We start from the raw sequence: 56,284 nt of genomic DNA, 5'->3' as shown, positions 1-56,284 counted from the left end.
GCGCGCTCGAGCTCGGTGTGCCCGGCTATTTATCCAAAAATAGTGATCCGGCCCAGCTCGTCGACGGCATCAAGCAAGTGATGGAAGGGAAGCGTTACTATGCAACGTCTCTGTCGGAAGCGTTTATCGAGAAAGCAGCATCGCAAAAGACAGAGTCGGTGCTGACGCGGCGTGAGTCGGAAATTGTACGTTTGACAACGCTCGGTTACGGAAATATCGAGATTGGAGAGAAACTCGGCATCAGTCCGAAGACGGTCGAGAACCATAAAGGACGCGTCATGCAGAAACTTCAAATCAAGCATCGACACGAGCTCGTCCAGTTCGCGTTGAAAAATCGGTTGATCGACTACGACGGCTAGAAAGAGGGGAAGTTATGAAACTAGATTTAGAGAAGACGGTCGATTCACAGTACATTCAACAGCACCTCGCCAACGAGCGGACGTTCCTCGCCTGGATCCGGACGGCCATCACCGTCATCGGGATCGGCTTCCTCGTGACGAACTTTCATTACTATCGAAGTGAGAACTTGAGCGGGGCCGAGCATCAACTGATCACGGCGATCGGCATTTTGTCGATCATCTTCGGTATCGCGACGATCCTCGTCGGGACACGGTCGTACTTGAAGAAAGTGCACACGATCAACTCGCAGCAGTTCAAGTCGGCGAAGATGAGCCTCGTCGCGCTCGCCATCGGAATGGTGTTCATCTTCACGCTCATCTTGATTGTCAGTTATTTTCTGTTTTAACAAAAAACCGCCCGCATCTCAACCGAGGTGCGGGCGGTTTTGGTTATCTCGAGACGATGGCGTTGAGACGATCGAGTTGTGACGAGAAGCCTTCGACGGCGCCCATTTCGACGACCTGTTTGAGAGCAGCATCGTCTGTGAACTCGGAGCGGCTGACGAGCAACGTCCCGTCCGGAATGTCGATAAATTCGTTCGTGATCGTCATGACCGGGAAGTCGGGATTGACGTTCCCCGCCTCGTCTGCAAAAGCATCAAGGTAGACAATCCGGGAATGGGGATCGATTTCAAGGAACGTCGCCTTGCCCCATGACTCCATCCCGACATAATCGACTTGGTCCTCATCGACACAGGTCATGCAATAATGCCATGTCCCACCCGGTTCAAACTCAAACGTGCGGATGTCTGTTTTCCATCCCGCAGGTCCCCACCACGCCTCTAAGTGAGCCGGGCTTGAGAATGCCTCGAACACGAGCTCACGTGGCGCTTTGAAACTCCGCTCAACAACCAACGTCTTACCTTCGACGTGCGATTTGACCGTTCCCATTTGAAAGACTCCTCTCTAGAGAAAGTACGGTACACCGACTTGAAACGATGTAGTCCTTATTCCCGAATTGAGCGTCCTTCCAACCTGATCAGTCAAACAACAAATCGAGCACCGTCTCGCCGATGGGACGTTCTTTCCCTTCGTACGGGAAGGAATGGATATGGATGGCCGGGTTGAAGTTCAATTCGATGATGCCGTAGTCATTTTCTGCGTCAAGCGACGGGATCATCATATCGACGCCGCAAATCGTGGCACCGATTGCTTTCGCCGAATCGACCGCGACCTGTTTATAAAAGTCAGAGATTTGGTCCGTATAGTCGATGCTGTCGCCACCTGTGCTAATGTTCGAGTTCTCGCGCAAGAAGACGCGTTCGCCGTCAGCGAGGACGCTGTCAGGAGTTTTGCCTTGCGGACGCAGGAACGATACGACGATGTCGTCGATCTCGATCTTCTCGAGCGGTGTCTTATAGCCTTTGCCGCGGAGCGGATCCTCATTTTTCTTCGCAACGAGCTCGCGGATCGTCGAGACACCGTCCCCGGTCACATTCGCCGGGACGCGGTGCAAGATGCCGGCGACCTTATCACCGATGACGAGGAAACGATATTCTTTCCCCGGTAAAAACGTCTCGAGCAAGACGACGTCGTCGAACGTGTTGGCATGGCGGAACGCCTCGAGCGCCTCGTCGAGCGTCGTCCCGTCTTTGAAGATGTGGATGCCGATCCCGAAGTTCGTCGATTTCGGCTTCAGGACGATCGGCTGAGCGGAAAACTCGGACCAGACGTTACGCAAGTCGTCTTCACTGCGCAACTCGACACCCCCAGGGACGTGGATGCCGTGTTCGGCGAGCACATGTTTTGTCACCGTCTTGTTTTCCATCATCAGCACCGACACGTAGTTATCTTTCGACGTTTTCGTCGCTTGTCTGACGTACTCGACCCGATTGCCGTGACGAAGACGGATGAATTGGTCGTCCCGGTCGACGACATCGACCGCGTAACCTCGTTTTAAGGCCGACTTCATCAAAATTTGCGTCGACAGTTCCATGTCCGTATAGCCGTGCATCCGGAACCGGTTGGCGAACGCATCTTCATAATACGTCTCGGCTTGGCGGAGTGACCAGGTCGTATAGCCTTCGTCGGTCATGACTTTTGTCAGCCGGGCCGAGTAGGTCGCTTCGACGTTGTTAATCCGTTCCCGGACGGACGCGAAGACGTCAGCAAAACCGAGGTCGTGTTGCGCGTTGAACGACTCGATGTCAGCGACGAGATCACGAGCGAACGTTTGCAGCGCGACCGGCTCGCCATCACGTTCGAGGACGAGTGACGGCGATAGTCCCTCTTTGGCGACGAGCTGTTGGTTACGGAACGCCTCGGCTTGCCAGTCCGCAAAGTCAGTCTCGTCTTTCAACGCTAAATAGAGCAAGAAGACGTGCAGGAATCGCAAATCATCGAGTGCGATACCGGTCTTCTCGAACGGATTGAGGTCGATGTTGCGAATCTCGATATAATCGATGCCGTTCTTCTCGAGCCGGTCGAGGTCATTTCCGCCGCGTGACGTCTTCAGTCGAATCGGCGAGTACAGCTCGTTCGGGTTGGCGATGTCGCCTTTGGCGATCAACCGGCGGACGCTACTCGCATAGTCTGGGAGCGTCGCATAGTTCGGATAGAGCGGTTCGACGTTCGTATAACCGCAGTCACTATTTCGGTACGACAGCGCCGTCGTATTCGAGTAGACGTCCTCGTTCAACGCCTGCATTTGGCTGACGCAGCGTTCCTCGTAGCTCGTATGGACGGCAGGCGTTCCGCCGAGCAAGTAGACAGCGAGCCAGCGCAGGCGCAAATAGTTGCGGACGAGCTTCAAATAGAGCTCGTTTTTGAAGCGGTCATATTGCTCGGGAGACCCTTCATATAACGCGGCGATCAACTCGTCCGAGAACGAGAAGTTGAAATGGATCCCGGAGATGAGCTGTTTTTTCGCCCCGTACTTTTGAAGCAGATGTTCACGGTAACGGCCGGCCTCAATACCGGAACTGCCGAAGTCGGCGAGCGGGATGACGCCGCCGTCCGGCAACGGGCACGGCATCGACTGTGGCCAAAGCCGCTCGTCGCCGATATTTAGCGCCGTGATGTCATAAAGCGTCTCTAAAAAGTTATGTGCCGCTTCGACGGTCGGGAACGTCGGCGTGATCAGTTCGATCTGGCTCTCAGAAAAATCGGTCGTAATATACGGGTGCGTCGCTTTGTCACCGAGACTTGACGGATGTTTCGTCACGGCGAGCGTCCCGTCTGTTGTCACACGTAGCATTTCGCGTTCGATCGCGAACCGTCCGCTCGTGAGAAGTTGCTTGGATAATTGCTTAAATCGCTTCTGCAAGTGAAGTCACTTCCTTTTTCTTTAGTCGAACAAACAGTGCCGAGACGAGCCCTTTGACGATGCTCGAGATGGCGATGCTCCACCAGATGGCGTCGATGCCGAGATACGGCTCGAGGAGGATGGCAAGCGGGATCCTCGCGACGGTGAAGACGATAGAGATCATCGCCGGGATCTTCGGCAGCCCGAGTCCTGAGAAATAACCGTTCCCGATCATCTCGAGCGAGGCGAAGATGAGGGAGACGCTGATGATACGTAAATAGCTGGCCCCGATCTCGATCGTAGTCGGATCATCGACGAAGGCGCGGATGAGCACGTCCGGGAAGAAGAGGAATACGAGCGTGATTAGCCCGGTATAGAGCATACCGAGGTGCGTCGTCACGCGATACCCTTCGTGCACGCGTTCAATCTGTCGGGCGCCGATATTTTGGCCGGTATAGCTCGCAATCGCCCCGTTCAGTCCGCCGATCATCATGTAGGCAATCGACTCGATCTGTAGGCCGATGCGCTGGGCGGCGATCGCTTCCGTCCCGTACGATCCGATCATGCGGGCGAGAAGAATGCTGATGACGGTAAAGAGGACGCGTTGGGTCGCCATCGGGAAGCCGAGGCGAACGATCTCTGTATAGTCGGCGCGAACGGGTTCGACCGTCTCGTCCCAGTCAAAGAGCGCGCGAGCCCGATGCCAGAAGAAGCCGAACATGACGGCGTTGGCGACGAGTGTCGCCAGACCGGCCCCGAGCACGCCGAGACCGAGCGGATAGATGAAGAGCGGCGACAAGATCATGTTGAGCGTGACCCCGGTCGCATTGATCCGCATCGCCGCCGTCGTATTGCCGAAAGCGCTGAATATGCGGGCGTACAGCAAGTTGAAGAACGAGAACAACAGCATCGGTGCGCTTACGAGCAAGTAGCTGTAAGCGAGCCGCTCGACGGTTGGTGCGTTCATATTCAAAAAGCCAATCAGCGTCTGACCAAAGGCGACGAGGAGCGTCAAGAAGAACAGGCCGAGGACGAGGTTACCTCGTTTTCCGGCCTTGACGTAACGTTGAATCAACTGTTGGTCCCGCCTGCCAACGGCTTGCGACACTTTGATGCCGGCGCCGACGACAAGTAACGATTGAATCGCCTGGCCGAGCATAATATAAAAACTGGCCGCACCGATACTGGCGACGGCGTCGCTACCGAGCGCACCGACCCAAAACATATCGACGAGACTATACGTGAACTGTAAGAGCGAGCTGCCGACGAGCGGAAGGGCGAGCGCCAAGATGACGCTCTGCACACGTCCGGTCGTCAAATCGACGGTTTTCACAAGACAAGACTCCTTCAACGAATTAGTATATAACCATTTAGTTATATATAAGCACGACGAGACAAAATTGGCAATCACGACGCCCGACTCGACGAAAAATCGACACAAAAAAAGGAATTCGAGGTGAATTCCTTAATGAGTGTAGGCCCGAATCCAAGTCGTCATGTAAACGAGCGTCGAGATGATGAGTGTCGAGGCGAGTGCGTAGATCGGGTAGGTCGGGAACGCGTCTTCGAACAGCGGGTAAAACATGAACGACGACATGAGCAGCGGCACCGATATCCCGAACGAGACGTAGGCCGCTTTCGTCGCTTTCGCCGTGATCACTTGTTCGCGTTCATCGACGTCACTGAACTCGGTCATCCGGACCGACCATTTCCAAAAACTCATGTCGCGATTCGGTCGGGTGTTGAACGAATAGACGCTCCAGACAATGAAGAAGCCGACGAGCAACAACAGCGGCACCATGTTAAATTCGATTTCGAATCGCTCGGTTTCAATCACCGTGGTCACATCGGACACGAACGAGCTGAATAGAAATGCCATCAAGATGTACAGGATGATGCTGGAGATGGACTGAATGACGACATGTTTCAAATTGTTTCCTCCTCAATCGTAAAAATCGATTCGACCGGTTCCTCGAATACGCGGGCGATTTGCATCGCCAGCAGGAGCGACGGGGTGTAGCTCCCTTTCTCGAGCGAGATGATCGTCTGTCTCGTCACGCCGACCTTGGCCGCAAGGTCGCCTTGAGTCAATTGATGCCGGGCCCGCAACTCTTTGACGCGATTGACTAATGGCATATCGCCACCCCATTTCTTATTTCTACTCATAGTGTAAAGCAAACTTTACTTAATGTAAATCTGACTTTACTTATTTATGGGTGGTACAATAGAATCAAATGTGGAAGGGGAGAGGTCGATGAAGGCGATTTTAGGACAGCATCACGTCTCGGCGATGACAGGGGACGCAAAGAAGAACTTGCGATTCTATACGGAGGTCCTCGGGATGCGGCTCGTCAAAAAGACGGTCAATCAGGACGATCCGTCGATGTACCACTTGTTTTATGCGGACGAGACGGGCGCACCGGGGACGGATTTGACGTTTTTTGAGCTACCGTTTCTCGGACAGACGTATCGAGGAAGCAGCAGTCTCTCACGGACGGCGCTTCGGGTGCCGGCAGGGGCGTTGCCGTACTGGCTTGAGCGGTTTGCTGCGTTCGGTGTGCTGCATGACGAAGTGACGGCCGTGCTCGGACGGCCGACGCTCTACTTCGAGGATGAAGAGGGGCAACGGCTCTGTCTCGTGGAAGGCGGGACGGGTACGCCGTGGAGACAGGGGCCGGTCTCTGCTGACGCTGCCGTCTTCGGTCTCGGATTTAGCGAATGGACGGTTCGGCGACCGGAGAAGACGGAGCGGGTGTTGACGGACCTGCTCGGCTATCGCTTTTCGACCGAAATCGAACGGGACGGTCAAGTGGTGCGTGTCTTCGAGACGGGTGACGGAGGTGTGGGGACGGAGATTCATCTCGTCGGGCGTCCCGACCTACCGTCGGAACGGCCGGGACGGGGCAGCGTCCATCACGTCGCGATTCGCGTCGAGGACGATGCCGAGATGGGGCGTTGGGTCGAGCGACTCGATGCGTTCGGCATCAGTCATTCCGGACTGGTTGACCGCTACTATTTCAAATCGATTTACTTCCGCGAGCCGAGCGGAATCTTGGTCGAGCTCGCGACCGATGGACCGGGGTTTGCGACCGATGAGCCCGTCGAAACGCTCGGGGAACGGCTGGCGTTGCCGCCTTTCTTAGAGCCACGCCGAGCAGAGATTGAGAGAAAACTGAAGCCGATTTAACAACGAAACCCGACAGACTAGTTTTTAGTCCGTCGGGTTTTTTATGCCTAAAAGCATGGCCAGTTCATTCGTTCGGTTCGCCATCAGGTCGGCGATCGTGTAACGGTCGAGCACGTGCAGGAAAGCGAGCATCGCCTCGTTCAAGACGCTCCGCAGGTCACAAGCCGGTGCGATGACACAGCGGCCTTCGCCGAAGCATTCGACGAGCTCGAGCGGCTCCATCGTCCGGACGACGTCACCGACGTTGATGTCTTCCATTGGGCGGGCGAGCCGGAAACCGCCGCCGCGGCCGCGGACCGATTCAAGATAGCCGTGTTTGCCGAGCTCATAGACGACTTTCATGACGTGGTTCTTTGAGATCTGGTATTGGTCAGCCACTTCTTGGATCGTCACGAGACGATGGGAGAAGGTGGCGCTGTACATTAATGTTCGGAGTGCATAGTCGCACGTTTGCGTGAGCCGCATGATCGTTCACCTCTTATCCGTCCATTGTACAGGACATTCCTCGAAAGCGCGATGTCCGGAGATGTGAAAAAAGCGTGGCGGAATCGAGGCGGAAAGTTGAACTTACGTTTAAACAAGTATTTTATATATTGCTTTTACCGTGACGAAACTCACATAATGTATGTGTACTTTCAAAAAGGGGGAAATATTTATGTTAGATCAACAAACGATTGAAATTGTCAAAGCGACGGCACCGGTCTTGAAAGACCACGGTGTCGCCATCACGAGTCATTTCTATAAGCGCATGTTCGCAAACAATCCAGAAGTTCGTCAGTTCTTCAACCATACGAACCAACAACGCGGCCGCCAGCCAGAAGCGCTCGCCAACGCCGTCTACGCGGCCGCCGTCCATATCGACCGTCTCGAAGCGATCCAACCGGCGATCCAACCGGCGCTTCATAAACATCAAAGCTTGAACATCCGCCCGGAACATTATCCGATCGTCGGCGCTAACTTGCTCGGCGCAATTCAAGACGTTCTCGGTGAAGCGGCGACGCCTGAAATCATCGAAGCTTGGGCAAAAGCGTACGGTGTCATCGCCGACGTCTTTATCTCGCTCGAGAAACAAATGTACGCCGATGCACCATGGATCGGCTTCAAGCCGTTCACGGTCGCTGAAGTCATCGAAGACACGCCGGAAGTGAAACGGTTCCGTCTTGTCGCGAACGACGGTGTCGTCGGTGTGGCTATTCCGGGCCAGTACATCTCAGTCCAAGCCCGCATCGAGGGTGAAGAAATTTTACATCACCGTCAATACAGCGTCGTCGAGACGACAGAAGACGGCTACTGGATTGCGCCGAAAGCGGAAGGGCTCGTCTCGAACTGGCTTCACGAGCAAACAGTCGGCACAGAGATTCCGATGAGCGCGCCAGCAGGCGAGTTCACGATGGAAGACACGGACCGTCCGCTCACGCTCGTCGCTGGCGGGATCGGTATCACACCGCTGTTCAATATGGCGAAGACAGCGCTCCGTCAAGGTCGCTCGGTCACACTATTACACGCCGTCCGCAGCACGAACCTCCGTCCGCTCGGTGAAGAGCTCGACGAACTCGTGAACGAGGGACTTCAGCTCATCACACACATCGACGAGGTGTCTGGCTGCATGAGCGCGACGCAGCTTACAGCACTCGATGTCGACGGTCATGACGTCTATACGTGTGGCCCGACCGCGATGATGGAGACGGTCGTCCAAACGATTCCACAAGCACGTTACGAGTTCTTCGGTCCATCGGCCGTGCTCGCCAAAGCATAAGAAAAGACGATTGCGAAAACAGTCGTCACATCACCGCGAACCGGTCATCGGTTTGCGGTTTTATAATTCTTCCGCGTGCATCACATTTCTGTCGCCGTCAAGCGTCTCAAGTGTCTCGAATCTACCCCGTTGTGATTCATCGAGCGTGATCAAGTAAGACATGACGTATCCTTCGTCTCGAGGGTCGTTCACGGTGTATGTCTCGCTCCAATCCGAACCGCTTAGTCGCACGTAAGCCACATCTTCCGGTTTTTCGTTGAAGCGAATACCGATGTATTCATCAGTCGTATTGCCAAAGTGAATCGAATCGAACGGTTTTTCTTCAATCGTGTCCCATGTCGACGCGCTGAAGCCTCCATCTGAATTCATGATACCGAGACCGAGAATCGTCTCGTCTTCATTCGTAAATAAGACGACGGTGCTGCCTTCTACGTATGTGTACCAGCCTTGGGCGGTCATGTGCTCATGCAGTTTTTGTTGCGCCTGTTCAGAGGCTTGCTTTCGTTGTTCCCCGTTATAATATTGGACACCGGCCGCAACTGAAATGGCGATGATGATGATCATACCTGTAAGGAATAACGCGAATCCACGTTTTGACATCTTGCCCCTCCTAGTTCAGTTTTTCATAAGTCGATGGAGTCAAGTACTTGCTCATTTTGATCTAACGTTTGAAGGATCCAGTCGGATGTTGGACGGTTTCGCAACTCGATGATGTGTGTGTCAGCATAGTCACTATCTTCGGTACGATTGAGGATGTGTTGTTCTTGTATACGATCTCCGATGATACGGAGATAGGCAACGTTCTGAGGTTGTTTGTTAAGGCGGATGCCTAAATAGTGATTGGACTCGTCACTCGAATAGATATAGTCAAACGGATCCACGTCGAGGGTCTCTATAGTTCCGTAACCGTAGCCGTCCACACTCATTTCAGCGAGGCCGAGCATGGTCCCATCTTTATTTGTGAAGAGGGCAAGTGTCGCGTCATCTGTTTTGTGATATTCGTATGCGTGAAAATCATTGTCTGCCAGGTAACGTTTCAATTGGTGTCTCTCATAAAAATAACTATCGATTCCTGAAAAAATGACGACAATCGCGATGCAAATCACTAAAGACCAAATTAGTTTTCGTTTGAACATCCAATTCTTCCTTTCTATATGAAACAGCCCATGTCGCTACCTGAGCGCATGGGCTGTTTGTTTAGTACGTCAAACTCGCGGCGACGATGATGCCGACGACGAGCGAGGCCGAGAACAGGCTGACACCGACGGCGAGGTTGCCGTTTTCGACTTCTTTCTCCAAGTTTACGCCAGGCGTGAGCACGTACTCAAACGTCCAAAAAGCGAGCACTTGGGCGAGGATCCCGACGAGTCCCCAGATGAAGGCGTCGAGTAGGTTGACGCTGTTCGCCCAAACTGTGTAGATGACGATGGCGAGGCCGAGCGCTTTGCCCCAAAGTTTGAGAGCGACGGCGACGTTGCCAGCTTTAATGAGTTTGCGTTCCGAATATTTTGTCGTCAGGGCGAACACGACGAGTCCTGCTAAAATAAGTCCGAACCCGGTACCGAGGTGAGCCAGGAAGCTCAAGATTGAATCGAGCGTGATAAATGTCATGTGTTAATCTCCTTCGTGAGTTGGTGTGCCGATGGCTAGGTAGTAGGACTGGTTGTTCGTGATCATGCTTCCGGCCCGGGCGCCGAGCGCCGACGGGTGGCCGTTCAGACAAAAGCAGCCAATCATGTAGTGCGTCGCAAGCGGACCGTTGACCGTGTTCGTCGTTCGTGTCGGTAGCTCGATGAATTGTTGATACACCGCGGTTTCTGCGGCATATGTCTGCAGCACTTCTTTATGGAACGGGACGCCGTCTTCGGCATACAAAATGACCGAGTCGCCTTCACGTCCGAAGGCCGGTTTTTGCACGTAAGCGCTCTGGCCTAAAAATGGGTCCGCCTCGAGATAAGTCGGTAACAAGTGAGTCCGGATGACCTGGCGCTCCTCTGTGTCAAAATATGTATCCGTCTCATACAGTTCCCAAATGAGCGCTTGGACGCCTTTGGACTGCATGAGAAACGCGGACAACGGGTTGAGGAGCGACACGTGCTTCGCTTGATTCAACTCGAGCAGCCGGATGCCGATCAAGTCGCCGTTCGGCGCCCGGTCGTCGACCAAGTGCTCGATTGGATACGTCTGGCGGTACAAGACGTCGACCCGTTCGCCCGACGGGGTATAGACGCCGTCCACGTCGACGAGCAACCGGTCGAGCGAGACGAATTCTGACGGCAAGTCGAGCGTCTCTTGGAGGAAGCGGGTCGTCCATTTGTCCTCGATGTTGTCGTCGTGTGACGTGAAGACGATTTTTGGTGTCCCGTCGCGATTTAATCGTTGCCACGCCGCGATGACGGCTTTACGGAGTTCGGTCTTCAGCTCGGCTGTCGCGTTCGCGTTCGGGTCGTTGAGTCCGAACGCGGTCGTCACATACCGGTTCACATCGAACAGTTCTTTGATGAACGTCGGCGTGTCGGCGTTGAACTCCATCAGTTTGATCACACCGTCTTTGACGATCCAGTCATAACGGCCGATGATCGTCTCTTGCGGGAGCGCTTTGTCACGCAAGAACGGCAAGCTCGCCTCCGGATAACCGAGCAGACGGAGCGTCTCGTCTGGGAGCGTCCGCAACAATCGATTGGCTTTCCGGAAGATGGCATCGACGGCGCGCGTCGCTTCCCGAATGCGGTCGACCTCGTCTTGCGTGTAGACGAGGCAATCGTAGAGTGCATATTCTTCGTCGTTCAAGTCGGGCCAAAAGTAAGGGATTTGGCCGAACAAGTCGTGCCGATTCATCCCCCGAAGCCGCCTTTTGAGCCGCTGCCGAGTCCTGAGTTTGACCCTGAATTCGATCGGTTCGGCGTGATGCTGCTCGCGCCACCGTTCGAGCGGTAGTTTTTATAAGCGGACGAGTTTTTTAGCGAACTCTTTGAATTGAACAGACTGCCGAGTAAGAAGAAGCTCCCGAAGTGCGGGGACCGTCTGTCGTCGCAGTAATATGATTCCGTTTCATCGTCCCATTCCCAGTCGTCACACTCATAGCCGGTTGGCTCTTCCGGTAACGTCGCTTGTTGCGTTTCGTCCGTACCGCACGCCGCGAGTGACGCTGTCAAGACGGCGGCCGAGAGACCGCTTAAAATCTTCTTGCTTGTTTTCATGTTGTTTCCTCCAGTGTATAGCCAGTCGGGGTGACATAGATGACGTAGACGCCACGGTCCTCGTCCGTCTCGGCCGAGTCGCGCGCATATTCGTTTCCGGCGACGTATAAATACTCGCTGCCGAGCATGGCGAGCGCGTCAAGGTGGCGGTCGACGAAGTACGCTTCGAGCAGCGGGTTGTCGAACCGGTCGTCGAGCGTACGAATCTCGACTTTGATGTCGTCAGTTGCTTTCTTATCCACAGGTCCTTCCGTGTATCGGTCGACGTAAATCAAGAAATATTGATCGCCTTCGAGCGCGGACGAGCGTTGTTTGTACGTCATGCCGTCTTTGACGAAAAATTCGCATTCGCGTCTAGCAAGTACTTCATCAAGCCCGAGCGATGTATAATGGTAGAGTGGCTCGAACGAGATCTCATTTTTATAAAGTCGGTATTCTAAAACGATGGAGTCCATAAGTCAGTCCTTTCTTTTTTCTTTCTATACGGAACCGAACGCAAACGGGTTCCGTAAATCAATTGAGTTGTCTCTAGTATATAGGAGAAAGGGAGTGATTTCAGTGCATATCTTTTTTCGAGTGTGGCGCGGGTTATCGAAATTATCGTTTCTGAACGTCGTGTTGGCATCACTCGTCATTATTTTGACCGGTACCGTCCTCGGTTACTGGCTCGAGCCGGAGACGTTCCCGTCGATGTTCGATTCGTTCTGGTGGACGATGACGACGCTGACGACGGTCGGTTACGGTGATTTCTTCCCGTCAACGGTTGCCGGGCGCTGGCTCGGCATTTTCCTGTTCTTGTTCGGGATCGGGATTATCGGGGCTTTGATCGGAAAACTCGTTGAGGTCGGTGCGACGTTTCAACGTTTAAAACGGGAGGGAAAGCTAGTGTATCGAGGAGAAGGGCATTACGTCTATATCGGTTGGTCGCCGAAGACGAAGAAAGCGATCGACGAGGTGCTCAGCTATGAGCCGAAGGCAGAGATCGTCTTGATCGACCAACTGAAAGAAGAACCGTACGATCATGACAACGTCCATTTTGTCCACGGTGACCCGTCCGATGAGGCGGTGCTCCTGCAGGCGAACATTTTGAAAGCACGCCGGGTCGCCATCTTCGCGGATGCGCAGATCAGCGAGACGTTGCTCGCCGACGGGAAGTCGCTATTGATCGCGTCAGCCGTCGAGGCGCTGTCGTCGGAACGGGGGGTTGACCTACATACGGTCGTCGAAGTATGCGAAGAGCGGAACATCTCGAAGTTCAAACACGTGCGCATCGACGACTTTATATTGGCGAACGATTCGGTGTCGCTCCTCATGGCGAAAGCGACGTTACAGCCGGGCACGACATCGATTTTCCGGCAACTGCTCAGCAAGCAGTCCGGTGGTAACATTCAAGCGCTCGCGCCGAGACCCGAGTGGGCGACGGTCCGGGACGCTGTCGAAAACTTGTTGCGCCAGGGCGTCACCTTGATTGCCGTCAACGACCGTCTCGATTTCGCGACGGCGCTCGACACAACGCTTGAGCCGAGTGACACGCTCTACATCGTCTGTCATGACGATGCGTGGGAACGTCTAAAGCAAGGAGGAATTTGATGCATAACGGAACGTTTATCCGCAAGATGACACGTATGCAAAACGTGCAACGGTGGGACGAATACGCGCCGCACTATCACGATAACGCGGCGAGCCATAGTTTCCGTGTCGCCGTGTTCAGCTTGATTGCGGCTTATTACGAAGAGAACAACGGACGGGACGTCAACTTGCTCGATGTGCTCGGCAAGGCGTTGTTCCACGATATGAACGAGGTGCAGACCGGCCCGATCATGCACCGGACGAAAAAAGAACCGACTTTAAAAGAACATATCGAACGGATGGAGCGGACGGCGAGCCTCGGGTTGGTCGATTTGTTGTCACAGTCGCTCCGGCCGCACTTTTATCGTTTTCTCGTCGAGGCAGAAGACGACTCGTTCGAAGGCCGGATTGTCGACGGCATCGACTCGTTCGATGCGATGCTGTTCGTGCGGCGTGAAGTCGCACACGGGTCGCCGCACTTCGTCGAGAAGCTCAAAGAGATGAAGGCAGTGCTCCGCGACCATCCGCTCGAGTCAGTCCGCTGGCTCTATGAACAAGTCGAAGCGGAGACGGACGTCGCGACGTTCATCGAGAACGTCATGCGGATGGATAGCGTCCGGCGCTGGAAAGGCCGCTTCAACACGATTGACGACAACGACGCCATCCACGGTTTCCGGGCGGCGGCGCTCGGTCTGTTCAGCGGCTTGCTCGAGCGTGAGAAGTACGGGGTCGAGGTCGACGTCGCCGAACTGACGGCGCGCTTGCTCTGTCACGACCTCGTCGAAGGCGTGACCGGGGACGTGCTCGGTCCGGTGAAGCACTCGACGGCCGAGACCGGTGCTGCGTTCGAGGCGTATGAACGGGCCGAGAGCGAGGCGTTATTGTCACTCCTCCCGGAATACATGCAACCGGCGTTCCGGCGCTATATGGCCGATTCGAAAGATGCGACGTACGAAGGGCTGCTCGTCGATATGATGGACAAGCTCGACGCGTTGATCAAGATGAACATGGAGCGGAAGATGAACGGGGCCGAGTACGAAGTCACGTACCGGGAACAACTCCGGAAAGTCCAGTCGCGCTATGAGAATCCGAGTATGATTTTCTTCCTTGCCTACATTTTGCACGATCTCGATTATGTCACGAGCTAAACGAGTCGCAGACGACCTGTCTGCGGCTTTTTTTATATCATTCATTGACATATATCATTCAACGATATATATTAGGAGTAAGAAGTATATCGATGAATGATATAGGAGGCGAGACGATGCCACGGAACGATACGATCGGGCTCGGGGAGTTGACCGACAGCACATTTTACATCTTGCTCGCGCTGACCGAGCCAAGACACGGGTATTTGATCATGCAGTTCGTCGAAGAGTTGACGAACGGGCGGATGCAGATAGGTCCGGCGTCGATGTACACGATCATCAAAAAACTCGTGAACGCGTCGCTGATCGAGCCGCTCGACGGGGACGGCAAGAAGAAGAGTTATATCATCACGGACATCGGGCGCGCATTGTTACACGAAGACGTGAAACGGCGCCAAGCGATGGTCGACGACGCACGTTTTATTTTGGAAGGGGAGGGCCACAGATGAACCGAAAATATATGGCGAGTTGGGGCCTCGCGTTCGCTGAAGAGCGTGAGATGGAGAAGTTGGGACGAATGGCCGCGCAGGGCTGGCATTTAGAGAAGTTCGCACCGCTTGGCTATACGCTCGTCGAAGGAGAACCGGCGGACGTCCAGTATAGTCTCGATTATCGTAAACGACCGGACGAGGATTATTTCGAGCTGTTCCGCGCGAGCGGCTGGGAACACGTCACGTCGAGCGGGGACGAGATTCACGTGTTCAAAGGTAGTCCGGACGCGCGACCGATCTACTCGGATCGTGAGACGACACACGAGAAATACGCTCAAGTCGAAGGACAGATGGGAAAAGTAGCGTTGGTACTGCTCATCTTATGGATCGGCCTGTTTATGTTGCTTGAACTGGATTGGTCGGGACTCGTTGAGACGGGACTGATCATGGTCCAGTTGCTCGTCACGATCGGACTCGTCTTCACAGGTCTCCCGTATTTAGGCTATCTCGTGAAGCGAAAACGGCTCGATCGCAAAGGATGACTAGGCGGATGGCACAAGCCATCCGTTTTTGTTTTGGTCGACTGAACTATTCAAGGAAAAAATAGTTAGGTGCAGAGAACTGTTTTTCGGAAATCCTCTGTTCAACTAAAGCGAAATCGTTCATGATAATTAATGAAAGCGCTTGCATATAATTTGACAGGAGGAAAACGCATGATGAAGAGACGACAAGGGTTTGCGGTCATCGCTGGCGTCACGGCGGTTGCGCTACTTGCCGGGCAACCGGTCGCGCAAGCGGCGACGCCGCAAAACGGAACGATGATGCAGTATTTTGAATGGTATGTCCCGAACGACGGCTTGCATTGGAATCGGTTATCGAACGACTCGCAGAACCTGAAAGATATCGGTGTGACGACGGTGTGGATCCCGCCGGCGTATAAAGGGACGTCGCAAAACGATGTCGGTTACGGGGCGTACGACTTGTATGACCTCGGTGAGTTCAACCAGAAAGGGACCGTCCGGACGAAGTACGGTACGAAAGCGCAGCTCCAATCGGCGATCTCGAACTTGCGTGGTAAAGGTATCGGTGTCTACGGCGATGTCGTCATGAACCATAAGGGCGGCGCCGACTACACCGAGTCCGTCCAAGCGATCGAGGTCAACCCGTCGAACCGGAACCAAGAGACGTCAGGGGAATACGGCATCTCGGCCTGGACCGGCTTCAACTTCGCGGGCCGCAACAATACATACTCGCCGTTCAAGTGGCGCTGGTATCACTTTGACGGGACCGACTGGGATCAGTCACGCAGCTTGAGCCGGATCTACAAGTTCAAGAGTACGGGCAAGGCGTGGGACACGGACGTCTCGAATGAGAATGGCAACTACGACTATCTCATGTATGCCGACGTCGACTTCGAGCATCCGGAAGTCCGTCAAGAGATGAAGAACTGGGGCAAATGGTACGCCGACTCGCTCGGGCTCGACGGGTTCCGCTTGGACGCGGTCAAACATATTAGTCACGCGTACTTGCGTGAGTGGGTGACGAGCGTCCGGCAGACGACCGGCAAACAGATGTTCACCGTCGCCGAGTATTGGAAGAACGACCTCGGCGCCATCAACGACTACCTCGCGAAGACCGGTTACACGCATTCGGTGTTCGATGTGCCGCTGCACTATAACTTCCAGGCGGCCGGCAACGGCGGTGGCTTCTATGACATGCGCAACATCTTGAAAGGCACCGTCACCGAGCAGCATCCGACGCTCGCCGTGACGATCGTTGACAACCATGACTCACAACCTGGGCAGTCGCTCGAGTCGACGGTCGCCAACTGGTTCAAACCGCTCGCCTACGCGACGATCATGACGCGCAGCCAAGGTTACCCGACGCTCTTCTACGGAGACTACTACGGCACGCAAGGGACGACGAACCGGGAGATCCCGAACATGTCGGCCTCGCTCCGACCGATCATGAAAGCACGTAAAGACTTCGCCTACGGGACACAGCACGACTATCTCGATCATCAAGACGTCGTCGGTTGGACACGCGAAGGCGTGAGTGACCGGGCCAAGTCGGGTCTCGCGACGATTCTGTCTGACGGACCGGGCGGCTCGAAATGGATGTACGTCGGCAAGCAGAACGCCGGTGAAGTGTGGAAAGATATGACGAACAACAACAATCGTCTCGTCACGATCAATAGCGACGGCTGGGGCCAGTTCTTCGTCAACGGGGGCTCGGTGTCGATTTACACTCAACAATAACGAATTCGAACAGAGGGACACCATCCATATCGGATGATGTCCCTCTATTTCACGTTTGTAGCAGACGTTGCACGAGCTTCGTATTCCACATCCCGCGGGGCAAGGGTAACAAACGAAAGTTCGCCATTTCTTCAGGTTCGTCGGCCCCTTGTGCGGGTATCGGATGATAAAGGATGATGATCACGACACCGACCGCCATGGAGGGGAACAACGAACACCACGACGTCTTCCACAAGCTGACGAGACGCATCTCGTTGACGAGAACCAAGTCATTATCGTGGAGACGCTGAAGTTGATTCAGGACGCCGGATGGGGCGAGCTTGGTCCATAACCGTTGCTAACAAGAGCGCGGTCTTCCCAAGCAGCGCCGACTTCAGGTTGCGCTTCAAATAAGTGGTGAGTAGTTCACAAGCGTATACTTTTCTGGTGTAATACATGGTATAATTACCTGGTATTAGTTTAGGTGGGGAAAATAATCATATGGATACTATGAATTCACCTTCACGCACGTCGGTTGTCGGTTTCATTTCATATCATCAATTTAGAAGCGTCGTGAACGCTGTCGAATTCAAGGAGGCTCACATATGAGTAAAGAAAAGATTGCCCAGCTACGTAAACACGTCTCGCCCTTTGAAAAGGCAGATGTCAAAGTCAGTGTCCGGCAGATGATCAACACGATCCTGCCGTTCCTCGTCGCCTGGTTCCTTGCGTACCAAGCGCTCGAAGTGTCGGTGTGGCTCACGATCCCGCTCGCGATCATCGCAGCCGGGTTCGTCGTCCGCATGTTTATCATCTTCCATGATTGTACGCACGGTTCGTTCTTCAAAAACAAGAAAGCGAACGCCGTCGTCGGAACGATCATGGGTGTGTTGACGCTGTTCCCGTACGAGAAGTGGAAGCGGGAGCATTCGATCCACCACGCGTCGAGCGGTAACCTCGATAAGCGCGGTGTCGGTGACATTTGGGTCATGACGATCGAGGAATATGTCGAGGCCTCGAAATGGACGCGTCTTCAGTACCGCCTCTATCGCAACCCGCTCGTCATGTTCGGTATCGGACCGTTGTTCTTGATTCTCGTCACGAGCCGGTTTAACCGCAAGGACGCTCGGAAAAAAGAGCGGATGAACACGCATGTCATCAACCTCTCGCTCGTCGTGCTGTACAGTCTGATGATTTATTTGGTCGGCTGGCAGGCGTTCTTGATCATTCAAGGGACGACGATGTTCACGGCCGGTGTCCTCGGGATTTGGCTGTTTTATGTCCAACATACGTTCGAAGACTCGTATTTTGAAGATGAGAGCGAATGGGATTACGTCAAAGCGGCGATCGAAGGCAGTTCGTATTACGAGTTGCCGAAAGTGTTGCAGTGGGTGACAGGCAACATCGGCTTCCACCACGTCCACCACTTGAGCCCGCGCGTGCCGAACTATAACCTCGAAAAAGCGCATACGGCGACGCCGCCGCTACAAAAAGCGACGACGATCGGATTGTTCTCTAGTTTAAAATCGCTTCGTTACAAATTGTACGATGCGAACAATATGACGTTCGTCACGTTCCGCGACATTAAGCATCTGTTGCGCGACCCGAAGACGACTTTATAAAAAATGTCCCGCTGAAGCGTTTCAGCGGGACATTTTTAGTTCACATATTTTAGCGTTTCCAGACCCAGTCGTCACTCTCATACTTTTCAACTAAGCGAGCGATCTCATCTTGCTGTTCTGACGTGAACACGAGCGGCTCGAACGTCAGTTGAAACGCGTCGCGGAACCCTTCCTCGAACGCCGCAGCGACTTCGTCGAACGTCACGAAGCGGCCGAGCGTCTCGTTCAAAGCGACCGCTTTGCTGCTGAACCGTGCTTTCGCTTGTGCTTTCTCGTCTGCTTCCATATTGAAGCAATCGAACAGGACATCATCGTCGATCGATAGTGGGATCGACCCGTGCTGTAAGACCGCCCCTTGGTGCCGGACTTGAGCACTACCCGCCACTTTACGGCCGTCGACGGCAAGTTCGTAGTAAGAAGCGGCGTCGAAACAGACGGCCGACTTCGGTTTCCGCAATACTTCACGGTCGTCTTCGGTCAACGGTACCGAGAATTCGGCCGGGACACCGAGCGCTCGGTAGCCGCGCCGGACGCCTTCGGTCAACAGGCGATAGCTCTCGATGACGTTCGTCGGGAGTGTCGGCGTCGTTTCGGGCAAGATGACGCTGTACGTCAATTCGTCGGCGTGTAAGACGGCCCGGCCCCCGGTCAAGCGGCGGACGACGGGGATGCCGTTCGCTGCGAGTGCCTCACGGTCAAGGTCACGCGTCGCCCGTTGGAAACGCCCGACGCTAATTGCGTGCGGGGCCCATGAATAGAAGCGGAGCGTCGGCTTCAGCTCGCCGCGGGCGACCCAGCCTGAGACCGCTTCATCGATCGCCATGTTTTCAGCCGGGGCGAGTGATTGTGTCGTTAAAATGTGCCATGTTGTATCAGTCATCGTGTCTCTTCTTTCTCTCAATCGATTGGCAACATCGTATGGCGACGTGCCTTATGGACTTGTTCGTCGGCGTGATATGACGAGCGGACGAGCGGACCGGCCTCGCAATGTGAGAAGCCTTTTGACAAGGCGATTTCTTTCAACTCGGCAAACTCGTCCGGGTGGTAGTAGCGCTCGACGTCGAGGTGTTTCTTTGTCGGCTGTAAATATTGACCGAGCGTCAAAATATCGACGTCATGGGCCCGGAGGTCGTCCATCGCTTGAATCAATTCTTCTCTTGTCTCGCCAAGACCGAGCATGATCGACGACTTCGTCGGGATGTCCGGATTCAATTCTTTGGAACGTTTTAGGAATTCAAGGGTGCGGTCGTACGTCGCTTTGGCCCGGACTCGCGGCGTCAAGCGGCGCACCGTCTCCAAGTTATGGTTCATGATGTCCGGCCCCGCGTCAATCAACGTCTGGAGTGCCGAGAAGTTGCCCATCATGTCGGACGGCAATACTTCGATCGACGTTTCCGGGTTCATCGCGCGTATGGCGCGGACCGTCTCGGCGAACACGGTCGCCCCGTAATCGTTCAAGTCGTCGCGGGCGACGGCGGTGATGACGACGTGTTTCAAGTTCATGAGCCGAACCGACTCGGCGACGCGTTTCGGCTCTTCCCAGTCGAGTTCGTTCGGTTTCCCGGTCGTGACCGCGCAGAAGCGGCACGCCCGTGTACAGATACTTCCGAGAATCATGAACGTCGCCGTGCGGCGGACGGCCCAACACTCATGGATGTTCGGGCATTTCGCCTCCTCGCACACTGTGTTCAAATTCTTCTCCCGCATCATCTTTTTAAGGCCGGTATACGTCTCGTTCGTATTCAATTTGATTTTCAGCCACTCTGGTTTTCGTTTCAGTTCCCCTCTTGCCACTTCGGATTCCCCCTTTATCATGTCAACCCCTAACGAAATGAGTTTACCAAAAAACAAATGAAAATCGAACCACTCAAATTATTGGCTTTGCCAATACAGGTGGAACGTGTTCCAAGACAGGTCAAATGTTTCAAAATGGTTACGCTTTCATCAAAGTCATTGTTTCCCATTTTTTGAATTGCTATACTGACGTTGACCACCTGAATAATGACCATATGTAACTGATTCGATCAGGCATGGGGTGAACGAGCGTTGGTGAGGCAACGCTTATTCCTCCATGCCTTTTCGTTTGTGGTCGGGGGAACTTTCAAAAAGGAGTGAAAACATGAACAAAGTACTGAACTGGACAGCAACACTCGGATTGACGACAGCGTTACTCGTCTCGTCCGTCCCGATGGCAAACGCGGTCGTGGCAGAGGAGACGCCGGCACAATCGATTGAAGCACGGGTGAACGCGCAACTCGAGGCGATGACGCTTGAACAGAAACTCGGACAGATGATCATGCCAGACTTCCGACTTTGGAACGGGGCGAACCATACGGCACTCGCGCCAGATGTGGCACGGGTCATCGACCGGTTCGACCTTGGAGGCGTCATCTTGTTCGCGGAAAACGTGACCGAGACCGAACAGACGACGAAACTCGTCCACGACCTGCAAGAAGTCGTCAAGCAAGACGACAGCAACGACATTCCGCTCTTCATCACGATCGACCAAGAAGGCGGGATCGTGACTCGGCTCGGAACCGGCACGAACTTGCCGGGGAACATGGCGCTTGGGGCGACGCGGAGCAGCCAATACGCGTATGATGCGGGGAACATCATCGGGTCAGAGTTGAATGCGCTCGGGGTGAACGTCAACTTCGGTCCGGTCTTAGACGTCAACAACAACCCGGCCAACCCGGTCATCGGGGTCCGCTCGTTCTCGAGTGATCCGGAACTCGTCGGTGAACTCGGCTCGGCGATGACGCAAGGGATTCAAGACCAAGGCGTTGCCGCGACGGCGAAACATTTCCCGGGACACGGCGACACGGCCGTCGACTCGCACTACGGCTTGCCGATCGTCGATAAGTCACTCGAAGACTTGCGCGGGCTCGAGCTGTTGCCGTTCAAGCGGGCTATCACGGAAGGTATCGATATGATCATGACGGCCCATATCGGGATGCCACAAATCGAGGACGAGGTCGTCAACTCGCCGCGCGGCGCGTTCCCGCTCCCGGCGACGCTCTCTGACGACGTCATCACCGGCGTCTTGCGTGACGAGATGGGCTATGACGGCATCGTCATCACGGACGCCCTCAACATGAAGGCGATCACGGACAACTTCACAGAAGCCGAGGCGGTCATCAAGACGTTTGAGGCGGGTGTCGATATCGCCCTCATGCCGACGATTTTACGGTCGAACGCGGACGTCGTGAAACTTGAGACGATCTTTGAAGACGTCATGGCGGCTGTCGAGAGCGGCCGTTTGCCAGAAGCGAAGATCGATGAAGCGGTCGAGCGGATCTTGAAGTTGAAAGCGGAACGCGGCATCTGGAGCGAGTCAATGGATACGACGACGCTCGAGGCGAAACTCGCGGAAGCAAATGCGGTCGTCGGTAGTGCCGAGCATAAAGCGACAGAACGTGAGATTGCCGAAGCGGCCGTCACACTCGTGAAGAACGACGACAAGACACTTCCGTTCAAACCGAAAAAAGGGGAGACGGTGCTCGTCATCTCGCCAGCAAAAGATCAGACCGACAGCATGGTCAAGACGATCAAATCGCTTAAAAAGAACGCGGGCAACATGAAGCAAGTGAACGTCATCACGGCGAACTATACGGCGTCGACACCGCACCTTGACCAAAACCCAGATTTAAAACAAAAAGTCGAGGCGGCCGACTACATCATCGTCGGCTCGAACGTCAACAACAGCGCCAAGCTGAAATCGATCTCGGCCGATAACTACGTACCGGCAGAAGTGTTCCGCTATGCCAACGAGACGGGCAAGAAATCGGTGTTGCTCAGCCTTCGTAACCCGTACGATGTGGCCGTCCAACCGGATGCGCCGGCCCAGCTGCTCATCTATGGCTTCAAAGGTGACCCGAACGGACCGGACTCTGAAGCAGGTAACGCCAAGTCGGCTGGACCAAACCTTCCGGCTGGCATCCGCGCCATCTTCGGTGAAGTCAAACCAGGAGGCAAGCTCCCGGTCGACGTCCCGACGTTTGAGAACGGTATGTTCGGTGACGAACTCCACTTCGAATTCGGTGACGGCTTCAAAAACTGGAATAAATGAAAACAGCGAGCGCCCTTGAGGGTGCTCGCTGTTTTTAGTTTTAGTTTACGCCTCGAAGTAACTGACGACAAGGAGTCCAGGACCTGTGTGCGCGCCAATTGCCGAACCGACGATCGTCTTCGTCACGCTGGCCGGATTCATCTGTTCAAGTAGCAATGCTTCCAACTGATCAGCTTTGGCCGGGTCATCCCCGTGGCCGATAAAGATATGATGTCCTTCGATGAGCGGTTTTGACTCGGTCATCCACTCGACGATGCGCCGCATCATTTTTTTATGACCGCGAATCTTTTCGATCGGGACGAGCTTACCATCTCGGACAGTGAGCAGCGGTAAAATCGTCAACAAGTCCCCGATGAACGCGCTCGCTCTCGAAACGCGGCCACCGCGCATCAAGTACTCGAGCGATTCGACGGTGAACAAGTGGCGGATCTTCCCGACGAGCGACTCGGCGTAGGCGATCGTCTCCTCGTACGAGTGGTCTTGGCCGTATTCGGCGACCGTTCGGACGAACAATCCTTGTCCGACCGACGCGGTCCGCGTGTCGAGAATATGGAACGTGCTGTTCGGGTATTCTTCTTTAAGCAAGTTCCCGACCATGACGGCCGTCTGATATGTACCGGACAGTTCGCCCGAGAAGGCGAGGTAAAGGAACGGGATCTCAGACTCGAGATGTTGACGGAAACAGCGCTCAATCCGGGCCGCCTCGATTTGGAACGTCTTCGGCGTCTTGCCGACACGCATCGCGTCATATACTTCTTTCGGCTGAATCGTCTCTCCGTCTAAAAACTCTTCGTTGTCGATGATGACCCCGAGCGGTAACATCTCGAGGCCGTATTCGACGATCTGGTCTTGCGTCAAATCAGCACCGGTATCGGTTATGATTTTGAACATGGTTGGATCACTCCTCTAGTAGTTGGTGTTCGATGTCGCGGATCGGTTCGTTTCGTTGCCACATGCGGTCGAGCTGAACGACGAGCGTCGCTTGTTCGTCCGCGTCGAGCGTTGCCGGGACGAGTCGGCTCGTCTCCCCGAGCACGTCATAGGCGCGGCGGAGCACATCCTCGACGGTGAGCGGGATGTGAAGCAAGTCTTCGAGCGACGCCATCGTCTCCGGGACGATGGCCGGGTACGTGAATCTTGTCGCTTCGCCTTGGATGGCACGGTCGTAAAAGTCACGGATGAGTTCAGCACGAGCGCTTCCGCTCTTGCGGACGCTCAAATAAATTTGGACGGCGACACCGCCACGGACGCGTCGCTGCGAGATGCCGGCGAACTTTTTACCGTCAATCGATAGATCGAAGCTACCCGGGCAGTACGAACCGACGATTTCTCCAGGCACGATTTTGTCCGTCACGTCTTTGAACATATGTTGAATGAGCGACGTCATCGCCTCATAGCCGCTATCGATTTGAATGCCGTCATTCTCGGGTAGAATAAGAGATAGGTTCAATACATCTTCGTCGAGGACGACCGCAAGTCCTCCCGAGTTACGGATGACGGGACGATAGCCATGTTCGTGCAACAGTCGAATCCCGTCGCGCAGATGAGGCAGCCGCGCGTCTTGAATCCCGAGCACGACTGTGTTCAGATGGACCCAGGCCCGAAAGACGGCGCCTTGGTGTTTCGTCGACGCGCACAGCGTATCGTCCGTCGCGAATGATTGCTCGGCTTGAAACGCCGCACCGAGCGATGATTGGTCGATCAGGCGGTAGGTCGGTTGCCGTAAAAGTGGATGGATCATATGCATAATTCCTTTTCAAAAAATAATGTCTTCCTCATTATAGCATGGAGGGAACGACTCGGAAGAAGTCGAATCAGTACAATACATAAAACGCAGGGGGCACCAACATGTACACATCACGAGGTCAGCTATCTGGGTCAAAAGTGTTTAAAGACCCGGTCCATCGCTATATATACGTCTACGATCATCTTATTTGGGAGTTGATCAACACGAAGGAGTTTCAACGGTTACGTCGGATCAAGCAGCTCGGGACGTCGTTTTTGACGTTCCACGGGGCTGAACACACCCGATTCCACCATTCGCTCGGCGTCTATGAGATTGCCCGGCAGTTGATCGACCAGTTCCGCGACTATCCGGAATGGGACGATCGCGACCGGGAGCTGTTGCTCGCGGCGGCACTGTTGCACGACGTCGGGCACGGCCCGTTCTCGCACGCGTTCGAGCACGTCTTCTCGGTCCGCCATGAAATCTGGACGGAACGGATCATCTTAGGGGACACGGAAGTGAATAAAGTCCTCTCCGAGATGGGCGTCGGGTTCCCGGAAGAAGTCGCGGCCATCATCAACAAGACGCACCCGAACCGGCTGATTGTCAACATGCTCAGCTCACAGCTCGACGTCGACCGGATGGACTATTTACTTCGCGACGCCCATTTCGCCGGCGTCAGTTACGGGAAGTTCGACCTCGAGCGGATGCTGCGCGTGTTGCGGCCGGACGAAGATCAAATCGTCGTCAAACAGTCGGGGATGCATACGATCGAAGACTATATCATGCGGCGCTATCAAATGTATTGGCAAGTCTATCTGCATCCGGCGACGCGTTCGAGTGACTTGCTATTAAAAGCCGTGCTCGAGCGGGCCCAAGAACTGCATGAATCGGGTTATGTGTTTGAGATGACACCGAAGCATTTCTTGCCAATCTTCAACCATGACGAGATGACGCTCGAACACTATTTGAAGCTTGACGAGACGATCGTCTACTTCTATTTCCAAGAATGGATGGACGAGGCAGACCCGATTTTGGCTGATCTGGCGAGCCGTTTCGTCAATCGTCGCCTGTTAAAGTATAAAAACTTCCCAGAAGCGAACCGTGTCCGCTATATGGACCGGTTACGGTCGACGATGGAAGCGATCGGGTTGCCGACGCGCTATTATTTGCTCGAGGACCAGCTCAGCCAGCTGCCATATGATCTATATAAAGGGCACGGCACGTACGAAGGGATTTACCTGCAGATGAACGACGGCGACCGTCGCGAGATTTCAGAGGTGTCGATGCTCGTCCAATCGATTTTGAATTCGCGACAGTCGGACGAGAAAATTTATTACCCTGAGGACGTGCTGTTGAACTTGAAAGACCACGCTTCAGAAAAATCATGGATGTTGTCAACGTTACGCGGCGATTGAATCGCTTGAAAAGGATGTGACACCATGGGGATCGGGACGCTCATCGGCGGAATCGGCATCTTTTTGTTAGGGATGATGCTGTTGACCGATACGTTGAAAAGCTTGGCTGGGGAAAGACTGCGAGAGCGGTTGAACCGCATGGCGGAAGGACCGGTGGCAGGGGCGTTTCTCGGTGCGACGATGACGGCGTTGTTCCAGTCCTCGACTGTGACGACGCTCATGACGATCAGTTTCGTCAGCGCAGGGCTGTTGACGTTCACGCAGGCGCTCACGCTCGTCATCGGGGCGAACGCCGGTAGTGCGACGACGGGATGGATCGTAGCGCTCCTCGGCTACAACGTCGACATTCGGGAGCTCTTACTGCCGCTCATCGGCGTCGGGATGGCGCTCCGCTTGATCGGACGACGGGTCAAGCGGATTGGGATGTTGCTCGTCGGTCTCGGACTTGTTTTTGTCGGCATCGGAACACTTCAAGAAGCGATGCGGGAAGTCGTCACGTTCTCGTTTTCGGGCTGGGACACCGACACACCGCTTCATCAATTAGCCTTGCTCGGCACGGGCCTGTTCATGACCGTCGTCTTGCAATCGTCGAGCATCGGTCTCGTCTTGACGATGACGGCGCTCGCGACCGACACGGTGACGCTCGCGCAGGCTGCATTCCTCGTACTCGGGCAGAGTGCCGGGACGAGTCTTGTCGTCGCCCTCGGCTCGCTCGGAGGATGGAAATCAGCGCGGCGCATCGTGCTCGGACACGTACTCGTTCATAGTTCGATTTTGTTGATTGGCTGGCTGACGTTCCCGCTCTTGTTTGGTGTCGTCAATCGCGTGGCCGACTGGTTGAATTGGAATGAGCTATTGCGGCTCGCATTGTTCCATACGTCGTTTCACTTGCTTGGCGTGTTGACGTTTCTGCCGTTTCACGAAGCGTTCAGCCGGCGGTTGCTCAAATGGGTGCCGAGTCGGTCTGGAAAGCTGATCCGTTTCCTCGACCCGAACATGTCGCGGATTCCGACGGTCGCACTCGAGGCGGCAAGACGTTCGTTGATTGAAATCGAGCGCTATCTCGGAAACGAGACGAAACTGTTATTGACGGAAGCGCGCAAGCGGGAGGACGAGTTGCAGCTCGTCGAGAAGACGCTCGGTGACGTCCGGGTGTTTTTGAGCACGATTCAATTGGAAGAAGGACAGGGCCGCAACGACTACGGACAACACTTGTCACTGCTCCATACGATCGACCATTTGGAGCGCTGGCTGTTCGTCCTGCGCGAAGTCGATCCCGTCGACGCCCTCCGCGACACTGACTTTTTAGTCGCACGTCAGCTCGTCTTGCACGAGCTCGAGCTTGTCGATGCCCTCAACCATCACACGCCGCCGGAGGATTCGAAACAATGGAAGACGGCGTCGAAGCAGCTCGCCGAGTACCGGAAAGCGCATCGGGCCGAGATGTTAGAGGAGACGGCGGCGAACCAGCTTGAAATGGAGCAGACGATTCGCAAAGTTCAAGCGCTCCTTTGGCTCGACCGACTTGGTTATCACGTCTGGCGGGCGACCCGGCACTTGATCAAGCCGACCGTCCCGAGCGAGCGGTTCGAAGTGAACTTAGAAGACTGAAAAAACACCCGCGCGTCCAACTGGATGCGCGGGTGTCTGGTGTTATTTTTTGTCGGCGTGCATGACACCGGCTTGACCGTAGTTCGTCGCGTCCATCTCTTCGATGAAGACGGTGATGTTTTCTTTCGGTGCGTTCGTCGTCTCTGAGACGGCGTCCGTCACTTTCTCAATCAAGGCACGTTTCTGTTCAACAGTACGGCCCGGGAGCATTTTTACGGTAACGTATGGCATATCATTTCCTCCTTTTCTAGTTCTCTTCTATTTTAGAGAATCACTAGTCGAGAGGAAAGCGGAAAATCAATGGAATGCAGCTTCGATGATGTGAGGCGCACTCGATTTCGACAAGTTTTTGTGCACGACGCGCTCTGGTTTCGTCCGCAACTCGTCACGGAACGAGTTGGAAAGCTCGGCTTCTCCGATGACGACAAGCGATTCCCAGTCGTGTGCACCTTTCATCTGTTCGACAGTTTGGGCGAGGTCACGGTAGAAGCGACCGAGATTTTCGGCAAGTCGACGATCGAATTTATCGACTTGCGAGCTGCTCGACGCCATACGGTCACCCGAAGCCGTCCCTTCAAACCGAACCCACTCCTCGGTCTCAGGGTCGAACGCGAATTCGAACGTCGCATCGATGTGCCCGAGTGAGGTATCGAGTACCGTCACGTGGTCGAGGTTCGTCAAAATAATACCGGTGGACGGAAATTTTTGTTGTAACGCCTCGAGTGGTTCAAGTACTGGCTTCGTTTCCCAGTGGAACGACGTCTCGACATCGTGTTGAAGGTAGTATGTTTCAAATAAATCGTTTTCTTCCGAAGCAAAAATGATTAGGCTTCGCGCCAAGTCGTTCCGGTGTTTGCCGAGTTCCTGATCGACTTGCTTACGTACTTTTTTGAAGTTCTTCAGTTGCGTCTCGTCACCGGACGCCTCTAAATATTCACCGATTCGCTTCAAACCGTTCTTCAAGTGGATTGACCAGTCGCCTTGTTGGTTAGGTCCTGTATTAAGGTAGACCGACAGCACACACTTGTCCTTGCATTCAATCTGACGCAATTGTTTCAAGTCGCTTGCTAATCCCATCTTAATTCCTCCCTAAAGTAAACGTTCTCTTAACCTGTTTCCTACTTGGTTAGGACTCAAACACCGAACACGATGGGAAAATGTGAAAAAGCAGGTGCGAAACGAGATGAATCCGGGTAAGTAACAAGACAGACTAGCAGTAGGAGGAACAATCGTATGAAATGGAAAGGCAGACAGGCGAGTCGGAATGTCGAAGACCGACGGGGGCGAAGTGTTGGGGGGAAAGGGATTGCAGGAATCGGAGGCGGTCTTGGCCTGATTTTAGTCATCGTCTTCACGCTTTTGAACGGGGGTAACCCGGGAGACATCGTCAACAATATCGGAATCGGTGAGCCGCAGTCTTCTGAGACGTATCAAGGCTCGGCGCGGGAAGAAGAGATGGCGGACTTTGTCTCGGTCGTCTTGCGTGACACCGAAGAAGTGTGGACCGACATCTTTGCCGAGAACGGCTTGACGTATCGGGAACCGACGCTCGTCCTCTACTCAGGACAAGTCGAGTCGGCGTGTGGGATCGCTGGTTCTGCGGTCGGACCGTTTTATTGCCCGGGCGATCAGAAACTGTATATCGATTTGAGTTTCTATGACGAACTCAGTCAGCGCTTCAACGCGCCGGGCGACTTCGCGATGGCGTACGTCGTCGCCCATGAGGCCGGACACCACGTGCAGACGTTGCTCGGCACGACAGACGAGATCATGCCGCTGCGAAACGAGATGAGCGAGACCGAGTTCAACACGTACTTGGTACGGTTCGAACTTCAAGCCGACTACTATGCCGGTGTTTGGGCGCATCACGCCCAAGGCATGGGCTATTTAGAGGCGGGTGATGTCGAAGAGGCGATGAACGCGGCGCATCAAATCGGTGACGATACGCTACAAAAACAAGCGCGTGGCTACGTCACGCCGGACTCGTTCACGCACGGGACGTCGGAACAGCGGAAACGGTGGTTTGATAAAGGTTTTCAAAATGGAACGATCCAAGGCGGCGACACGTTCAATACGAAAAACTTGTAAGTCTCACCTACAGGTTGAGCGCGAGCTCAGCCTTTTTCGTGTCCAAGTTGGAATGTAGGGAAAGAATCCGCTATCATTAAATACAGCAACTAGTAGCAGGAAGGGGATGACCTGATGGAATCCTTACTGAAAAAAATCGAGCTCGCCCAAGGCGAGATGACGTCCGTCGAAAAGAAGATCGCGGACTACATCTTGACCCATTCGACGCTCGTCCCGAATATGACGACGAAAGAACTCGCCCAAAAGACCGACGTGTCAGAAGCGAGCATCGTCCGCTTCGCGCGTGTCGTCGGGATCGACAGCTTCAAATCGTTCAAGCTCGCCCTCGTCAAAGACTTGGCGATCACAGAGACGATGCTGACCGACTTTAATGTCCTTCAACAAAAGGACACGCCGTACGACTCGTTCCAAAAAGTCATCCACGTGAACAAAATGGCCATCGAGGCATGTGCCGAGGCGATGGACAAACGCGAACTCGAACACGCGATCGATACGTTCGCTCGCGCGAACCGGGTCATCTTCTATGGAGTCGGCGGCTCATCGACGGCCGCCTATGACGCGCAGTACAAGTTCACGAAACTCGGCTACGCCGCTCTGACGTCGCAAGACTTTCACTACATGCTGTCGCTCATCCCGCATCTTGGGCCGACCGACGTCTTCGTCGCGATCAGCACGTCGGGCCGGACGAAAGACGTGCTCGAGCTCGTCCGGTTCGCCAAGAAAAAAGGCGTCACCGTCGTCGCCATCACCGATCTCGACAAGTCGCCGCTTTACCGCGAGGCGGACGTCCGTCTGTGCACACCGACTGTCGAACGAGATTACCGGATCGCGAGCATCGCTTCACGGATGACACAATTGACGATTATCGACACGCTCTACATGGGTCTGTTGCACCGAAAAGGCGAAGGGCTGATCGATCGTTACGCTGAGGCGCGCGACGAGATGGTGAAGCTGCGCCGATGATTCGCCGATATGAAGCGTCAGACCGCGAACGAGTGGCAGCTTTCCTCATGAGACAACAAGCGTTCGCCGGATTGAACGCTCAGACGCTCGAAGTGTTCCGCGATGAGAATTTGGCTGACTTCGAGGCGACAGGTACGGTCAGCCTCGTCGTGGAGGACGACGGGACGATCGTGGCGATGGCGGATTTGTTGAGCCGTCACCCGGTCGACGGCTCACTCTGGCTCGGCCTGCTCCTCGTCGACGAACAACTTCACGGCACCGGTCTCGCCCAGACGGTATACGATCAACTCGAGCGGGACCACATGCGACCGTTTCAGACGACGTTCCGGCTCGGTGTGCTCCCGACGAACGTGCGGGCCCGTCGTTTTTGGGAGCGGCAAGGCTACGTGTATGAGCAAGACTCGGTCACGGGGGATGGTGTCCACGTCCACGTGTTGAAAAAAGACATCGAATGAAGCGAACTCGGCCTCAAACGGCCGAGTTTTTTTGTTGGCACTCAAGTCGAGCGTTTATGAAATTATAATTCTTTATTTTTTTAAATAAGTTTGACTTTTAATTTCAAATTAGTACAATAAAACTAGAGAGAAGAAAGGATGGTGGCGATGTTAGACAAATTGGCTACGGAACGACGGAACGAACGGACGATGCGCCTAGATGACATGACGGTTGAGGAACTGCTCGGCGTGATGAATGAAGAGGACCAGTCGGTGCCTCACGTGATCAAGCAACAGCTTCCGGTCATCGCACAAGTCGTAGAACGAGCGATCACGTCGTTTAAACGAGGCGGACGCTTGATCTATATCGGTGCGGGGACGAGTGGACGACTCGGTATTTTAGATGCGGCAGAATGTGTCCCGACGTTCGGCGTGTCAGCGGACATGGTCGTCGGCCTGATTGCCGGGGGTGAACGCGCGCTCGTCAAAGCGGTCGAGGGAGCAGAGGATAGTATAGATTTGGCAATCAACGATTTGAAAGCGCTTCACTTGAGTCCGGACGATACGGTCGTCGGCATCGCCGCGAGCGGCCGGACCCCGTACGTCATCGGCGGACTCGATTACGCGCGTGAAGTCGGTGCGACGACGGCGGCGCTATCTTGCAACAAAGGGTCGAAAATCAGCGACCACGCCGAGTTCAAAATCGAGGTCGAGACGGGACCGGAAGTATTGACCGGATCGACGCGTTTGAAAGCGGGGACGGCCCAAAAACTTGTCCTCAACATGATCTCGACGGCGTCGATGATTGGAGTGGGCAAAGTGTATCAAAACTTGATGGTCGACGTGCAACCGACGAACGAGAAATTGGAAGTTCGGGCCAAACGGATGATTGCGGAAGCGACAGGGGTCGACGAACAGACGGCCGCGCGTTATTTCGCTTCATCGAACGGCCACGTCAAGACGGCGATCGTCATGATTTTAGCCGACGTTTCCTATGCAGAGGCAGTCGAGCGATTACAGCGCGCGAACGGATTCGTCCGCGACGCGATTTAAGGGGGATTACGAGATGAAGAAAGAAGAGGTGTTGGCGCAAGCCATACTCGAGCACGTCGGGGGAAAAGATAATATCCGCCAACTCGCGCACTGTATGACACGCGTCCGGTTGGCGTTGAAAGACCCAACGAAAGTGAACATCGATGCGTTGAAAAAAATCGACGGTGTCATGGGCGTCATCGATGACGAGACGCTGCAAATCGTCGTCGGACCTGGAACGGTCAACCGTGTCGCGGATCACTTGAGCCGTGAGACGGGGCTCGCCATCGGGGAAGAGGCAGTCGATGCGAACTTGACGCCTGACGAGCGGGCGGCCATCGAGCGTCAAAAAGTGAAAGATAAACAGAAGTCACCGTTCAAACGTTTCTTGCGTCGCTTAGGGAATATCTTCATCCCGCTCATCCCGGGACTTGTCGCTTCAGGGATCATCAACGGGGCAGCGAACTTTGCCGTCAACGCTGGTGTCGACCGGACCGAGACGTGGATGCAAATTCTGCTTGTGCTCGGGAGCACGGTCTTCGCCTATCTCGCCATCCTCGTCGGGTGGAATACGGCGAAAGAGTTCGGGGGGACGCCGGTGCTTGGAGCGATTGCCGGGGGGATTTTGTTCAACCCGTTACTCGCCGACATCGTCATCTATGGGGAAGCACTCGTCGTCGGAAGGGGTGGACTGTTCGGTGTCATCTTTGCCGCTTGGCTCATGACGTATATCGAAAAACACGTCCGCCGCTTCATGCCGGTCTCGATTGATATTATCTTTACGCCGCTACTTACGGTGCTCGTCGTCGGCTTCACGGCGCTCTATGCGATCATGCCGGTCGCGGGCGTGTTGTCAGACGGCATCATGCAAGGACTGAATGCCGTGCTTGAAATCGGCGGACCGGTCGCAGGGGCCGTCCTCGCTGGCTTCTTCTTGCCGCTCGTCATGGTCGGCTTGCATCATGGTTTGACGCCGATTCATCTTGAGTTACTGAACACCGTTGGCAACACGGCGCTCTTGCCGATCCTTGCGATGGCAGGAGCGGGACAAGTCGGGGCCGCGCTTGCGATTTTCGTGAAGACGCGCAACCAACGTCTCCGCAACATCATCAAAGGGGCAATCCCCGTCGGATTCCTCGGCATCGGCGAACCGCTTCTTTATGGGGTCACGCTTCCGCTCGGTCGTCCGTTCTTGACGGCTTGTATGGGAGCCGCGGTCGGCGGTGCGTTCCAAGCGTCGATGCAGACGGCAGCGCTCGGGATCGGGGTCTCGGGTCTCTCGCTCACACCGCTCATCGACAATGGGATGTACTTGACGTATATTGGGGGTCTCGTCATCTCGTATACGGCTGGCTTCATCTTCACGTATTTCTTCGGTTTCAAAGAAGAGATGGCGGATGGTATTTAACAACCAAGGTGGCTCTTTCGAGTCACCTTTTTGAATAGGGAGGGCTGTTTTATATGAGAGGATTATCTGTTTACTTGAGCGAACCGCTGACAGAAGCGTTCACGGTGTGGATGAAACGCATGCGTGAGATCGGTTTCACGTCACTGTTCACATCGCTACATATCCCGGAAGACGATCCATCGGTCTACACGGAGCGGTTGCGTCGACTCGGCACGCTCGCTCGACAGCATGACATGGAACTGTTCGCCGATATCGCCCCGACTTCGCTCGCCGCGCTCGGGAAGACGTGGGACGACGCCCATACGCTCATCGACTGGGGCGTGACCGGCCTCCGCGTCGATTACGGGGTGACCCCGAAACAAGTCGCCGATCTGTCGAAACGGATGACCGTCGCCTTGAACGCGAGCACGTTGACTGCTGAAGAGCTCGATGAGATGAAACAGGAAGGGCTCATGACGGACAATGTCGAAGCATGGCACAACTTCTACCCGCGCCCAGAGACCGGGCTCGACCGGCAATGGTTTGACGAAAAAAATGACTGGTTGAAACGACAAGGGTTGAGCGTGCAGGCGTTCATCCCGGGAGATGGGACGCTCCGCGGACCGCTATACGAACGACTGCCGACGCTTGAAGACCACCGGCAGCTGTCGACGTTCGCTGCTTATTTAGAGTTGACGGGGAGTGTCGACCGCATTTTGATCGGTGACCCGGGACTAGCGGATGCGACGGTTGAACAGTTCGCGTCATACGGGGACGGGATGCTCGTCCTCCGGGCCGAGGCGTATACGACAATCGAGGCGGCGCTCTACCGCGTCCAGGCGAACCGGATGGACCCGGCGCGCGACGTCATCCGTTCCGTCGAATCACGGGCGTATGGTCGCCCTGGGGACCGCTTGCTCGAACCGGTTGCGGCGAAACAGCGACCGCTCGGCACGATCACGATTGACAACAGGGATTACGGGCGCTATGCTGGCGAAATGCAAGTGACGAAGACAGACCTTCAGGCCGACAAGCGGGTCAACGTGCTCGGACGTGTCATCGAAGCGGATCGTCCGCTCCTTCGTTCGGTTGGACCAGGCACGAAGTTTCGAATCGAGTGGGGCTGACGTTCGCGATTGCCACGTTCCCTCGTCTTTGTGTACAGTAGAGGGGGAGGGAATGCCATGAAAGATATCAACTTTAATATTATCGCTGACGATGCGACGGACGGCCACGGCGGTTTCGGGGTCGGATCGCTCAGTTTGAACAATATGTCGCCCGTCATCATCGACGTCGAGGCAGGTACGGCAGTGATCGACATGGGTGCGATGCACGCCAAGTCGGCAATCGAGAAACGGATCAAGTTTTTGACCGACCCGGAAGCTGTGCCGAACGGTAAACCGTATTGGATCGTCTGGGTGACGGTCGGACGCAAGCCGGAAGGGTTCTACTACGGCGGCATTGCGGCTTGTGACATGTCGATTGACTTGGAGGCGCGTCGCGGGTACAAATTGCTCCCGTATCACGTCAACCAAATGGACAAGTCGCTCAAAGGACGGATCCTCATCGATATGATGGATGCGCCGTCACGGAGCGTGCTCGCGGAGTTTCTGCAACAGCATCGTCCGGAGATTTGGGACCAGTCGACCGAACTTCATACTGAACTCGCGCGTCTCGCTGCCGAGTAAAAAGATTGGACCGTCGTGGTCTCCAATCTTTTTTGTTTTCTTTTGAAGCAACTTGGGAAAATGACCGTGTTAAGGCACGCAAATCAACCGGAATTGTAAGAAAATTTAGCATTATGCTATACTAAACGCACTGTGTAAAAAAGAAAGGGTGACACGATGAGTGAAACTAAGAAAATTTTGATTGGCCTCGCCTTAGGGGTCATCGTCGGTCTCGGGCTCGCCGGCCTATCCGGTAACGTCTACGACGTGATCAATACGTACATACTATCCCCAGTCGGGACAGTGTTTTTGAACTTGATTAAAATGTTAGTCGTCCCAATCGTCTTCTTCTCGATCATTCTCGGTGTCATGGGCCTAGGTGACCCGAAAGAGCTCGGTCGCGTCGGGTCGAAGGCGCTTCTGTTCTTCTTGACGACGACAGCGCTCGCCATCGTGCTCGCGATGGGTGTCGCTTCAATTATCAAGCCGGGAGAGCGTGGAGATTTCCCGACAACTGGATTGGAATTTGAATCGACAACGACCGAAGAATCGTCGAACATCGTCCAGACGTTCGTCAATATGATTCCGACGAACCCGATCCAAGCGCTTGCTGAAGGGAACATGTTACAGATTATCGTCTTCGCGGCGTTGATCGGGTTTGCGATGATCGCCCTCGGCGAACGTGCCAAGACGTGGCGTCGCTTTGTGAAACAAGGGGATCGCATCATGATGCATCTCATTCACTTGGTCATGAAGCTCGCCCCATACGGTGCCTTCGCGTTGATCGCCTCGGCCATCGGCGGTATCGGACTTGATGCTGTTGTCGCTATGGCATGGTACATGTTTGCCGTCGTCTTGACGTTGTTCTTACATGCGACCATCGTCTACGGCGGAGCGCTCATCTTGCTTGGCAAGATGAGTCCGGTCTTCTTCTTTAAAAACTTCTATGAAGCGATCACGCTCGCGTTCTCGACGTCGTCTTCAAACGCGACGCTCCCTGTATCGATGGAACTCGCCCAGACGAAGCTCGGCGTCCCGCGTTCGATCTCGTCATTCGTCCAACCGCTCGGTGCGACGGTGAACATGGACGGAACGGCCATCATGCAAGGGGTCGCGACCATCTTCATCGCCCAAGTGTTCGCCGCTGACTTGACGATCACCGAGCTCGTGACGGTCGTCATCACGGCGGTGCTCGCCTCAATCGGGACGGCTGGTGTGCCGGGTGTCGGGCTCATCATGCTCGCGCTCGTCTTACAGTCGGTCAACTTGCCGGTCGAAGGGATCGCCCTCATCATCGGGGTCGACCGTATCCTCGACATGCTCCGTACGTCCGTCAACATCACGGGTGATGCGACATGTGCGGTCGTTGTAGCGAAGCTTGAAGAGAAACACCTTCCACCTGTCGACGAAGACGCGTGGGATGAAGTCGAAGCGAAATAAAACAAAGGCTGACCTCGCGGGGTCAGCCTTTTGAAATGGGGTTTGAATGATGGAATGGGAATTGCTCCCGATCCCGCTGTTTGTCGTCATCAGCATCGTCTTGAACAGTGCCATCGCCGTCGCTGGCGTGTTACCGAGCGCGTTTTTGACGGCGCTGAACGTAAACATTCTCGGTTTCGGTCTCGGCGTCACTGTCTCGATCATCGGTGAGGCGGTTGGAGCGGTCATCAGTTTCGTACTGTACCGACGTGCGCTACAAACGTATACGTCACCGAGCGGAAAGCGCTTCAAGCGTCTCCGCGAGGCGAGCGGGGTTGAGGCGTGGTTCCTCGTCCTCGGGATGCGACTCATACCGTTCGTTCCGTCCGGACTCGTCACGTTATCGGCCGCGTTCAGTCGGATGACGCTCCCGTCGTTCGCCGCGGCGAGCACGATTGGGAAAATCCCGGCGCTCCTCATCGAGGCGCTCGCGGTCACGGCCGTGATGCGTGTTGCGCCCGGTTGGCAATTCGTGCTGATCGCGCTACTCGTGCTCATTTATCTCCTCTGGCGTGTGTTTCAAAGCAACGGCGAGAAGATATGACAGAACGCCTCGATGAACCGTTTGCCGTTCGATTTTTTTCGGAGCATCGACCAGTCGACGAGAATCGACTCGTCGAAGTCTTTCAAAAACGCGTCATGCAGTTGACCGATTGATGACGTCTCGAACTGGGCGATCGTCATCTCATGATTCAAATACATGCTGCGGAAATCAAAGTTAGCCGTCCCAACGAGCGCAATCTTGCCGTCGATGAGGACGGTTTTTGCATGGATGAAATGACGATTGTATTTATAAATGCGGATGTTCCGTTTCAGCAGTTGCTCGAAATAATATTCGGTCGCATGGAAACTGAACCATTCGTCGCCTTGTCCTGGGACGACGATGCGAACGTCGATGCCGCTTTTCCCCGCGACTTCTAGCACGGCGAGCAGTTCGGGCGGCGGGATCAAGTAAGGGGTCGTGATCCAAATCGATTCTTTCGCTTCCATCAACAGACGCATCAGCCCATCCCGGATCGTGACGTCCTTACCGGGAGACGTCACGAGTAGTTGTGTCGCCCCGTTCGCGTCTTGCGGTTCGTTAATGAAGTATTCCGGAAGGTGTTTAGCGTCGGCGAACAAGTCCCACGTCTCGCTCTCTTCTTCGTGTCCAGCGTAAAGCCAATTCTCGATGAACAGACGCTGAAGCTCCCGGACAAGCGGGCCTTCGACACGCAAATGCGTATCTCGCCAAAAACCGAGCTTCTTATGCCTGCCGAGATATTCATCGCCGACATTAAGCCCACCAGTGTAGGCGATCCGTCCATCGAGCACGATGAGTTTTTGATGATTCCGGAAGTTGGCGTTAAAGACGAGCAGCGGATGCACGACCGGATCGAACGCTTCGACGTGCACCCGCGACTTGCGGAGCGGCTCGAGGAATTCTTCGCTGATCTCTTGGCTGCCGAGACCGTCATAAAGAAAACGGACGGTGACGTTTTCATTGGATCTTTTGATTAAGGCGTCGCGAATCTTCAGGGAGATCTCATCGGTCCGGAACAAGTAATATTGGACGTGGATATGGTGCGTCGCTTGCTCGATGTCTTTGAGCACGGCGTCGTACTTTTCATCTCCGTTGACGAGTAGTTTCGTCGCCGTATGACCGTCGGCACCGGTCGCCCCGAGTTTTTCAAGCGCTCTCGTGAGAGGGAACCGGTCGGATACGTCATTCGTCGTCTCGACGCGGTCGGCTTCGATTGCTTGCCGGAACATACGAATCTCAGACGAAGTTCGTTTGATCCGGCGATGGCGTTTCGGCGTCCGGCCGAATAGCACCCAGGCGAGAGCGCCGAGAAACGGGATGAACAAGACGGTGAGCAGCCATGCGAGCTTCGCTTGCGGTTGAACTTGGTCAAATAAAATATTCCAACCGACGATGAGCGGCGCGAAAACCCCGATTAAAATTAAAAACGGAGTGAGCGTGTCAACCCAAAACAAAAAAACTAATAGTAAAACGAGACTGACTATCATCATGATCAGTTGAATGACTCGTCGCTTCAACAAAGGCACCTACTTTCTAAAACGTTTAAAACGAGGGGAGTCCCCTCGTCTTAATACAAGCTGTTTAATACGGCGTTGATCTCATTCGCGTAGCGTATGAAGAAGTACAGGTTGACAACGAGTGAGAACAAAACGAGGAAGAGAGCGAATTGTGCTTTCGTTCGATTACGGTTCCAGTAGTAAAAGACGGAAAATAAAACGGCGATACCAACGAATAGAGCGACAATTTCAACAATTCCCCAAAGGATGTCTTTCGATAAAAACATATCGACGATTGTCATGACGACAAAAAAGAATACGACAATCCCCATGAGGACCACCAAAATGGCTAAGATGATACTAATCCAATCTGAACTGACTGCATCAACTAAATTTTCAATTGCGACGTTGTATTCGTTCATAAACGATCCTCCTTTCCAGGCACTGCATAACTATTCATCCAATACCCTTTTTTTTCATACTGAAATCAATTGTGTACATTAGGATGGATGAACGCGGGAAGGGGGATTTTTGATACAATCGCCACGACTCCAAATACATAAACCCAGCTGTTCGGAGGAAAGAACAAGACGAGCAGGACGATAATCGCCAACGGTTGGCGCATAGTAGTCGCAAGCAGGGTACTCGTCGCTAAAACGACGGCAAAAGTTGGATCGAGGTCGAATGATCCGCTGAAAAAGTAGCCGAGGGTGAAAGCAGAGAAAAGCAATGGATAAATATGTCCACCACGCCAGCCGGTGGCGAGACAAAAGGCGGTAAAAAATAGCTTTAAAAAGCTAAACCATACTAGTGTATACAGCGGAATACGCTCCCAATCATTAAAATACTCTAAAATGGTCTCTTCCCCAGAGAATAAGAGGTCTGGATAAATGAGAGCCATCGTACCGATTCCGATTCCACCTGTGATTGTCAAAAACAAGATAGGTACTTGAGAGGTTAGACTCATCAAAGCATGCTCTGCTAGTAAATAAAGCCAACCAAAAACCATGCCAATCAGGATGATGAATAAAATCGACCAGTCAAGCTGAATTGACTCGATGGCGGGGAACTTGACGACAAAAGGTGGACGTTCGTCCAATCGGTTGAGGAGATAAAACGTCCCGACTCCAGCAAGAGTTGCCAGTAAGTTCAGCATCGATTGCTTTTTATGTTCAGTTTCTTCGGCTGCGAGCGCTCCAAACAATGGTGCGTTGAAAACAATCCCGAGAACGACCGCGTGCCCGACTTCTTGCAATTCACTCAGCTCGTGCCGGACATAACGGAGTCGTTCGGCAAACCAAGTCGTAAGCCCGCCGACGATTCCGATGAGAGCCGCCTCGGGACCGAGACTAGCACCACCAATCAAGACGAGAAGAGCGGTGAGCGTCGTGAATCCGATGTAGCGGTAGGTAATCCGTCCTGAGGTCTTCCTGTCTTCTAAAATTTCTGGCATCAGGCGCGGCATCGGCCCGTATCGCCGTTGTAATAGTCCGATCAAGACTCCGGCTACGAGCGGTACGAAAAAGATGTAAAAAGGGCTTTCGACTCGTTCGGGTACGGTATGCCAGACAAAGTGAATTCCTTTATAGACGACTGATAAAAAAATCCAGCTAATGAATCCAATCAATATACCGAGTATGCCTGCATAGACACTTACGATGATGGTCTTCACTGATCTCCCACCTTTTTGCCCGTATCGATAAAAACTTCTGTTAGTTATCCTATCTCCCGAACGTTCTTCTCTAAAACCTAAAAAAGATGCTACTCTGTTATCAGAGTGGCATCGATTTAAGCGAAGTAACATCATCTGGTGCAGCCGGTTTGCCGAAGAAATAGCCTTGGGCGAGATCATAACCGAGTTCGCGACAGACGTCGACCTCTTCGGCGCGTTCGATCCCTTCGGCGAGGATGGTGATGTCCATCGAACGCGTCAATTGACGGACGTTCTTCAAGAACGTGCGTTTCTCGGCATCTTGGTCACAGAACGAAATATACGACCGATCGATTTTGACGTAATCGGGCTCGAGCCGCTGTAACATGTCAAGCGTCGAGAAGCCGGCACCGACATCGTCGAGCGCGACTTTCATGCCGCGTTTTTTATATGTCGCGAACACGTGCTGCAAATGAGCGACGTCTTGGACTTTCTCCGTCTCGACGACTTCAAAGATGAACCGGTCGGCACTGAGCCCGTAGCGGTCGATGACTTCGAACGTGTGTTGCAGACAGTAGTCCGGGTTGTAGATCGTCGACGGCAAGAAGTTGATGAACGTCTTCTCGTGAGGTGCGACGGCGTGATACGTCGCTTTGATCGCCTCGGCCCGGGCGCGTTGGTCGAGCTTCGAATGAAGTCCGAACCGGTTGGCGGCGCGGAACAGCTCCCCAGGCGAGATATTGTTCGGGCTGCGGAGGAGCGCCTCGTAACCGAACCGTTCACCTGTGTCGAGATGGATGATTGGTTGCAGGTGACTTTCGAACTCCCCGTGTTGGATCAGCTCGATCGTGTCACGGTTGGCGATCTGTTCGAGCAAATCGACTGCTGGTAGAATCGGTGTTTGCTGTTTCGTGGCAGGGTTGACACAATATACATTGTCCTCGACCGAAGATAGCTTAGTCTTGAGTTCATCAAATGATTCGTATGGCTGAGGTTGGTCGTTGACGACCAACAAGCCCCGTTCAAAGAGCGGGATTGTAGTGGAGCAGGCCACGCAAGGAGACCACATAGGATCCCTCCTTTACTGTTATAAACTACATCTATATCCAGTTTATCGGCTAAACCTCATGGAAAAATCACACATCTGGACGAATAAATAAAAAAATCGTGCAAAATGCGGACAGTTTTTGTATACTTCCTATCGTATGAATAAGAAGCGCCTCAAAACGCCACTCGCATACGAACAACTTTTTGAACAGAAAGGGGTTCTATCGATGGACCAAAAATTAAAGTTATGGTTTACGGAGCACCAGACAGAAGATTACGGGATCACGTTCCGGGTTAACCACGTTTATGAGAGCGAACAAACGGAGTTTCAACGACTAGAGATGGTCGAAACGGACGAGTTCGGTACAATGTTGTTGCTTGACGGAATGGTCATGACGACGGATAAAGACGAATTCGTCTATCACGAGATGGTGGCGCACGTGCCACTGTTCACGCACCCTAACCCGAAACACGTTCTCGTGGTCGGCGGCGGCGACGGTGGTGTCATCCGTGAGATTATGAAACACCCAACAGTCGAGAAAGCGGTTCTTGTCGACATCGACGGGAAAGTCATTGAATATTCGAAGAAATACTTGCCAAATATTGCGGGTGAGCTCGACAACCCACGCGTCGAAGTCATCGTCGGAGACGGCTTCATGCACATCGCGAAATCGGAAAACGAGTACGACGTCATCATGGTCGATTCGACTGAACCGGTCGGACCGGCAGCGAACTTGTTCACGAAAGGGTTCTACGCAGGAATCTCGAAAGCGCTCAAAGACGATGGAATTTTCGTCGCGCAGTCGGATAACCCGTGGTTCACACCAGAACTCATCCAAACGGTACAGCGTGACGTGAAAGAGATCTTCCCGATCACGAAGCTGTACACAGCCAACGTGCCGACGTACCCGAGCGGCTTGTGGACGTTCACGATCGGCTCGAAGAAGTACGACCCGCTTCAAGTTCCGGCTGAGCGGTTCCACGATATCGAGACGAAATACTACACGCCAGCGCTTCACTCGGCGGCGTTCGTACTTCCTAAATTCGTGGAGGACTTGACGAAATGATCAAACGTTTCGATGAAGCCTACTCAGGAAAAGTGTTTATCGCGAGCCTTCCGGAAGTGACGGATGCGAAGACGGTCCTTTACGGCATGCCGATGGACTGGACGGTCAGTTTCCGTCCGGGCTCACGTTTCGGTCCGAACCGCATCCGTGAAGTCTCGATCGGACTCGAAGAATACAGCCCGTACCTTGACGGGGACTTGAACGAAGCGGCCGTCTATGACGCAGGGGACATCCCGCTTCCGTTCGGCAACGCCCAAAAGTCGCTCGACATGATCGAGTCGTTCGTCAAAGACGTCATCAAAGAAGGGAAGTTCCCGCTCGGTATGGGTGGTGAACACCTCGTCACGTGGCCGGTCATCAAGGCGATGCATGACGCGTACGGGGACGACTTCGTCATCTTGCACCTCGACGCGCACACCGACCTTCGTGACGATTACGAAGGCGAGCCGCTCTCGCACTCGACACCGCTCAAAAAAGCGGCCAACTTGATTGGGCCGTCGAACTGCTACTCGTTCGGGATTCGTTCGGGGATGAAAGAAGAGTTCGACTGGGCAAAAGAAGTCGGCTACAACTTGTACAAGTATGAAGTGCTCGAACCGCTCAAGCGCGTCCTTCCGACGCTCGCCGGCAAAAAAGTGTACGTCACGATCGACATCGACGTCCTTGACCCGTCGGCCGCACCAGGAACCGGCACGCAAGAGATCGGCGGCATCACGACGAAAGAGTTGCTCGAGTCGGTCCATGCCATCGCCAACGCTGACCTCGATATCATCGGTGCCGACCTCGTCGAAGTGTCACCGGCGTATGATCAGTCGGACATGACGGCGATCGCCGCCGCGAAGATCCTTCGCGAGATGATGATCGGGTTCGTGAAGTAACGATGCCGAAAAAAGGTCAGCTCGAGATGGAACTGAGCGCCCGGATCACCCAATGGGAGAAAGAGTATCTCGGGCGCGGTTCATTAACGTGTAAGAGTGACCTACTCCGCGATTTGGCCATCGTGACGCTGCAAGGCGTCTTGACCCCGGCCGAATATGAACTCGCCGCGAAGTCGAGTGGTCGCGAACAGTTAAAAAAATACCGCAACAACCTCGTCGAATCCGGCCGGGTCCAACTCGAGACGATCATTCATGACGTGCTCGGGAGACGGCTCGTGTCGCTCCATACGGACATCAGCACGAAGACAGGCGAACGCCTCATCGTCTTTCGGTTGGATGCACCGTGGGACGATGTGATTGACAAGGCGTGACGACATTTTTACACTAGAAGCAGAGACGCGTCAGGATTGGTGGAGAATGCCTACGGGAACTTTCCACCGCCGTCCTGAAACGGAGCTGTCAAAAACTACCCCGACAGTTGTCGGCTAGACGGAACGACCGTGTTCGAGCCGTCGGCATGCAGCGCACACCTTTCTTTGGTGTGCGCTTTTGTCGTCTAGGAGGAAACAATGGAACTATTGACGTTTTTATTGACGAGCGCCCCGGTGCTCCTGTTCGTGACGGGCGTGATTGCCGCCCTCGGAAAGTCGAATTTAAGAATCCCCGAATCGCTCAGTGTGACGCTTAACATTTATCTGCTACTCGCCATCGGGTTAAAAGGCGGCATGGGGCTCGCCGCTGTCTCGCTTGACGAGCTTGCGGCACCGCTCGCCGTGACGCTCGTCCTCGGGATGGTTTTACCGCTCGTCGCTTTTGGACTCGGTCGTCTGCTCAAGTTCAGCTTTCACGAACGGATCGCCATGGCGGCGACGTTCGGTTCGGTCTCGCTCGTGACGTATGTCGCTGCGACCGCCCAGCTCGAGCGGATCGGTATCAGCTATGAACCGTTTATGACGACGCTCGTCGTCGTCCTCGAGATTCCCGGTCTCGTCGTCGCGCTCTTACTGTACAACCAGACGCGTGTGCTCGGTATCACGGCCGCCCCGAGTCAGTCGTTCACCGTCATCCGGGACAGTATGCTTTCAAAGAGCATCCTCTTGCTCATCGCCGGCCTTGTCGTCGGATTCGTCACGCCGGACACGTCGGCGCTGACACCATTCTTCGTCGACTTGTTCCCGGGCGTCTTACTCTTATTCTTACTGAGCCTTGGGGTCAAGGTCGGCCATCAGCTGAAAGACGTCCCGGCGTACGGCATGAAGTTTTTGATTGTCGGGACGATGTTCCCGCTCATCGGGGCCGTTGTCGGCTACTTTGCCGCCGGACTGGCCGGTTTGTCTGACGGGGGTACGATCTTGCTCATGACGCTCGCGGCAAGCGGCTCTTACATCGCGGCGCCGGCGATGCTCCAGGCGTCCGTCCCGGAAGCCGAGCCGTCGTTTTATTTGACGCTCGCCCTCGCTGTCACGTTCCCGTTCAATTTGCTCGTCGGTATCCCGCTGTTCATCACGATCGTCACATGACAAAAGCGCCGTCTCATCGAGAGACGGCGCTTTTGTCATGTGATGACTTGCTGTTGTTCCATACATTTCAAAGCGGCGGTCCAGCTGCCGAACAAGGCGTTGATCGTCGACGTGCTCGGCACGTTTCGTCCTTCGGCCCATTTGCGGTAGTGAAGGATGCTGAAATGGTTTAATTCATCTTTAGCGACCCGGAGCGCCTCGATGACGTCCTCCTCGTCCCATTTCCGTTTCGGTGGGGCGATATCGAGGACGAACAAGGCGTAGCTCCAGGAGCCGTACTTCCGGGCAATCGTTGCCACGGTCGGATATCCCTTCTCCTGCGCCCAGACAGCGTAGTGCTGTGAAGTGAGACGTGTCAGTTCGGCGGACGCCTCGATGAGTGCCTGAATGATGCGCTCCTCGTTATTGCGGGCCGTCGTCGTCTGCAATTTCGCTTCGCGAAGTGCGTTCGACCACGAGCCGAACCGACTGCTGATCAGCGTGAGCGACGGGGCTTGTGCGACTTTGGCCCACTCCCGATACGTTTGGCTCGTAAAGATGTCGAGCTCTTCGGCGGCCTCGTTTAACGCGGTTAAAATATCTTCGTCCGAATAATAGCGGTACATCATTTTGATTTCAGCGGCCTGAACGGCTTCGCGCCAAGAACCGAATTTGTAAATCACGGTCGAGAGGGAAGGAACGTCTTTGCTGCGGGCCCAGAGTGTGTATTGTTTCGTATCGAATTCTTTGAGTTCATTCGCTGCTTGTTGTAGGCATGAGATGATTTGCTGCTCTGTCCATCTTTTCATCGTGATGTCTCTCCTTTTTAGAAGCGCTTGATTGCTTCAAAGGTCATGGTGTGGTTGAACGATGATGGTCCTCAAGGAAAGCCCAAACGGTCGAGGGCGCGACTGCGGTTGACAACGAACATAAAAGACTCGTGACTGACGGTGTAAGCAAGTCGTGAAGAGGTCATGTGACGAGCATGCATATTTACTTACTTCTAAATTCCCCTCCTTATTGACAATTTACACCTAATTCACGACTCATATACTTTCAATATTACCCATTTAGTGCGGAAATATTCACAAACAAAAAGAAATGGCCATCATACATTCGTAAAACTGTTTGATGGCTAAATTTCGTTGCTATGAAAAAGCTATGGTTTTCTTTCAGATTGTGAATCTCGAACGGGTACTAATCTAGCATCAGCGAATAACCCGTTTACATTCGGCAATCTTTAAAGGTGGTGACAGGATGACTATTCGATTCAATCATTATCCGATGGACCGAAAAAACACGATGCTTATGATGCTCGACGTGACAATCGCGGCGGCGGCCATCTTTCTCACGTTCAAACTGTTGTTCGCTCATGACACGACCGTCTCCGGGGACACGACGAAGTTGATGACGATTTTAGCGCTGAAGAGTACAGCTCTGCTCGTCCTCGGGTGGATGACACGCGTTTATCGGATTGACTGGCGTTACGGTTCGATGCGTGAGCTACAATTGCTCGCCCTCGTGTTGCTCACGAGTGATTTAATTGTTCTCGGTGCTGCCTTGATCGTGTTAGAGAACATGTCGTATCAAGCGCTGTTCGTCCAGAGCCTGCTCGCGTTCAACGGGATGCTGTTCATCCGGATCGTGGCGAGAACCCGGTCTTTCTTCCGATTCCGGAACGCACCGCCGAGCGGGAAAGCGACACTCATCATCGGCGGTGGGGACTCAGGACAAAAGATCACGAAAGAGTTGAAAGAACATCGGACGAACGTGTTAAACGTCGTCGGTATTTTAGACGACAATCCGTTCCTGCAACGGCTCTATATCCATGGGACACCGGTCATCGGCCCGATTGATGCGCTCGAGCGGAAAATTGAAGAGCTCGGGATCGAAGTCGTTGTTCTCGCAATCCCGTCCCTGCCTTACAGCAAACGGCTGCAACTGCTCAAGCGAATCGAGAAGACGGGCGTCGAATCACACGCGTTACCGATGCTCTCAGAGCTTGCGTCCGGAAAAGTATCGATGAATGAGATCAGGGAAGTGGCGATCGAAGACTTGCTCGGACGAGAGCCGGTCCAACTCGACGTATCCGAGATCTCACATAAGCTAAAAGGCACGACCATTTTGATTTCAGGCGCTGGCGGATCGATTGGGTCTGAGCTATGCCGGCAGTTAATCAAATTCGAACCCGGTCGTCTCGTCTTGTTCGGGCATGGCGAGAACAGCATTTATTCGATTGACCGTGAACTTAAAGACTTACAAACGGAAACGGAGATTTGTCCGATCATTGGGGACGTCCAAGACCGGGCGCGGTTGATGGAAGTGTTCGAACAGTTCGAGCCTGAGATCGTCTATCATGCGGCGGCCCATAAACACGTCCCGCTCATGGAAGGGAACCCGAAAGAGGCCGTGAAGAACAACATCTATGGTACGAAAAATATGGTCGAAACCGCTGATTTGTTCAACGTCGAACGTTTCGTCATGATCTCGACAGACAAGGCGGTCAATCCGACGAACGTGATGGGCGCGACGAAACGGGTCGCCGAGATGATTGTTCAGCAACAAGCGCGTCATAGTGCGACGACGTTCTCGGTCGTTCGGTTCGGTAACGTCCTCGGCAGTCGCGGCTCGGTCGTCCCGTTGTTCAAAGAACAGATTGAACGCGGTGGTCCGATCACGGTGACACATCCCGAGATGACGCGTTACTTTATGACCATCCCCGAGGCGAGTCGGCTCGTCGTTCAAGCAAGTGTTCGCGCGAATGGCGGTGAGGTGTTCGTCCTTGATATGGGACAGCCGGTCAAAATCGTCGACTTGGCCCGACGGATGATCACGCTCAGCGGCTTCACGCTTGAGCAAATTTCGATTGAATACAGCGGAATCCGGCCGGGCGAGAAATTGTATGAGGAGCTGCTTGCCACGAGCGAACGCAGCGAAAATCAAGTGTACGACAAAATTTTTGTCGGCTGTACGCGACCGTTCAAATCGGTCGAACCAATTTTACGTACGATTGAACATCTGCTTGACCAACAAAGCGCATTGACGTCCTTCCTCTTGTTCGTCGCCAATAGCGAAATCCCGGAAGAAGTGATGGCAGATATGTTCGCGCCTCAGATCGAGCCCGTTCGGATTCGTTCGAGCGACCCCACCCAAAGGAGGAAGACGTTATGAAAAAGACTGTGCTCGTCACAGGTGTCGCAGGGTTCATCGGCTTTCATTTGGCGCGCCGGCTGTTGCGAGAAGGGCACCACGTCGTCGGCATTGATGAAGTGAATGATTACTATGATCCTCATTTGAAAGAGGCGCGTCTCTACGTCTTGACGCACCCGAACTTCAAACTGTATCGGGACTCGCTCGAGAACAAAATGGCCGTCACACGGGTGTTTGAGAAACGGAGTCCTGATATCGTTGTCAACTTGGCTGCGCAAGCAGGCGTCCGCTACAGTCTTGAAAATCCGGACGCTTATATCCAATCGAATATCGTCGGATTTTTAAACATCCTTGAGGCGTGCCGGAACTTCCCGGTCGAGCAATTGATTTATGCATCATCAAGTTCCGTGTACGGCTCGAACCAAAAGATGCCGTTCTCTGAACAGCATCCGGTCGATCATCCGCTCTCGTTATATGCGGCTTCGAAGAAAGCGAATGAACTGATGGCCCACACGTATAGCCATCTGTTCGGTCTAAAGACGACCGGACTACGATTTTTTAGCGTCTACGGACCTTGGGGAAGACCAGATATGGCGCTGTACAAATTTACAGAAGCCATCATTAAAGGTGAACCGATCGACGTCTATAACTATGGGCAAATGGCCCGTGACTTCACTTATGTCGACGACGTGATTGAGTCGATCGTCCGCTTGATGGACATTCAACCGTTCGCTGACGAAGAGTTTGACTATCACGACCCGCTCCCGGACCGAAGCGACGTCCCGTTCCGTGTTTACAACGTCGGGAATCATAGCCCCGTCCAACTGATGGATTTTATTCGAATCATCGAGAAAAAACTAGGGAAGCGAGCAATCGTGAACGAACTCCCGCTGCAGCCGGGTGACGTACCGGAAAGTTTTGCCGATTCATCGGAATTGTATGGAGCGATTGATTTTCAACCACAGACCCCGATTGAACAAGGGGTGCATGAGTTTATCGATTGGTATATCGCGTATCACCATGCATTGAAGGAGGGAATCGAGTGATGATGTCACTTCAAGACAAAATCTATGCCAACTCTCCGTTGCCGGTTCAAAACTGGCTTATCTCGCTATACGGGTTGAAGTTATACCATGAGCGTTACGGTCCCTATTACGAAAAAGAGTTGACCAAGCTTCGAAGTCGACGGCTCGTCGATCCGCAAACAGCCCAACTGAATCGGCTCAATCGGTTCCTTAAGTTTTGTCAGACGCATAATAGCTACTATCGGGACTTGTTTGACCGCCATCACGTGGAGCTGCCGCTTCTGCAACTGAGCGATTTGAAACAAATTCCAGTGCTTGAGAAAGAGACACTCCGTACCGAACCGACTATTTTCTCGGATGTTAAAGCACCAATCGTCGGGTGTACGGGTGGAACGACCGGGACGGCACTCCAAGTCCGGTTCACGGTCGAAGATTACCAAGCCCGCATGGCCCATTTGGATTACTTTAAAGAGCAGCACGGCTTTACAAAAGGGATGAAACGAGCAAGTTTCACCGATCGGATGATTTGTCCGCGCGGCCAGGAAGAGCCGGTCTATTGGCGTTATAACGCTCCGATGAAACAGATGCTCTACTCGGTCGTTCACTTTCATCCGAAAACGATCCCGGCCTACGTCGAATCATTGAACGACTTTCAACCTGACGCCCTCGACGGTTCGCCGTCCGCGATGATCGAAGTCGCCAAGTATTTAAAAGACACGGATATGCGCTTAACGTTCAAGCCAATCGCCATCTTTCCGACGTCGGAAACGTTGTCGCCATGGGGACGCGCATTGCTCGAAGAAGTTTTTGACGCCCCGGTATACGACCAATACGCTTCTTCAGAAGGCGCACCGCTCGTCACCGAATGTCAGCATGGACGGATGCACCTCCATCCGGAGACCGGCATCATTGAGGCCGGAGAGAACGGAGAAGTGCTCGTCACGAGCTTCACGACCCATGGCACGCCGCTCGTCCGTTATCGAATCGGAGATCGGATGACACTCAGCGATGAGACGTGTCCGTGTGGCCAGACCGGTACGGTCATCTCGTCGATCGATGGCCGTCAAATGAATTACGTCGAGACACCGGAAGGTTATAAAGTGTTCGAAGGCGACTTGACGGCGACCGTCGCCGTACTGCCGAACTCGGTACTTCAAGTCCAAGTGCTCCAACATGAGATCGACCAGATTGAAATGTTGTATGTCAAAGATGAGGACCGGTTCGAAAACGAACATGAGACGATATTAAAGCAAGAAGTGGAACGACTGTTCACACCGAATATGCGAATCCGTCTTAAAAATGTGCCGGCCATCAAAAAAGAACCAAACGGAAAAATTCGGGTCGTGAAGAGACTTCACGTCTGACCCATACAAAAGGGGAGTTCGATCATGGCGATCTTCGCGTTGCGGGACGTATATTTTAAGGCGCCAATCCGCCTTCAAAACTGGATGACGTCACTTTATGGCTTGAAGTTGTCACAAGAGCGTTACGGGAAAGCGTACGAGCAGGAGCTTGCCGCCCTACGCAACCGTCCGACGGATGACGCGGCCGTTCGAGCAGACCAGCTTCGACGACTCAATGACTTTTTAGCATTTTGCGAAGCGAACAATGACTATTACCGTCAGTTATTCGACGAGGCCGGCGTATCGCTCCCGCTCCACTCGATTGAAGATCTAAAACAGATTCCGATACTCGAGAAGGAAACGGTCCGCTCGACCCCGGCCATCTACTCGCACGTGAAGACAGACATTATCGGCAAGACAGGCGGGACGACCGGTGCGTCGCTCCAAGTGAAATTCACAGCAGAAGATTATCAGATCCGGATGGCCCATTTGGATTATTTTAAAGAACAACACGGCTTTAAAAAAGGGATGAAACGAGCCAGTTTCACGGGACGCGTCATTTGTGAACCGGATCAAGCGGCACCCGTGTTTTGGCGGTATAATCGTCCGATGAATCAACTACTGCTGTCGTTGTTCCATCTGACCGAGGAGAATATCCCGCACTATATCGCAGAACTGAATCGGTTCAAACCAAGCGTTCTCGATAGCGCCCCGTCCGCCATGATCGACCTGGCCTCATACATTAAAGCGCACAACATCAAACTCGACTTCCAACTGATCGCCTTGTTCCCGACGTCAGAGACGATCACGGCGTTTGGACGGTCGTTGCTTGAAGAAGCGTTCAACGCGCCCGTATTCGACCAATACGCCTCGTCCGAAGGGGCACCGATTTTGAGCGAATGCAGTCATGGACGGATGCACCTTCATCACGAGACAGGGGTCATCGAGCCTTATGGGGAGGACGGCGAAATTCTCGTCACGTGCTTTACGACCCACGGCACACCGCTCGTCCGCTACCGGATCGGGGACCGGATGAAGTTTGGGGAAGGGACTTGTCCGTGCGGTCAAGGCGGGACGTATGTCGAGTCGATCGAGGGACGGCAATCGAATTTCATCGTCACGCCAAAAGGACTCAAAGTCTATGAAGGGGATTTGACGACGATTGTCAGCGAGCTCCCGAACTCGGTCATTCAAGTCCAGTTTCGGCAGTTCGATTTGCATCACATCGAGATGCGCTACATCAAAGACCCAAATCGCTTTACCTCTTCGCATGAACAAGTGCTTCGACGGGGATTGAAAGAGCTCGTCGGAGACGGCGTCGAGATTACGTTGACGCCGGTCAAACAAATTCCTCGAGGCCCGAACGGAAAAGTCATCGTCGTCGAAAAGTTGATGAATCAAATTTCACAATAACTGGAGGCAGATGGACATGGACAAACTCATCTCAGAATCACGGACAGCACGAAGAACCATTGCCAATCGCCATATCGCCGTCGTCGGACTCGGGTACGTCGGTCTCCCGGTCGCGGTCGCGCTCGGAGAAGTCGGAGACGTCATCGGATTTGATATTAATGAGGCCCGCATCAACGAACTGAACGGTCATCTCGACAGCACGCGAGAAGTCGAGCGGGAATCGCTTGAAATCGCCTCAGTCGCATATACGACCGACGCGTCACAGCTTGAAGAGGCGGATTTTATCATCATCGCCGTACCGACGCCGATCAACGAACAAAATCAGCCGGACCTCGGTCCGATCTGTAGCGCGACGCGAACCGTCGGCAAGCACCTACGGCCGGGGGCGATTGTCGTCTACGAGTCGACCGTTTACCCTGGACTGACGGAAGAAGAATGCATCCCGCTGCTCGAACGAGAGTCGGGTCTACGGGCCGGGATCGATTTTAAAGTCGGCTATTCGCCAGAGCGTATCAATCCAGGGGACCGGGTCAACACGTTCCGGACGATCAAGAAAGTCGTCGCCGCCGAGGATGAGGAGACGCTTGATATCGTCGCAGCCGTATATGAGACGGTCGTCGATGCCGGTGTGCATCGCGCTTCGTCCATCAAAGTCGCCGAAGCCGCGAAAGTGATCGAGAACACGCAGCGGGACTTGAACATCGCATTGATGAATGAACTCGCGATCATCTTCGAGCGGATGAACATCGATACGCTTGAAGTGTTAGAAGCGGCCGGTACGAAATGGAACTTCCTGAACTTCCGGCCTGGACTCGTCGGTGGCCATTGTATCGGGGTCGACCCGTTCTATTTGACGATGAAGTCTGAGATGCTCGGCTATCACCCTGAGGTCATTTTAGCCGGTCGGCGCATCAACGAGACGATGGGCAGCTTCATCGCCACGTCGCTCATTAAAACGATGATCCGTCAAAACATGCCGGTACTCGGCTCACGGGTCACCGTGCTCGGCATGTCGTTCAAAGAGAACGTCAGTGATATCCGTAATTCAAAAGTCGCGACACTCGTGCGGGAAATCGAGGAGTTCGGCCTTGAGGTGCAAGTGTACGACCCGCTCGTCCACCATGAGGAAGTCGAACAAGAATACGGGATCCAAGTAAAACCGTACCATGAGCTCAAGCCGGCGGAAGTCGTCATCTACGCCGTCTCACACGATGAATTCGTGAGTGCCGGGTGGAAAATCGCCGAACGTCAGTTGAAGATGGGACGAGGGATCGTCATGGATTTAAAAGGTATCTTAAACCGAGCGACGAAGCCAGAGGAGGTCCACTTATGGCGCCTTTAAAGATCCTTCAATTCTGCGCGGTCGACGTGACCGCTGACGTCCTGTTGCGTCCGCTCATCGAGTCGCTGAAAGCCGAAGGGCACCAAGTCGATGTCGCCTGTGCCTACGGTGACCGGACGGACCGGTTGCGGGCGGAAGGTTGGGTCATCCATACGCTGCCGATCGATCGCAAATTCCATCCGAAGCGGAACGTGCAGACGATTCAAGGGCTCGTCGCCTTGCTCAGACGGGAGAAGTATGACGCGATCCATGTCCATACGCCGGTTGCGGCCGCGCTCGGACGGGTTGCGGCCCGAATCGCCCGCACCCCACACATTCTGTACACGGCCCATGGCTTTTACTTCCATGAACGGATGAGCCGGGTCGCCTATGAACTCGTGTTTTGGCTCGAAAAATCGCTTGCCGCACTCGCGACCGACTGGCTGCTGCTCCAAAGTGAGGAAGATTATTCGCTTGCCAAGACCCGACAATTTAAAAGCGATGACCGTCTGCTTCATCTCGGGAACGGGATTGATTTGACTCGATTCCAACCGCTTGAAAAAACAGTTGACCCGAAGCAGTTAAAGTTTCTGTTCGTCGGTCGCCTCGTTAAAGAAAAGGGGATCCTCGATCTACTCGAGGCGTTTCAGGAAGTGTCTGCGCGTCATCCGGGAGCGACACTCACGATTGCCGGAGAGTTGCTGTCGAATGAGCGGGATCAAGAGACCGCCAAACTCGTTGAAGCTCACTTGGTAGACAATCCGAACGTTCATTACGTCGGATACGTCATAGACACCCCGTCTTTGTTCAACCGTCATGACGTCTTTCTGTTACCGTCTTATCGGGAAGGGCTCCCCCGTTCCATTTTAGAGGCGATGGCGTCAGGTCTTCCGGTCATCGCGACGAACATCCGCGGTTGTCGAGAAGAAGTCATTGACGGAGAGACGGGATACCTCGTCCCGGTGGCCCGTCCGCAAGCGCTCGCGGAGGCGATGGAGTCGTTCATCGAGCATTCAGATCGGATCGAATCATACGGTCGCCGAGGTCGCGAAGTCGTCGAGGAACGGTTCGATGAATCGAAAATTTTGACACGGCAAATCAATTTATTTGCGCAAATTAGCGCTCGTGAAGTGGGATGAGTCGTCGCATATAAAAGGGGGAGGCGGCATGGAAGAGAAACAAGTGATTCACCAGTTGAGGACGGCCGCCGATGACGGTCGTCTCACAATCCATATGTACCAGCAATGGCAACAAGCGAACGGCGGACCGACCGTACTCGAACTGTTAGAAGTGTATGGTTCGTGGGCGAACGTGCTGCGGCTCGTCGGGTTTGAAAACCAGATGCCGCGTTTCACGAAGTCGGAAATGTTGCGAACGCTTCGCCGGGCAGCGAAGGATCTTGGCTCGATCAATAGTGCCGATTACCGAAAATGGGCGCATGACCATGATGCTCCGACGCTCACGGAAGTTGTCATCCAGTTTGGGTCTTGGAAGGTCGCATTGATCGAGGCCGATCTACTCGGGATGATGGCAAAAGACCAAAAGATTGAAATTATTCAAGCGTTGCTCGATGCGAGCGATGAAATCGAACCATTTAATTCAACGACGTATGCGAAATGGGCGAAAGCGAACCAACGTCCGAGTATCACAAAAGTCGTTCGGCGCTTCGGGTCTTGGACGCAAGCACTTGAAGAAATCGGATTGTCGACGCGTAAAGCGTTCACGGAACAAGATATTCTATCGGCGTTGAAAGAAGCGAGTGAGGATTTGGCCGTCCTCTCGCCATGGGGTTATGAAATATGGCAAAAAAAGACGGGAAAGGACCGGCGCTTAAAGATATCCAACAGATGTTCGGTTCTTTTGACATAGCGCTTTCGGCGATGGGGCCAGAATTTACAGACCAGACAGACGATGACGCTTCAAAGAGAGGGAAGGAGGAGGGCTTATGACGCGTCCGATCGTCTTATGTATCGGCGAGGATCCGACTTCGACTTATGTGTACCAGGCGATCCGGAATCTCGGGGTGACCCATGTGATCAAAGAAGACGGTCCGGCTGAAGTGCGGCCCGACTCGATCAACGAGTGGATGCGTCAATCATACGTTCGCTTTATGTCACCGCTCATGTGCCGATTCAGTCGTCAGCGCGTCCGAGAGTTACAAGCACGTTATCCGCTGAACGACAATCCGATTCCATCGCATCATCTGTTGCGTGTCACGTCACTGAATGACGCCCGAACGATGATGTGGCTTGATCGCTTACAACCACAACTCGTGATCTTGCACGAGACCGGACCCGTCGACATGAGCCGACTGCACCGTCTTGACTGTCCGATTTTAACGGTCAGCCCTTCGATGGCCAAAGGACAACTTGAAGCGTACTGGGCGTTTCGCGCTAAGCCTGACGTCTGTGAAGTGAGAATCGAACAATGGGGCGACAGAGGCTGGACTGTACTCGATCGGTCCGTCCTGTATGTCGGTGGCACCGATAACTTTGCGACGTATCCTTACCTTCAACTTGTGACGGCACTGCCGCTTTTGCGTCGTCAAATTGAATCGATGCTCGAAGAGGACGTATATGATCGACGGACGGCAGAGTAAAGGCCAAAGCGAGTTCGCTTTGGCCTTTCAGCTATTTTTGATGCAGTAATGTTGGATTGCGTCGTTATAGTAGACGGCAAGCCCGGTCGCGTACTTGTCGTAAAACATCGTGAACCGCTCATCCATGACATACATGTGCCCGAGTCCGCTGAACATGTCGAATGAACAGTCATAGAAATTAGCATTGATGAACTGATGGTTCGCTTTGACGACGGCTTGGACACGTTCGTCTTCAATCGGTACGTCCGCTCGGAACAGGTCGACGAGCGGTTTGACGAGATTCATCTGTTCTTGGCTGAGTGTTTCCCAATCATCTTTCGAGCGTTGGTTGGCACGCTCGAAAGATGTGTGGTACGCCTCGCTGTCGCCCCAACGGTCTTGTACTTCAGTCTCATGTTTTGCTTCGTGTGCCTTGAGTTCGTCAAACGACAGTCCGTTGAACAATGCGTTGTCTTCCATGGGAAGTCCTCCTTTGAGTGAGGTGAGTGTCGCCTCGGCCGTGTCGGCGAGCATATCAAAATAAGCCGCTTTCTCGCGCAACGCTGTGACTTGGCGCTCGAGCGTCTGAGCCCGGTCGAACGAATCGGCTTCAAGTAAGTGTTTGAT

The 56,284-nt window shown here is 53.9% G+C and carries 59 protein-coding genes (2 of these 59 cut by a window edge); 35 read left to right on the top strand and 24 right to left on the bottom strand.

Annotated features, from left to right (window positions below; genetic code table 11):
* Positions 1-359: the 3' portion of a response regulator gene (locus EVJ23_RS05475; RefSeq protein WP_236633471.1), read on the top strand. 283 nt of this gene lie to the left of the window's left edge; the window shows 359 of its 642 coding nt (coding positions 284-642); its start codon lies off the left edge, out of view; its stop codon occupies positions 357-359.
* A 14-nt stretch (positions 360-373) separates the two neighbouring features.
* A complete protein-coding gene (locus EVJ23_RS05470; RefSeq protein WP_021066029.1) occupies positions 374-745 on the top strand; it encodes a YidH family protein in 372 nt (123 codons plus the stop codon).
* A 43-nt stretch (positions 746-788) separates the two neighbouring features.
* Here the strand turns inward: EVJ23_RS05470 and EVJ23_RS05465 are convergent, their stop codons facing one another.
* From EVJ23_RS05465 to EVJ23_RS05445, 5 genes are all read right to left on the bottom strand, one after another.
* Complete coding sequence (locus EVJ23_RS05465; RefSeq protein WP_070328281.1) at positions 789-1,289, bottom strand: SRPBCC family protein; 501 nt, start codon at positions 1,287-1,289, stop codon at positions 789-791.
* 88 nt (positions 1,290-1,377) lie between these two features.
* Positions 1,378-3,663 (bottom strand): bifunctional glutamate--cysteine ligase GshA/glutathione synthetase GshB, encoded by a 2,286-nt coding sequence (gshAB, locus tag EVJ23_RS05460; protein ID WP_131464695.1) that lies wholly within the window; start codon positions 3,661-3,663, stop codon positions 1,378-1,380.
* Positions 3,647-4,975: an MATE family efflux transporter gene (locus EVJ23_RS05455; RefSeq protein WP_131464693.1), complete on the bottom strand. Its 1,329-nt coding sequence runs from the start codon at positions 4,973-4,975 to the stop codon at positions 3,647-3,649. The genes gshAB and EVJ23_RS05455 overlap by 17 nt, the downstream gene beginning before the upstream one ends.
* A gap of 132 nt (positions 4,976-5,107) precedes the next feature.
* Complete coding sequence (locus tag EVJ23_RS05450; protein ID WP_071398441.1) at positions 5,108-5,572, bottom strand: hypothetical protein; 465 nt, start codon at positions 5,570-5,572, stop codon at positions 5,108-5,110.
* Positions 5,569-5,778 carry a helix-turn-helix transcriptional regulator gene (locus EVJ23_RS05445; protein ID WP_070328276.1) on the bottom strand — a complete coding sequence of 70 codons (210 nt, stop codon included), beginning with the start codon at positions 5,776-5,778 and terminating at the stop codon, positions 5,569-5,571. Before EVJ23_RS05445 ends, EVJ23_RS05450 begins: the two co-directional genes overlap by 4 nt.
* Positions 5,779-5,896: 118 nt before the next feature.
* Here EVJ23_RS05445 and EVJ23_RS05440 point away from each other — a divergent pair, with 118 nt between their 5' ends.
* Positions 5,897-6,829, top strand: a complete 933-nt coding sequence (locus EVJ23_RS05440; RefSeq protein WP_131464691.1) for a ring-cleaving dioxygenase — start codon at positions 5,897-5,899, stop codon at positions 6,827-6,829.
* 24 nt (positions 6,830-6,853) lie between these two features.
* Here the strand turns inward: EVJ23_RS05440 and EVJ23_RS05435 are convergent, their stop codons facing one another.
* Positions 6,854-7,294 carry an RrF2 family transcriptional regulator gene (locus tag EVJ23_RS05435; RefSeq protein ID WP_070328272.1) on the bottom strand — a complete coding sequence of 147 codons (441 nt, stop codon included), beginning with the start codon at positions 7,292-7,294 and terminating at the stop codon, positions 6,854-6,856.
* 190 nt (positions 7,295-7,484) lie between these two features.
* Here EVJ23_RS05435 and EVJ23_RS05430 point away from each other — a divergent pair, with 190 nt between their 5' ends.
* On the top strand, positions 7,485-8,585 hold the full coding sequence (locus EVJ23_RS05430; protein WP_131464689.1) for a globin domain-containing protein: 1,101 nt from the start codon (positions 7,485-7,487) through the stop codon (positions 8,583-8,585).
* A 60-nt stretch (positions 8,586-8,645) separates the two neighbouring features.
* Here the strand turns inward: EVJ23_RS05430 and EVJ23_RS05425 are convergent, their stop codons facing one another.
* The 6 genes from EVJ23_RS05425 to EVJ23_RS05400 form a co-directional block, all read right to left on the bottom strand.
* Positions 8,646-9,185 (bottom strand): hypothetical protein, encoded by a 540-nt coding sequence (locus EVJ23_RS05425; protein WP_131464687.1) that lies wholly within the window; start codon positions 9,183-9,185, stop codon positions 8,646-8,648.
* Between the two features lie 23 nt (positions 9,186-9,208).
* A complete protein-coding gene (locus tag EVJ23_RS05420) occupies positions 9,209-9,721 on the bottom strand; it encodes a hypothetical protein (RefSeq protein WP_131464685.1) in 513 nt (170 codons plus the stop codon).
* 61 nt (positions 9,722-9,782) lie between these two features.
* A complete protein-coding gene (locus tag EVJ23_RS05415; RefSeq protein WP_016508299.1) occupies positions 9,783-10,196 on the bottom strand; it encodes a DUF350 domain-containing protein in 414 nt (137 codons plus the stop codon).
* 3 nt (positions 10,197-10,199) lie between these two features.
* Positions 10,200-11,423, bottom strand: coding sequence for a glutathionylspermidine synthase family protein (locus tag EVJ23_RS05410; protein WP_131464683.1), 1,224 nt, complete (start codon positions 11,421-11,423; stop codon positions 10,200-10,202).
* On the bottom strand, positions 11,420-11,785 hold the full coding sequence (locus EVJ23_RS05405; RefSeq protein ID WP_070328267.1) for a hypothetical protein: 366 nt from the start codon (positions 11,783-11,785) through the stop codon (positions 11,420-11,422). The genes EVJ23_RS05410 and EVJ23_RS05405 overlap by 4 nt, the downstream gene beginning before the upstream one ends.
* Positions 11,782-12,240, bottom strand: a complete 459-nt coding sequence (locus tag EVJ23_RS05400) for a hypothetical protein (protein WP_016508356.1) — start codon at positions 12,238-12,240, stop codon at positions 11,782-11,784. The genes EVJ23_RS05405 and EVJ23_RS05400 overlap by 4 nt, the downstream gene beginning before the upstream one ends.
* Positions 12,241-12,361: 121 nt before the next feature.
* On the opposite strand from EVJ23_RS05400, the gene EVJ23_RS05395 reads away from it, so the two are divergent.
* The 7 genes from EVJ23_RS05395 (at position 12,362) to desA (ending at position 18,792) form a co-directional block, all read left to right on the top strand.
* Positions 12,362-13,375, top strand: a complete 1,014-nt coding sequence (locus EVJ23_RS05395) for an ion channel (protein WP_083274072.1) — start codon at positions 12,362-12,364, stop codon at positions 13,373-13,375.
* Positions 13,375-14,502: a YfbR-like 5'-deoxynucleotidase gene (locus EVJ23_RS05390; protein ID WP_131464681.1), complete on the top strand. Its 1,128-nt coding sequence runs from the start codon at positions 13,375-13,377 to the stop codon at positions 14,500-14,502. The genes EVJ23_RS05395 and EVJ23_RS05390 overlap by 1 nt, the downstream gene beginning before the upstream one ends.
* Positions 14,503-14,618: 116 nt before the next feature.
* A complete protein-coding gene (locus EVJ23_RS05385; protein ID WP_070328265.1) occupies positions 14,619-14,951 on the top strand; it encodes a PadR family transcriptional regulator in 333 nt (110 codons plus the stop codon).
* On the top strand, positions 14,948-15,475 hold the full coding sequence (locus tag EVJ23_RS05380; protein WP_131464679.1) for a DUF2812 domain-containing protein: 528 nt from the start codon (positions 14,948-14,950) through the stop codon (positions 15,473-15,475). Before EVJ23_RS05385 ends, EVJ23_RS05380 begins: the two co-directional genes overlap by 4 nt.
* Positions 15,476-15,646: 171 nt before the next feature.
* On the top strand, positions 15,647-17,191 hold the full coding sequence (amyS, locus tag EVJ23_RS05375; RefSeq protein ID WP_131464677.1) for an alpha-amylase: 1,545 nt from the start codon (positions 15,647-15,649) through the stop codon (positions 17,189-17,191).
* A 163-nt stretch (positions 17,192-17,354) separates the two neighbouring features.
* Entirely contained in the window at positions 17,355-17,522 is a 168-nt protein-coding gene (locus EVJ23_RS15215; protein ID WP_161567015.1) for a hypothetical protein, read from the top strand.
* A 253-nt stretch (positions 17,523-17,775) separates the two neighbouring features.
* The gene (gene desA, locus EVJ23_RS05370; protein ID WP_070328262.1) at positions 17,776-18,792 is read left to right on the top strand and encodes a Delta(5) desaturase DesA; all 1,017 of its coding nucleotides are present in this window, start codon (positions 17,776-17,778) and stop codon (positions 18,790-18,792) included.
* Positions 18,793-18,841: 49 nt separating this feature from the next.
* On the opposite strand, the gene EVJ23_RS05365 is transcribed toward desA, so the two are convergent.
* Positions 18,842-19,672, bottom strand: coding sequence for a lipoate--protein ligase family protein (locus EVJ23_RS05365; RefSeq protein WP_131464675.1), 831 nt, complete (start codon positions 19,670-19,672; stop codon positions 18,842-18,844).
* Between the two features lie 17 nt (positions 19,673-19,689).
* Positions 19,690-20,607, bottom strand: a complete 918-nt coding sequence (gene lipA, locus EVJ23_RS05360) for a lipoyl synthase (protein WP_131464673.1) — start codon at positions 20,605-20,607, stop codon at positions 19,690-19,692.
* Positions 20,608-20,911: 304 nt separating this feature from the next.
* Here lipA and EVJ23_RS05355 point away from each other — a divergent pair, with 304 nt between their 5' ends.
* On the top strand, positions 20,912-22,861 hold the full coding sequence (locus EVJ23_RS05355) for a glycoside hydrolase family 3 protein (RefSeq protein WP_131464671.1): 1,950 nt from the start codon (positions 20,912-20,914) through the stop codon (positions 22,859-22,861).
* A gap of 45 nt (positions 22,862-22,906) precedes the next feature.
* On the opposite strand, the gene EVJ23_RS05350 is transcribed toward EVJ23_RS05355, so the two are convergent.
* Both EVJ23_RS05350 and EVJ23_RS05345 read right to left on the bottom strand, forming a co-directional pair.
* Positions 22,907-23,752: a DegV family protein gene (locus EVJ23_RS05350; RefSeq protein ID WP_070328258.1), complete on the bottom strand. Its 846-nt coding sequence runs from the start codon at positions 23,750-23,752 to the stop codon at positions 22,907-22,909.
* 7 nt (positions 23,753-23,759) lie between these two features.
* Entirely contained in the window at positions 23,760-24,602 is an 843-nt protein-coding gene (locus EVJ23_RS05345) for a lipoate--protein ligase family protein (RefSeq protein ID WP_131464669.1), read from the bottom strand.
* 107 nt (positions 24,603-24,709) lie between these two features.
* Here EVJ23_RS05345 and EVJ23_RS05340 point away from each other — a divergent pair, with 107 nt between their 5' ends.
* Entirely contained in the window at positions 24,710-26,005 is a 1,296-nt protein-coding gene (locus tag EVJ23_RS05340) for an HD domain-containing protein (RefSeq protein WP_131464667.1), read from the top strand.
* Between the two features lie 24 nt (positions 26,006-26,029).
* Positions 26,030-27,616, top strand: a complete 1,587-nt coding sequence (locus tag EVJ23_RS05335) for a Na/Pi cotransporter family protein (RefSeq protein ID WP_131464664.1) — start codon at positions 26,030-26,032, stop codon at positions 27,614-27,616.
* Between the two features lie 42 nt (positions 27,617-27,658).
* On the opposite strand, the gene EVJ23_RS05330 is transcribed toward EVJ23_RS05335, so the two are convergent.
* Together EVJ23_RS05330 and EVJ23_RS05325 are read right to left on the bottom strand one after the other, a co-directional pair.
* Positions 27,659-27,847 carry a 2-hydroxymuconate tautomerase gene (locus tag EVJ23_RS05330; protein ID WP_070328254.1) on the bottom strand — a complete coding sequence of 63 codons (189 nt, stop codon included), beginning with the start codon at positions 27,845-27,847 and terminating at the stop codon, positions 27,659-27,661.
* 66 nt (positions 27,848-27,913) lie between these two features.
* Entirely contained in the window at positions 27,914-28,693 is a 780-nt protein-coding gene (locus tag EVJ23_RS05325) for a VLRF1 family aeRF1-type release factor (RefSeq protein ID WP_131439267.1), read from the bottom strand.
* A 156-nt stretch (positions 28,694-28,849) separates the two neighbouring features.
* On the opposite strand from EVJ23_RS05325, the gene ypfJ reads away from it, so the two are divergent.
* From ypfJ to EVJ23_RS05280, 9 genes are all read left to right on the top strand, one after another.
* Positions 28,850-29,704 carry a KPN_02809 family neutral zinc metallopeptidase gene (gene ypfJ, locus EVJ23_RS05320; RefSeq protein WP_131464662.1) on the top strand — a complete coding sequence of 285 codons (855 nt, stop codon included), beginning with the start codon at positions 28,850-28,852 and terminating at the stop codon, positions 29,702-29,704.
* A 114-nt stretch (positions 29,705-29,818) separates the two neighbouring features.
* The gene (locus EVJ23_RS05315) at positions 29,819-30,667 is read left to right on the top strand and encodes a MurR/RpiR family transcriptional regulator (protein WP_070328251.1); all 849 of its coding nucleotides are present in this window, start codon (positions 29,819-29,821) and stop codon (positions 30,665-30,667) included.
* Entirely contained in the window at positions 30,664-31,122 is a 459-nt protein-coding gene (locus EVJ23_RS05310) for a GNAT family N-acetyltransferase (protein WP_131464660.1), read from the top strand. The genes EVJ23_RS05315 and EVJ23_RS05310 overlap by 4 nt, the downstream gene beginning before the upstream one ends.
* Positions 31,123-31,260: 138 nt before the next feature.
* On the top strand, positions 31,261-32,154 hold the full coding sequence (gene murQ, locus EVJ23_RS05305; RefSeq protein WP_131464658.1) for an N-acetylmuramic acid 6-phosphate etherase: 894 nt from the start codon (positions 31,261-31,263) through the stop codon (positions 32,152-32,154).
* 13 nt (positions 32,155-32,167) lie between these two features.
* A complete protein-coding gene (locus tag EVJ23_RS05300) occupies positions 32,168-33,541 on the top strand; it encodes a PTS transporter subunit EIIC (RefSeq protein ID WP_070328248.1) in 1,374 nt (457 codons plus the stop codon).
* 53 nt (positions 33,542-33,594) lie between these two features.
* A complete protein-coding gene (locus tag EVJ23_RS05295; protein WP_131464656.1) occupies positions 33,595-34,647 on the top strand; it encodes a DUF871 domain-containing protein in 1,053 nt (350 codons plus the stop codon).
* 57 nt (positions 34,648-34,704) lie between these two features.
* Positions 34,705-35,208, top strand: coding sequence for a YwhD family protein (locus EVJ23_RS05290; RefSeq protein WP_070328246.1), 504 nt, complete (start codon positions 34,705-34,707; stop codon positions 35,206-35,208).
* Between the two features lie 156 nt (positions 35,209-35,364).
* Positions 35,365-36,627 (top strand): dicarboxylate/amino acid:cation symporter, encoded by a 1,263-nt coding sequence (locus tag EVJ23_RS05285; RefSeq protein ID WP_071398414.1) that lies wholly within the window; start codon positions 35,365-35,367, stop codon positions 36,625-36,627.
* A gap of 49 nt (positions 36,628-36,676) precedes the next feature.
* Entirely contained in the window at positions 36,677-37,210 is a 534-nt protein-coding gene (locus tag EVJ23_RS05280) for a TVP38/TMEM64 family protein (protein WP_236633713.1), read from the top strand.
* On the opposite strand, the gene cls is transcribed toward EVJ23_RS05280, so the two are convergent.
* From cls to EVJ23_RS05260, 4 genes are all read right to left on the bottom strand, one after another.
* Positions 37,186-38,715 carry a cardiolipin synthase gene (gene cls / locus EVJ23_RS05275; protein WP_131464652.1) on the bottom strand — a complete coding sequence of 510 codons (1,530 nt, stop codon included), beginning with the start codon at positions 38,713-38,715 and terminating at the stop codon, positions 37,186-37,188. The genes EVJ23_RS05280 and cls overlap by 25 nt on opposite strands.
* A 41-nt stretch (positions 38,716-38,756) precedes the next feature.
* Positions 38,757-39,107, bottom strand: a complete 351-nt coding sequence (locus tag EVJ23_RS05270; RefSeq protein WP_131439249.1) for a hypothetical protein — start codon at positions 39,105-39,107, stop codon at positions 38,757-38,759.
* A 65-nt stretch (positions 39,108-39,172) separates the two neighbouring features.
* Positions 39,173-40,357 carry a chloride channel protein gene (locus tag EVJ23_RS05265; protein WP_161567014.1) on the bottom strand — a complete coding sequence of 395 codons (1,185 nt, stop codon included), beginning with the start codon at positions 40,355-40,357 and terminating at the stop codon, positions 39,173-39,175.
* A 100-nt stretch (positions 40,358-40,457) separates the two neighbouring features.
* Positions 40,458-41,405 (bottom strand): EAL domain-containing protein, encoded by a 948-nt coding sequence (locus EVJ23_RS05260; protein ID WP_201739220.1) that lies wholly within the window; start codon positions 41,403-41,405, stop codon positions 40,458-40,460.
* A 205-nt stretch (positions 41,406-41,610) separates the two neighbouring features.
* On the opposite strand from EVJ23_RS05260, the gene speE reads away from it, so the two are divergent.
* The 4 genes from speE (at position 41,611) to EVJ23_RS05240 (ending at position 44,848) form a co-directional block, all read left to right on the top strand.
* The gene (gene speE / locus EVJ23_RS05255; protein WP_070328241.1) at positions 41,611-42,450 is read left to right on the top strand and encodes a spermidine synthase; all 840 of its coding nucleotides are present in this window, start codon (positions 41,611-41,613) and stop codon (positions 42,448-42,450) included.
* Positions 42,447-43,328: an agmatinase gene (gene speB / locus EVJ23_RS05250; RefSeq protein WP_131464648.1), complete on the top strand. Its 882-nt coding sequence runs from the start codon at positions 42,447-42,449 to the stop codon at positions 43,326-43,328. Before speE ends, speB begins: the two co-directional genes overlap by 4 nt.
* Positions 43,329-43,330: 2 nt before the next feature.
* Positions 43,331-43,699, top strand: a complete 369-nt coding sequence (locus tag EVJ23_RS05245; protein WP_131464646.1) for a Na-translocating system protein MpsC family protein — start codon at positions 43,331-43,333, stop codon at positions 43,697-43,699.
* Positions 43,700-43,897: 198 nt separating this feature from the next.
* Entirely contained in the window at positions 43,898-44,848 is a 951-nt protein-coding gene (locus EVJ23_RS05240; RefSeq protein WP_131464644.1) for a sodium-dependent bicarbonate transport family permease, read from the top strand.
* A 35-nt stretch (positions 44,849-44,883) separates the two neighbouring features.
* On the opposite strand, the gene EVJ23_RS05235 is transcribed toward EVJ23_RS05240, so the two are convergent.
* On the bottom strand, positions 44,884-45,636 hold the full coding sequence (locus EVJ23_RS05235) for a homing endonuclease associated repeat-containing protein (RefSeq protein WP_131457752.1): 753 nt from the start codon (positions 45,634-45,636) through the stop codon (positions 44,884-44,886).
* 448 nt (positions 45,637-46,084) lie between these two features.
* On the opposite strand from EVJ23_RS05235, the gene EVJ23_RS05230 reads away from it, so the two are divergent.
* The 8 genes from EVJ23_RS05230 (at position 46,085) to EVJ23_RS05195 (ending at position 55,678) form a co-directional block, all read left to right on the top strand.
* Positions 46,085-47,998 carry a polysaccharide biosynthesis protein gene (locus EVJ23_RS05230; RefSeq protein ID WP_131464642.1) on the top strand — a complete coding sequence of 638 codons (1,914 nt, stop codon included), beginning with the start codon at positions 46,085-46,087 and terminating at the stop codon, positions 47,996-47,998.
* Positions 47,995-49,023: an NAD-dependent epimerase gene (locus EVJ23_RS05225; RefSeq protein ID WP_131464640.1), complete on the top strand. Its 1,029-nt coding sequence runs from the start codon at positions 47,995-47,997 to the stop codon at positions 49,021-49,023. Before EVJ23_RS05230 ends, EVJ23_RS05225 begins: the two co-directional genes overlap by 4 nt.
* Positions 49,023-50,366, top strand: coding sequence for a phenylacetate--CoA ligase family protein (locus EVJ23_RS05220; protein ID WP_131464638.1), 1,344 nt, complete (start codon positions 49,023-49,025; stop codon positions 50,364-50,366). The genes EVJ23_RS05225 and EVJ23_RS05220 overlap by 1 nt, the downstream gene beginning before the upstream one ends.
* A 24-nt stretch (positions 50,367-50,390) precedes the next feature.
* A complete protein-coding gene (locus EVJ23_RS05215; RefSeq protein ID WP_131464636.1) occupies positions 50,391-51,758 on the top strand; it encodes a phenylacetate--CoA ligase family protein in 1,368 nt (455 codons plus the stop codon).
* 10 nt (positions 51,759-51,768) lie between these two features.
* Entirely contained in the window at positions 51,769-53,100 is a 1,332-nt protein-coding gene (locus EVJ23_RS05210; RefSeq protein WP_131464634.1) for a nucleotide sugar dehydrogenase, read from the top strand.
* Positions 53,088-54,218 (top strand): glycosyltransferase family 4 protein, encoded by a 1,131-nt coding sequence (locus tag EVJ23_RS05205; protein ID WP_071398401.1) that lies wholly within the window; start codon positions 53,088-53,090, stop codon positions 54,216-54,218. Before EVJ23_RS05210 ends, EVJ23_RS05205 begins: the two co-directional genes overlap by 13 nt.
* Before the next feature lie 28 nt (positions 54,219-54,246).
* Positions 54,247-54,948 carry a hypothetical protein gene (locus tag EVJ23_RS05200; RefSeq protein WP_071398400.1) on the top strand — a complete coding sequence of 234 codons (702 nt, stop codon included), beginning with the start codon at positions 54,247-54,249 and terminating at the stop codon, positions 54,946-54,948.
* 76 nt (positions 54,949-55,024) lie between these two features.
* A complete protein-coding gene (locus EVJ23_RS05195) occupies positions 55,025-55,678 on the top strand; it encodes a hypothetical protein (protein ID WP_071398399.1) in 654 nt (217 codons plus the stop codon).
* Between the two features lie 27 nt (positions 55,679-55,705).
* Here the strand turns inward: EVJ23_RS05195 and EVJ23_RS05190 are convergent, their stop codons facing one another.
* On the bottom strand, positions 55,706-56,284 hold the 3' portion of the coding sequence (locus EVJ23_RS05190; RefSeq protein WP_131464632.1) for a MerR family transcriptional regulator. The gene runs 186 nt beyond the window's last position; 579 of the gene's 765 nt are visible here — the last part of the coding sequence; the start codon falls outside the window, past its right edge; it ends in the stop codon at positions 55,706-55,708.

It is taken from the genome of Exiguobacterium sp. SH1S1, assembly GCF_004337245.1.
GTDB lineage: Bacteria > Bacillota > Bacilli > Exiguobacteriales > Exiguobacteriaceae > Exiguobacterium > Exiguobacterium aurantiacum_A.
The sequence above is the reverse complement of the archived record's forward strand: the minus strand, read 5'-3'. Positions and strand labels throughout refer to the sequence as shown.

What these genes read in the sequence shown, in the direction of transcription:
- EVJ23_RS05470 (WP_021066029.1), top strand. Translation starts at nt 374, where the DNA reads ATGAAACTAGATTTAGAGAAGACGGTCGATTCACAGTACATTCAACAG.
- EVJ23_RS05465 (WP_070328281.1), bottom strand. Translation starts at nt 1,289, where the DNA reads ATGGGAACGGTCAAATCGCACGTCGAAGGTAAGACGTTGGTTGTTGAG.
- EVJ23_RS05445 (WP_070328276.1), bottom strand. Translation starts at nt 5,778, where the DNA reads ATGCCATTAGTCAATCGCGTCAAAGAGTTGCGGGCCCGGCATCAATTG.
- EVJ23_RS05440 (WP_131464691.1), top strand. Translation starts at nt 5,897, where the DNA reads ATGAAGGCGATTTTAGGACAGCATCACGTCTCGGCGATGACAGGGGAC.
- EVJ23_RS05435 (WP_070328272.1), bottom strand. Translation starts at nt 7,294, where the DNA reads ATGCGGCTCACGCAAACGTGCGACTATGCACTCCGAACATTAATGTAC.
- EVJ23_RS05430 (WP_131464689.1), top strand. Translation starts at nt 7,485, where the DNA reads ATGTTAGATCAACAAACGATTGAAATTGTCAAAGCGACGGCACCGGTC.
- EVJ23_RS05425 (WP_131464687.1), bottom strand. Translation starts at nt 9,185, where the DNA reads ATGTCAAAACGTGGATTCGCGTTATTCCTTACAGGTATGATCATCATC.
- EVJ23_RS05420 (WP_131464685.1), bottom strand. Translation starts at nt 9,721, where the DNA reads ATGTTCAAACGAAAACTAATTTGGTCTTTAGTGATTTGCATCGCGATT.
- EVJ23_RS05415 (WP_016508299.1), bottom strand. Translation starts at nt 10,196, where the DNA reads ATGACATTTATCACGCTCGATTCAATCTTGAGCTTCCTGGCTCACCTC.
- EVJ23_RS05410 (WP_131464683.1), bottom strand. Translation starts at nt 11,423, where the DNA reads ATGAATCGGCACGACTTGTTCGGCCAAATCCCTTACTTTTGGCCCGAC.
- EVJ23_RS05405 (WP_070328267.1), bottom strand. Translation starts at nt 11,785, where the DNA reads ATGAAAACAAGCAAGAAGATTTTAAGCGGTCTCTCGGCCGCCGTCTTG.
- EVJ23_RS05400 (WP_016508356.1), bottom strand. Translation starts at nt 12,240, where the DNA reads ATGGACTCCATCGTTTTAGAATACCGACTTTATAAAAATGAGATCTCG.
- EVJ23_RS05390 (WP_131464681.1), top strand. Translation starts at nt 13,375, where the DNA reads ATGCATAACGGAACGTTTATCCGCAAGATGACACGTATGCAAAACGTG.
- EVJ23_RS05385 (WP_070328265.1), top strand. Translation starts at nt 14,619, where the DNA reads ATGCCACGGAACGATACGATCGGGCTCGGGGAGTTGACCGACAGCACA.
- EVJ23_RS05380 (WP_131464679.1), top strand. Translation starts at nt 14,948, where the DNA reads ATGAACCGAAAATATATGGCGAGTTGGGGCCTCGCGTTCGCTGAAGAG.
- amyS (WP_131464677.1), top strand. Translation starts at nt 15,647, where the DNA reads ATGATGAAGAGACGACAAGGGTTTGCGGTCATCGCTGGCGTCACGGCG.
- EVJ23_RS15215 (WP_161567015.1), top strand. Translation starts at nt 17,355, where the DNA reads ATGATAAAGGATGATGATCACGACACCGACCGCCATGGAGGGGAACAA.
- desA (WP_070328262.1), top strand. Translation starts at nt 17,776, where the DNA reads ATGAGTAAAGAAAAGATTGCCCAGCTACGTAAACACGTCTCGCCCTTT.
- EVJ23_RS05365 (WP_131464675.1), bottom strand. Translation starts at nt 19,672, where the DNA reads ATGACTGATACAACATGGCACATTTTAACGACACAATCACTCGCCCCG.
- lipA (WP_131464673.1), bottom strand. Translation starts at nt 20,607, where the DNA reads ATGATAAAGGGGGAATCCGAAGTGGCAAGAGGGGAACTGAAACGAAAA.
- EVJ23_RS05355 (WP_131464671.1), top strand. Translation starts at nt 20,912, where the DNA reads ATGAACAAAGTACTGAACTGGACAGCAACACTCGGATTGACGACAGCG.
- EVJ23_RS05350 (WP_070328258.1), bottom strand. Translation starts at nt 23,752, where the DNA reads ATGTTCAAAATCATAACCGATACCGGTGCTGATTTGACGCAAGACCAG.
- EVJ23_RS05345 (WP_131464669.1), bottom strand. Translation starts at nt 24,602, where the DNA reads ATGATCCATCCACTTTTACGGCAACCGACCTACCGCCTGATCGACCAA.
- EVJ23_RS05340 (WP_131464667.1), top strand. Translation starts at nt 24,710, where the DNA reads ATGTACACATCACGAGGTCAGCTATCTGGGTCAAAAGTGTTTAAAGAC.
- EVJ23_RS05335 (WP_131464664.1), top strand. Translation starts at nt 26,030, where the DNA reads ATGGGGATCGGGACGCTCATCGGCGGAATCGGCATCTTTTTGTTAGGG.
- EVJ23_RS05330 (WP_070328254.1), bottom strand. Translation starts at nt 27,847, where the DNA reads ATGCCATACGTTACCGTAAAAATGCTCCCGGGCCGTACTGTTGAACAG.
- EVJ23_RS05325 (WP_131439267.1), bottom strand. Translation starts at nt 28,693, where the DNA reads ATGGGATTAGCAAGCGACTTGAAACAATTGCGTCAGATTGAATGCAAG.
- ypfJ (WP_131464662.1), top strand. Translation starts at nt 28,850, where the DNA reads ATGAAATGGAAAGGCAGACAGGCGAGTCGGAATGTCGAAGACCGACGG.
- EVJ23_RS05315 (WP_070328251.1), top strand. Translation starts at nt 29,819, where the DNA reads ATGGAATCCTTACTGAAAAAAATCGAGCTCGCCCAAGGCGAGATGACG.
- EVJ23_RS05310 (WP_131464660.1), top strand. Translation starts at nt 30,664, where the DNA reads ATGATTCGCCGATATGAAGCGTCAGACCGCGAACGAGTGGCAGCTTTC.
- murQ (WP_131464658.1), top strand. Translation starts at nt 31,261, where the DNA reads ATGGTGGCGATGTTAGACAAATTGGCTACGGAACGACGGAACGAACGG.
- EVJ23_RS05300 (WP_070328248.1), top strand. Translation starts at nt 32,168, where the DNA reads ATGAAGAAAGAAGAGGTGTTGGCGCAAGCCATACTCGAGCACGTCGGG.
- EVJ23_RS05295 (WP_131464656.1), top strand. Translation starts at nt 33,595, where the DNA reads ATGAGAGGATTATCTGTTTACTTGAGCGAACCGCTGACAGAAGCGTTC.
- EVJ23_RS05290 (WP_070328246.1), top strand. Translation starts at nt 34,705, where the DNA reads ATGAAAGATATCAACTTTAATATTATCGCTGACGATGCGACGGACGGC.
- EVJ23_RS05285 (WP_071398414.1), top strand. Translation starts at nt 35,365, where the DNA reads ATGAGTGAAACTAAGAAAATTTTGATTGGCCTCGCCTTAGGGGTCATC.
- EVJ23_RS05280 (WP_236633713.1), top strand. Translation starts at nt 36,677, where the DNA reads ATGGAATGGGAATTGCTCCCGATCCCGCTGTTTGTCGTCATCAGCATC.
- EVJ23_RS05270 (WP_131439249.1), bottom strand. Translation starts at nt 39,107, where the DNA reads ATGAACGAATACAACGTCGCAATTGAAAATTTAGTTGATGCAGTCAGT.
- EVJ23_RS05260 (WP_201739220.1), bottom strand. Translation starts at nt 41,405, where the DNA reads ATGTGGTCTCCTTGCGTGGCCTGCTCCACTACAATCCCGCTCTTTGAA.
- speE (WP_070328241.1), top strand. Translation starts at nt 41,611, where the DNA reads ATGGACCAAAAATTAAAGTTATGGTTTACGGAGCACCAGACAGAAGAT.
- speB (WP_131464648.1), top strand. Translation starts at nt 42,447, where the DNA reads ATGATCAAACGTTTCGATGAAGCCTACTCAGGAAAAGTGTTTATCGCG.
- EVJ23_RS05245 (WP_131464646.1), top strand. Translation starts at nt 43,331, where the DNA reads ATGCCGAAAAAAGGTCAGCTCGAGATGGAACTGAGCGCCCGGATCACC.
- EVJ23_RS05240 (WP_131464644.1), top strand. Translation starts at nt 43,898, where the DNA reads ATGGAACTATTGACGTTTTTATTGACGAGCGCCCCGGTGCTCCTGTTC.
- EVJ23_RS05235 (WP_131457752.1), bottom strand. Translation starts at nt 45,636, where the DNA reads ATGAAAAGATGGACAGAGCAGCAAATCATCTCATGCCTACAACAAGCA.
- EVJ23_RS05230 (WP_131464642.1), top strand. Translation starts at nt 46,085, where the DNA reads ATGACTATTCGATTCAATCATTATCCGATGGACCGAAAAAACACGATG.
- EVJ23_RS05225 (WP_131464640.1), top strand. Translation starts at nt 47,995, where the DNA reads ATGAAAAAGACTGTGCTCGTCACAGGTGTCGCAGGGTTCATCGGCTTT.
- EVJ23_RS05220 (WP_131464638.1), top strand. Translation starts at nt 49,023, where the DNA reads ATGATGTCACTTCAAGACAAAATCTATGCCAACTCTCCGTTGCCGGTT.
- EVJ23_RS05215 (WP_131464636.1), top strand. Translation starts at nt 50,391, where the DNA reads ATGGCGATCTTCGCGTTGCGGGACGTATATTTTAAGGCGCCAATCCGC.
- EVJ23_RS05210 (WP_131464634.1), top strand. Translation starts at nt 51,769, where the DNA reads ATGGACATGGACAAACTCATCTCAGAATCACGGACAGCACGAAGAACC.
- EVJ23_RS05205 (WP_071398401.1), top strand. Translation starts at nt 53,088, where the DNA reads ATGGCGCCTTTAAAGATCCTTCAATTCTGCGCGGTCGACGTGACCGCT.
- EVJ23_RS05200 (WP_071398400.1), top strand. Translation starts at nt 54,247, where the DNA reads ATGGAAGAGAAACAAGTGATTCACCAGTTGAGGACGGCCGCCGATGAC.
- EVJ23_RS05195 (WP_071398399.1), top strand. Translation starts at nt 55,025, where the DNA reads ATGACGCGTCCGATCGTCTTATGTATCGGCGAGGATCCGACTTCGACT.